The organism is Thermostichus sp. OS-CIW-29 (assembly GCF_054058195.1).
On the sequence record NZ_JBSSAB010000009.1, the window covers coordinates 1 to 57671 of the forward strand.

The window sequence follows — 57671 nt, forward strand, 5'->3', positions numbered from 1 at the left end:
ACCAGCCTGGAGGTCCGGGCTTGTTTTGTTCTCTGGTAGAGCAGAGCAGGCTCAGGGCTACTGAAAGCCCGCTCCGTACCGCTTAGCGGTCGGAGTCGGGTAGTTTACGTAGATCATCAGTAAAGTTGTGCCGATGGAGAGCACTACCAAAGCCGGCACCACCCGCAGCAGGGATCCCCAAGGAATAGCAGCCCGCCAGTTGCCCCACAGCCGTCTCATCTGCAGATGGGCTTGCTGCCCCCGTCGCCAGCTCCAGATACAGGTGAGGACAAATGTAGCGCAATAGACAAAGTCGGCCAGCAGAGGATCGTCAGATGGGAGATGAAACAGCTGGGCCAAGGCGATGGCTCCCAAGCCTACCCCCAGGTTGATCACCAAGAAGGCCAACAGCAGGTGGCGCGCCTTAAGGGCTGCAAATCCGGTCACACTCGGCTCGGCAGGCCGTAGAGGGGGGGATCCAGACACAAAGGCAGAGATCGCGGTTTTCCCATTTTAGGTTTGGCGGGGATCCCCGTAGGTGGGCTGCTGTCACCTTCTCCGGGAGAGGATGAAGATCCTTTTCTGAAGGTTTGGCCGGCCTTTTCAAGCCCAATCGAGCAGGCTGGTGGCTGTCTCCGAGGGTCGCCAGGCTGAGCCAGCAAGTTAAGATGTGTTACGGAATCCGTTGGGGCATCTATGGGCGCAACACCGGTAGTGACAATAGCAGCGAGGCAGGATGGCTTGGGTTCTGGGGCTGTCTCCATCCCTCCGGCAGATCTGGGGGTGGTTCCTGAGCCAAGCTTGCGTTACGACCCAGAGCAGTTGGCCAAGCAATATCGAGGGCGCTGGGATCTGGTGGTGCGGCGCCTGTTTCAGTTGATCACCCCCTTTTTGGGCTTGTTGGCCTGGGTGTTTTGGGATCGCTGGCGGGGAGTAGAACTGAAGAATCGCCCGAAACATGCGGCCCGGCTACGGGAGATCCTCACGGAATTGGGGCCGACAGCCATCAAAATCGGCCAAGCCCTCTCCACCCGTCCCGATCTGGTTTCGCCCCTGTTTCTGGAGGAGCTGGCCAAACTGCAGGATGAGCTGCCCCCCTTCGAGAATGCCATTGCTTTTGCCCTCATCGAGTCGGAGATCGGCAAACCCATAGACAAAATCTTTCGAGAGATCAGCCCTGAACCGATTGCCGCCGCCAGCTTGGGGCAAGTGTACCAGGCCTACTTGCACAGCGGGGAGAAAGTCGCCGTCAAGGTGCAGCGGCCCGACTTGATTGGGCGCATCTCTCTCGACATGTATATTGTCCGCAGCCTGGCCGCCTGGGCCAAACGCACTTTCCGCCGCATCCGCAGCGACCTGGTGGGCATCGTCGATGAGTTTGCCGGGCGCCTCTACGAAGAAATGGACTACACGCAGGAGGGCCGCAATGCCGAGCGGTTCCTGGCGCTGTACCGTCACCCCTCCATCTACGCTCCCAAAATTTACTGGGAGTACACCCGCACCAAGGTGCTGACGATGGAGTGGATTGATGGCATCAAGCTGACTCAGGTTGACAAAATCGCTGCTGCGGGGCTGGATGGACGGCACTTGATCGAGATCGGTGTCAATTGCTCCCTCAAGCAGCTTTTGGAAAATGGCTTTTTCCACGCCGATCCCCACCCGGGCAACCTCTTGGCCATGTACGACGGGCGGCTGGCCTATATCGATTTCGGCATGATGAGCACCATCGCGCCCCATCAGCGCTACGGCCTGATCAAGGCGATTGTGCATTTGGTAAACCGAGACTTTGCCGGGCTGGCCCAAGACTACGTGGACTTGGAGTTCCTGGATCCAGATACCGACCTGACTCCCATCATCCCTGCTCTGGAAGCTGTCTTCGCCGAAGCGATGGGCAAATCGGTCTCCGAACTGAATTTCAAGAGCATCACCGATCGGCTCTCGGGGGTGATGTACGACTTTCCCTTTCGAGTTCCCGCCTACTACGCCTTGATCATCCGCTCTTTGCTCACCCTGGAAGGGATCGCCATCGGCCTGGATCCCAACTTTAAGGTGTTGAGCGTGGCCTATCCCTACGTGGCTCAGCGCCTGCTCACCGACCCGGCCCCGGAGCTGCGCGTATCCCTGCGGGAGCTGCTGTTTAACCAGGGGCAATTTCGCTGGAACCGCCTGGAGAACCTGCTGCGCAACGCCGTCAACAGCGAGGATTTTGACCTGCAGGGATCCCTGGAAAAGGCCGTTGATTTTATCTTTTCTGAGCGGGGCGCTTTCCTGCGGGAGCGCCTAGTGGATGTGCTCTTCTCCAGCTCGGGATCCCAGGGCGGCTCAGATGGCTTGGCTCATTTGCAGCGTCTGTGGGAACTCCTCAGCAGCAACCCAAGCTTTCAGCCGCTGCAGCTTCTGCCGATTGTTGCCAAGGTGGCTGCCAAACCGGAAGCTCAACAACTGGGCCGTCAATTGGCCTCCCGCTGGTTGCAACGCTCGGCAGCTCGCCTCATCCGCGACCTGCTATTGCCGGATACAGAAAAGCCCAGTTCACCCTCTTCCCTCAACGGGCGTGGCGGGATCCCTGGGCCAGCAACCTCTGCTTCTACCGCTCAACTTCCCCTTCCGGCCTAGCTCAGGTGCTCTTGGGGGGCAGTATCGCTGTTGGGGTTAACAGAGGCCAGAGCCAGCGTAATCCACTCGGAAAATTCATCGCGGCGGAAAACCTGGGGGCGGGAGCGGGGGCCAAAACGCAGCAGGCTGGGCATGCCGTGCTCCTTGAGTCGAGACTGTAGCCAGGTGCCCACACCGGTTTTGCCATCGTTGGGCATTTCGGTTTGGAAGTCACTGTACATCAACAACAACTGGCTGCGAGATTGGAGCACCGCATTCTCTTGAATTAACTTCGGCAAGGAGAGATGGGTGGCTGAGACTGCCCCTTTGCTCCCTTTGGCCGATTCACGACGACGGTCGCGCGGGCGCGGGTTAGTGCTTTCACGGCTCTTGCGGGTTTTGGGTTCACTAGGCATAGAATCTCCTAAACGACAGAGTGCTCCCCAACGGGGGTTAAAGCGGGAACTCGCAGGCCAAAAGCCGAGCCCGCTGTGAAAGTGGCTCGATGGGTACAGTTCTGGAGAATCGCTGAGAAGAGGGACACCTGCTCTTGAGTAAGCGAAGAAGAACTGCGCTGAGCCGGCACGAAAGGCTGGGATCCCTTCGGCGCAACAGCAGTCCACAGCGGGCCGATCTCCTGCTAATACATCCAAGGCCTGCCCTTGTTTTTCCTGTCGGAGGCCAGTTTGGCTACCACGAATCCGCAGGGTAAGCAAGCCCGGATGTTACCCCTATATTGACTTAAAAATGGACAAGTGGACAGTCCCTGGCCGAGAATTTAGCTGCTGCGGCGGGAGCTTCGGAAGGAACTAGGCTTGCCCGCCGGTGGCGAGTATCGCTGAGCTACGGGAGTAGCCTCCTACTACACCTGGAAGCGGTTGTTGGTGGTGTCAAAAAAGGAGTTTCACTGGCTTACTGAGATACTATGCGCATTGCCATTGTCGGGTTGGGGTTGATTGGCGGATCCCTGGCCCTCAAACTGACCGAAAAGGGATATTCCGTCTGGGGGATAAGCCGCAACCCGGCCACCTGCAAACAGGCTCTGGAACGGGGTGCTGTCCAAGGCTGTGGAACCGAGTTGGCCCAGTTGGCCCGCTTTGATCCGCAAATGGTGCTGATCTGTACCCCTCTGGAGCAGGTGTTGGCCACGCTAGCCGCCCTGTTGCCTTATTTGTCGGCAGAAACCGTAGTGAGCGATGTCGGCTCGGTTAAGCAGCCCATCGTTGCTCCGGCAACCGAATTGTGGCCCTGGTTTGTGGGGGGGCACCCCATAGCCGGCAAAAGCCTGCAAGGGATCCAAGCGGCAGAAGCTGACTTGTTTCGGGGGCGGCCTTACGTGCTCACTCCCATCGCCGAGACCCAACCTCAGGCTCTCGATGCGGTGAAAGAACTGATTGCTGCTGTTGGCGCAGAAGCTGTCCTCACGGATCCCGCACGCCATGACCGAGCGGTGGCCTGGATCAGCCATTTGCCAGTTATGGTCAGCGCCAGTTTGATCGCAGCGGTTAGCCAAGAAGGGGATCCCGCGATTCTGGAATTGGCCCGCACTTTGGCCAGCAGCGGATTCCGCGATACCAGCCGTGTTGGCGGAGGGATCCCGCAATTGGGTTTGGAAATGGCCCGCCACAACCGACAGGCGCTGCTGACTGCCCTGCACAGCTACCAAGCCCAGTTACGACAGATAGAGCAGTTGATCGCTGGCGAAAGGTGGGACGAATTGCTCCTGGTGCTGCAACGAGCTCAACAGGAATGGCAGCAGTTCCCCGTCAACCATCCTCGCGAAATTCTCCACAACCTGGGCGGTGGGAATGGATAGCAAAGATATCTTGAACGGGCTCGGGGATCCTTCATGCTACCTTGGGCTTATGTTGACAGATTGAGCTTATGTTGAATGCGGCTCAGCTCTGGCTTTACCACCTAGAACAATGGGCAACTGAGCTGGTTCAGTTTCAACTGCAGCACCTTTCTCCCGTTAGTCTGTTGGTGGTGGGTCTGGCGGGCTTGCTCACCAGTCTTTCCCCCTGCACGTTGTCTATGCTGCCGGTGACCATCGGCTACATCGGCGGCTACACCCCCGCTTCTGAGGAAACGGCTGGGGAAGGGCGGTGGCAAGTTTGGGCTCAATCTTTGGGTTTTGCGGCTGGGGTGGCTTTTACCCTGACCCTGCTGGGTTTGTCGGCAGCTTTGCTGGGTCGCGTTTACGGACAAACCGGATCCTTCGGGCCTGTTGTGGTGGGGGGAATTGCTATTTTGATGGGGCTGAACTTGTTGGAGGTGATCCCCCTGCGTTTTCCCGATTGGTTTAACCGCCTCGAGATTCCCGGAGAATGGCCCAGGCTGGGTCGGGCAGTGTTGCTGGGGTTAACCTTTGGCCTGGTGGCCTCTCCCTGCAGTACGCCGGTTTTGGTGGCTTTGCTGGCCTGGGTTTCCACCACAGGGCAACCCTGGGTAGGGGGTGGGCTGTTGCTGGCTTACGGGCTGGGGTTGGCCTTTCCCCTGCTCCTGGCGGGGGTGTTTACCGGGTTGGTGAAGCAACTGTTGGCCCTGCGGCGCTGGTCGGGCTGGCTCACTTATGCCAGTGGGGTGGTGTTGGTGGGGTTCGGCAGCGTAACGATCCTGTCGGCCTGGGTCTAAGGGATCCCTGCTGCTGCAGGCTAAGATGGGGCTACACCTACAGCACCCTGTTGGGGACTGCACCTTGCCTGGCAAGAGCAGCGGTCTGAATCTTGAGCCGACAAACTTCTCATGGTCATATACTCTCTCCCGCTTGCCCGCTGGGTTTCCTCGCTGCGGCGGTACTTTCGTCATGAGCTGCTGCCGCTGCTGGCGGATCTGCGCCTGGCCATTGGCCTTTTGTTGGCAATTGCGGTCTTGAGCGCCACCGGCACGGTGATCGAGCAAGAGGAAACGGCGGCTTTTTATCAGGCTCACTATCCAGAGCATCCGGCCCTGTTTGGCTTTCTCACCTGGCGGGTGATCCTGAGCTTGGGATTGGATCACGTCTACCGCACCCCTTGGTTTCTGGCCATTTTGATCCTGTTCGGCAGCAGCCTTGCCGCCTGTTCCCTGACGCGCCAATGGCCGATGTTGAAGAGGGCCCGCCGTTGGAGCTATCTCACCCGCCCGCAGTCTTTTCAGCGCCTGCCGTTTCGGACGTATCTGCCTCAGCAATCTTTACAAGGTCTGCCGCAGCAGTTGCGTCGACAGGGCTATCTGGTGTTTCAGGAGGGCCATTACCTCTACGCCCGCAAAGGGTTAATCGGCAGGATCGGCCCCATCTTGGTGCATGTCAGCATGCTGCTGATCTTGCTGGGGGCCATTTGGGGCAGCATTAGCGGCTTCAAGGCCCAAGAACTCATTCCCAGCGGCGGCGTGGCTTCCATTCAACACTTGACCGGAGCAGGGGATCTGGCTCGCGCTCACTTGCCTACCTGGCAAATTCGGGCCAATCGCTTCTGGATTGACTACGCTGCCGATGGCCGGGTCAAGCAGTTTTATTCCGACCTCTCGATTTTGGATCAGGGTCAGGAGGTTAAACGTCAGACCATTTCCGTCAACCATCCTCTCTCCTACCGGGGTGTGACCCTTTACCAAGCCGATTGGAGCATCGACAGCATCCGCATCCGCATCAACAACAGCCCCACTTTTCAAATCCCGGTGGTGCCGGTGCGTACCGAGGCAGGCAACAAACTCTGGGGCGCTTTTGTGCCCACCCAGCCGGACATGAGCCAGGGACTCACGCTGCTGCTGCCGGATTTGCAGGGGACAGCCCTGCTCTACGACACTGAAGGGCAATGGATGGGATCCCTGCGCCAAGGCATGAGCTTGGCCCTCGACGAGGTCGCTCCCCAACGCTTCCCCAACCCCCTCACTCTGTATCTGGATGAGGTGATCGGCGCTACCGGACTGCAAATTAAATCGGATCCAGGGATCCCTGCGGTGTATCTCGGATTTGGCCTGTTGATGGTGGGGGTGGTGATGAGCTACTTCAGCTACAGCCAAATCTGGGCTTTGCAAACGGAGACGGGGCTCTACTTGGGGGGCAAAACCAACCGGGCCTTGGTCACCTTCGAGCGAGAATTCGACCGCTTGGTGGAGCAACAAAAGGTCGCCTTCTCTCTTTCCCAGATCCCGGTGGAAGCTGAGATTGGCTAGACGCAGCTTTTTCCGGCGAAACCAGCCTCCTGCCCAATAGGGATCCCATGAGGTTGAAAGCCCTCATTTGATTTTCCTTGCCACACCCTAAAGTTCTCTGGAAGGATGTATACAATGCAGGGATCCAGTGGCCAGTCAGGGGGATCCCTTGGGTCGGGCTCATGGCTTGAGTTTGAGGGAATGTTCTCGGGTCATCCAAAGTGAGAGGGAACTTGAGAAAAATGCAAACTACTGTTTCAGTTTCCACACACTTCTCCACATCCGGAAAGCTTGCTTAGAGATTGAGTTAGAGTGTTTCCAGTCGGTTCCTGCAGTATGCTGCCTTTTCAGGAGGGCAAGACATGAAAGTTGGAGATCGGGTGCGGGTGCGTACCAGCGTGATTGTCTATCACCACCCGGAACATCGCAATCAACCTTTCGACCTCAAAGGCATGGAAGGGGAGCTGAAGGCCGTGATTCGGGATTGGAATGGCCGCCCGATCAGCGCCAACTTTCCCTTTCAGGTGCAGTTTGACAACAAGTTCCGTGCCCATCTCCAGGCTGATGAGCTGGAGGTGGTGGAGTCGGCTGGTTCTGGAGAGTCTGCTGAGACGGCTGCCTAGTTGAGGCCCAACAGCGTGCGGTTGGTTTCCAGAATCGGCCTGATCAACTTGGTTTCTTCGGGGGTGAGGTAATTGGCTATCACTTCTTGTAGGAAGCGATAGGTGGCCTCGCAACTGCGTTGGGTGCGGAAGGCTCGCATCAGTGTTTGGAACCAGTAGAGAAATCGATCTTTGTAGCGTTGCTCATCGTCCAGGAGCATGGCCAAAGCCGAAAGGCGCAAAACCCGCACGGTGTCAGCCTTCCACTTGTTGCTGAAGTCTTCCACCCCTCGCATGAGCAAGTAGGGATCCAGCGCGCGCATTTTCATCTCCACATCCCGGATGATCTGGGCCTCCGCCGCCTGAATCTTGCGATAGGCGCTCAGGCGAAGGTCAAAGGAGGCTAGATAGGTCTCCATGAACTGCAGCTCCTCATCCCTGAGATAGCGCCCGTCGGCAGCGATGCTCAGTTCGCGCAGTTGAGTCAGCATAGGGATCCCTGGGCAAGCTGGAATGAGAATGGAAAAAACACCACCTATCCTGGCTGACGGCACAGCCTTGGTCTCTCAATCCTATCCCCAAACTCCCGGCCAGAAGAGGGGAATTGCAGGGATCCCCGGCAACCCTCTCAGTCAGGTTAATATTAATTAACAGTCTGTTGCTGCAAGAACCCACCCGACCCCAGATTGTTACCCATAGGTCACCATCTGCGAGTTCGATTCAAAAACACCCTTTGGGAGGAAACACTTCCGTGAGTCAGAAAGGTAAAAACAAGAAATGGAGAAGCGCGGGGTTATATGCGCTGCTGGCCATCGTCTTGATCTCTTTAGCCACCACCTTCTTGGGTAATCGCCCGCCTGAGCGTTTGGAGATCAGCTACTCCGACCTGATCAGCCGCGTCGAACGGGGCGAGGTCAGCAAAGTTTTGGTGGAGACGGCCCCGGATGGTCGCCAGGTTGCCATCGCCGAGGCAGAAATCAACAACCGCGCCACCCAAGTGCAGGTGAATCTGCCCCCCCTTACCCCCGAGTTTGAGAACACCCTGGTTGCCAACGGGGTGGAGCTGGCCGTGCGTCCTGTCCAAGAGGAGGGGCTACTCGGGCGCATTCTCAGCACCTTCTTCCTGCCAGTTTTGCTCTTGCTGGGGCTCTTTTTCCTGCTGCGGCGGGCTCAAAATGGCCCAGGCAGCCAAGCTCTCAACTTCGGCAAATCCAGGGCACGGGTGCAAATGGAGCCGAAAACCCAAATTACCTTCAACGATGTGGCCGGCATCGATCAGGCCAAGCTGGAGCTGGCAGAAGTGGTGGATTTCCTGAAAAACTCAGAGCGCTTCACCGCTTTGGGAGCCAAGATTCCCCGCGGGGTGCTGCTGGTGGGCCCGCCCGGCACCGGTAAGACCCTGTTGGCCCGCGCCGTAGCCGGAGAAGCAGGTGTGCCCTTTTTCTCCATTTCCGGCTCCGAGTTTGTGGAGATGTTTGTTGGGGTCGGCGCTTCTCGCGTGCGGGATCTGTTCGAGCAGGCCAAGCAAAATGCTCCCTGCATCGTCTTCATCGATGAAATTGATGCAGTCGGTCGCCAGCGGGGAGCTGGCTTGGGAGGTGGCAACGACGAACGGGAGCAGACCCTGAACCAGTTGCTCACCGAGATGGACGGTTTTGAGGGCAACTCCGGTATCATCGTCATTGCGGCCACCAACCGACCGGATGTGCTGGATGCGGCGCTGCTGCGGCCCGGTCGCTTCGACCGCCAAGTTACGGTGGATCGCCCCGATTTTCAGGGCCGGCTAGAAATCCTCAAGGTGCATGCCCGCGGCAAAACCCTGTCTGCCGATGTGGATCTGGAGAAATTGGCCCGCCGTACCCCTGGGTTTACCGGTGCCGATTTGGCCAACCTCCTGAACGAAGCAGCCATTCTGGCAGCCCGCCGCAACCTCACCGAGATCTCCATGGACGAGATCAACGACGCGGTGGATCGGGTGTTGGCCGGCCCAGAGAAGAAGGATCGGCTGATGAGCGAGCGGCGCAAGGAATTGGTGGCCTACCACGAGGCGGGCCATGCCCTGGTGGGATCCCTCTTGCCCAACTACGATCCCATCCAAAAAGTGACGATCATCCCCCGGGGACAAGCAGGTGGCCTCACCTGGTTCATGCCCAGCGATGACGACATGGGACTAACCACCCGTGCCCATCTGAAGAACATGATGACTGTTGCCTTGGGTGGGCGCGTGGCCGAAGAAGTGGTCTATGGAGAGTCGGAGATCACCACAGGGGCAGCCAGTGACCTGCAGCAGGTGGCCCGCATCGCCCGCAACATGGTGACCCGCTTTGGCATGAGCGACCGACTGGGCAATGTGGCCCTGGGCCGCCAATACGCCAACATTTTCCTGGGCCGGGAGATCGCCGCAGAACGGGATTTCTCGGAGGAAACAGCAGCCCTCATCGACGAAGAGGTGCGGCGGCTGGTGAACGAGGCCTACCAACGGGCTACCTACTTGATTCGAGAAAACCGCGCCCTCTTGGATCGGATCGCCCGTCGTTTGGTGGAGGCCGAAACCATCGATGGGGAAGAGCTGCAGGCCATCATCGACAACTCTGAGGTGGTGATGTTGCCCCCCGAAGAGGAGCCAGAGCCGCTGACTCTGCCTATGGCCGTCAACGCTGGCGCCTAGTCTCTTGTCCCCAAGCTCAAACTTGGGATCCCTGCTTTTCCTCTTGAGGAGAGAGGGATCCCAATGTTTTGTATGATTTGCGCTGGGAGAGGGGGAGTCCACCCTAGCCGGCAACAGCCGAACCCAACAAAGTCCGGCTCGCCTCTGCTTCCAGGGGCTGAGGCTCGTAGATTTTCAGCACGTACTCCGCTACCATGCGGTCGGTGTTGAAAACGGGGTTGAGCGTGCGGATCGCCTCCTTCATGCGGGCAATCCAACGACGTGGGATCCCTTTCTCATCCCGGTCGTAGAACATGGGGATTACTTCATACTCCAACAAGTCGTAGAGGGAGTTGGCGTCCAAGTCGTCTTGGGCAGCGGGATCCAGACCTTCGATTTCTTGGCCAATAGCCCAGCCATTGCGACCGTTGTAACCCTCCGGCCACCAGCCATCCAGCACCGACAAATTCAATCCCCCACTGAAGCCCACCTTTTGCCCTGAGGTGCCAGAGGCTTCCAGAGGGCGTCGCGGGTTGTTCAGCCACACATCGACCCCCTGCACCAAATTGCGACCGACATAGGCATCGTAGTTTTCGATGAAGGCGACCCGGTTGGCCACCTCAGGCCGGTTCGACCATTCCACCACCCGCTGGATCAGGCGCTTGCCCCCTTCATCCCGCGGATGGGCCTTGCCGGCGAAGATAATTTGCACAGGGTACTCTTTGTTGGTGAAGATGCGGGTAATTCGCTCCAGATTTCGCAGGATCAAATCTCCTCGCTTGTAGGTGCTGAAGCGACGGGCAAACCCAATCGTCAAGACCTTGGGATCCAGCAACTGGTTGACCGCTTGGATGCGTTCGTTGCTTTCGCCGCGATTGCGCCGGGCCCGCAACACCCGGTGACGGGTGAAAGACACCAGCCGCTCCCGCAGAGCTTCTTTGCGCCGCCACAGTTCTTCATCTGGGATCTCTTCCACCTTGGCCCACAGTTCCGGGTCTGACACCCGCTCCGGCCAATCGGGGCCCAAGTACTGGTCGTAGAGATTCCAGAAGAGGGGGGAAACCCAGGTACGGGCGTGAACCCCATTGGTAATGGAGCTGATGGGCACCTCATCCACCGATCGCTCAGGGTAGAGCACATGCCACATTTCGCGAGAAACCCGTCCGTGGAGCTTGCTTACGCCATTGGCTGCCCGCGCGTACCGCAAAGCCAGCACCGTCATGTTAAAGCGCTCCCAGGGATCCCCGGTGCGCCGAGCTCCCAAAGCCAAAAATTGTTCCCGCGTCAGGCCCAGTTGAGGCCAGAAGGAGGCAAAGAACGCATCCATCTCATTGGGGCTAAAGGCATCGTGGCCAGCCGGCACCGGTGTATGGGTGGTAAACACACATTTTTCCCGCACCTTGGCCTCCGCCGTCTCGAAGGGGGTGCCCCGCGCCACTTCCTCCCGCAGCAACTCCAGCGTTAGGAAAGCAGCGTGCCCTTCATTCATGTGATAGACCATGGGATCCAAACCCAACTGGCGCAGCAGACGCACCCCACCGATACCCAGGATGCACTCTTGGGCGATGCGGGTATCGGTGCTGCCCCCGTAGAGGTGGGCGGTAATCCAGCGGTCGATGGGGTCGTTCTCCGGCAGGTCGGTGTCCAGCAGAAAGAGCGGCACCCGGCCCACGTCTGCTCGCCAGGCACGCGCCTTCACCAACCGCTGCCGCATCGCCACTTCCACCAACAGAGGGCTGCCATCCGGCTGGCGCACCAGAGTCAACGGCAGAGACTCAAACTCAGAGTCTTCGTAAAGCTCCCCCTGCCAGCCATTGTTGTCCAGGCGCTGTTGGAAGTAGCCCTGACGGTAGAGCAACCCGATGGCCACCAGGGGCACTCCCAAATCTGAAGCCGACTTGAGGTGATCGGCGGCCAACATACCCAGCCCGCCAGAGTAGGTGGGCAAAGACTCGTGCAAGCCGTATTCGGCACAGAAATAGGCAATAGGACGCTGCCAGTCGTAGGTTTTCATGGTGCGCTTGGCCCAGGTATCCTCAGCCGTCATGTACTGCCGATAGGACTGCACCATCCGGTTCAACGTGTTGAGGTAGTTCACATCGGTGGCCAAGGCTGCCAACCGCAAGTAGGAAACCTCCTCCAGCATGCGCACCGGGTTGTGGGAGGTTTTTTCCCACAGGGCGGGATCCATTTCCCGGAAAATGGTGAGGTGATCCGGGTTCCAGGTCCACCAATAGTTGCGGGCGATCTCGCACAGGGGCGTGAGCGCTTCCGGCAGCACCGGACAACGTTCGGGAAAAGCAGGAGCTAAGGTGGCAATGGACATAGGACAGATACCTGGGGTTAAAGTTATGGGCTCGAAAAAGAAGAGGTAGAGGTCGATCCTGGTAAACGTATCTCAAAATTATTATTGAGCCGATCCTGAGGATTCTGAGGGGGGAATTCAAGATCTCTACAAAATCTTCAGGGGACGTAACCCAAATTTTCCAGGGCTTCTCTCGATCTTGTCATAGCAGCGCGGAGCCTTCAAAAGCAGCGTTCACAGGCAGCCCAGCTTTCGATTCCGGCAGAAGCTGCCCGTCTAGAAGCTGCCCGTCTATCGTAAGAGATGGTGCAACATTAGAGTTAACTCAAAGTTAACAAAATCTACAGAACCCCAACGAACCCTTGGGGAACCCCTCCGGTTCAATTAAAATGCTGCTTCTCATAAGCTCTTAAAAACTGCAGCTACTTTTGCTACCAATCGATGATTTTGTTGGCTTCTCCTTGAAGTTGAGCCTTAACGTCCTTCCACCACTGCCAGACTGGTGTTGCGGTAGTAGTGGCTGAGGATCTGTTGGTAAGAGTAGTTTTGGCTGGCCAGGGCGGCAGCTCCCCACTGGCTCATGCCCACCCCGTGCCCGTAGCCCCGCCCATGAATCTCAAAGAAAGCTGGGAATGTCCCTGCCACAGGAGCCAGGCTGGCCGTAGTGGCGGCCTCCCCGCGCGGGCTAATGGCAATCTTTGTGCTGCGCAACCCAAGAGCCCGACGAAAATCGCCGGCATTGAGATCTCTGATCCCTTGGGATCCCGTCAAGCGCACCGTGATTGCCCGTCCCCACGGGGAGCTGCGCAGTACCTCCACAGAACGAATGGCACCGATCCCGGCAGCCAATTGCTGAATCTGTTGGGCAGGAACGGTGGCCGTCCAGCTAAACACCGGTGAGTGCTGATCGAAATCCGGCACCCCCTGTAAGTAGGGCCGCGATTCTAACCAGACGTTGCCTGCATCATCTGTATGTCCCCCCGCAGAGGAGTGGAAAACCGCATTGATCAACTGCCCCTGGTAGATGAGAACCTGCCCGGCGGTCTCACGGGCAGCCGCTTGGGTACGGCTGGATTCGGCAGCCACTCCCTTGTAAACCTGCCAATCAATCCCGTTTCCTAAGTCAAAAGGCTGCTGGGAACGGCGACTGCGGTGGTAGAGGGCATAGGTGCGGGAGGCCACGGCTTGGGCTTTAAGAGCCTCCATGGGAAAACGGTGTCCCATCTCGCTGCCCACCACGCTGGAAACGTAGTCCTCCAAGCCAACTTGGTTGATGGCAATCACCCCACGCTCGCCAGGGATCAGCTCCACCAAGCCACGGTACCAATTCTGGTCGATAAACACTAACCCATCGGAGGTGGTGGGCTGTAGGTAAAGACGTTCTCCCTGTTGGCCGGCCAAACTGACTGCTGAACCCGAACGGCTGGCCTGCAGCGGTTGCATGGCCTGAACCTCTGCCAGCGGCTGTCCCTGGGCATTCAATAGGCGGGCTCCGGTAGAGCTGCCGACGGTGACCTGGGGCTTGTTGACGGCAATACCTACCCGCAGCAGCACCCGTGCCTGCACCGGAAAGGTCAAGCACAGCCAAGCCCAAACCAGAAGGGCAATACTCCTAAGCCAAGCTGATGGGAGAGGAGAAAAGGAGAGGGCAATAGTCACACACCAATCCTCTGTGAAAGACTACCCGCCGCTGGGCATAGCCAGCGAGGGATCCCAGACAAGTCGGGTTTTGAGAATCCAGGCATAGGGCCGACGCACCCTCAACAACCCAAGCGGCCACCGTTGGGCTCAAGAGATCCCGCACTCGGAAAGCCTTTTTTGAGGCTGGTGCGGGATCCCGGGCAAGGGCCAGCCGAACCCGTTATGACAGTATCAAAAACATCCTGCAGATGCACGACTTCAACCCAGAATTTTCCGCCCCCAGTCCCTCGGTCAGGATTCAGCCGGCTCAGAGGGGATCCCGCGCCGGCGGCAAAACCACTGCTGCAATAGGCGGCGACACTCGGCCTCGCAGACTCCGCCGATGACCTCCGGGCAATGGAAGCTGGCGGCAGAAGCTGGCAAATTGAGCACGCTGCGCAGTGCTCCGGCCTTGGGATCATCGGCGCCGTAGATTACCTGGGCCAGCCGCGATTGGCTGATTGCCCCCGCACACATGGGGCAGGGCTCCAGGGTCACATACAGCCGACAGCCCTGCAGCTGCCAATCGCCCAAGCGCTGCCCTGCCTGCCGTAGGGCCAGAATCTCCGCATGGGCCGTGGGATCCCGATCCCGTTCCCGCCGGTTGCTGCTCAAAGCCAGCAACTTTTCCCCTGGCCCCACCACCAGAGCGGCCACCGGAACCTCTCCGGCTTCTCCCGCTTGCTCAGCTTCTCGCAAGGCCAACTGCATCCAGGCGCGGTGGCGCTGCCACAGATCCCACCCTTGCGGCTCGGAGGAATGGAGCATACTCGGATCCCCGATCATTTTGGGCGTTTCGAGCACTGCCTCTGTCCGCAAGATTTGCTAGGGTAAGCACACATACCCCGAACATCCAAAAGTAAAGAGTAGGAATAGATAGAATAGACCAGGAGTGAACTGGGTCTTGATGGCGTAAGTCGGGGGAGCGGGTTCACGCCTTTTGAGTCTTGGCGATACGGCTTAGCTTTGGGAGGGAGCATGGCGCGGATTCTACGGCATACACTTTTGGCGATGGCTCTGTTTGGTGGAGGCGTCGCAGGTGGGGTCTGGCTATCGTCTCGAGCGGGGCAGGAGTGGTTACAGCAAACTCCCCTGATCACTTGGACGCGACGGGCCAGTGAGGGAGTGGGATCCCTTTTGCCCTGGTCTGAGCCCCGCCCTGAGGCTGCGAATTCTGCTCCTCCCGCCGATGCTGTCCGGCCTTCCAATTTTATTGCTGCAGTCGCCCAAAAGGTCGGCCCAGCGGTGGTGCGCATCGATGCCACCCGCACTGTGTCGAGGGGGGTCAACCCAGAACTGTTCAACCAGCCCCTGTTTCGCCGCTTCTTTGGAAATCAGATACCGCAGTTGCCGCAGGAGTTTCAGCAGGAGGGCACCGGATCGGGCTTTATCATCGACGCCAGTGGCCTGATCCTCACCAACGCCCATGTGGTGGAAGGCAGCGAGCGGGTCAGGGTTCACCTGCTGGATGGGCGCACCTTTGAAGGGGAGGTGAAGGGCTCAGACCCGGTTACCGATATCGCGGTGATCAAGATTGAGGGGGAGAATCTGCCCACGGTTACTTTGGGCAACTCTGACTTGGTGCGACCGGGGGATTGGGCCATCGCCATTGGCAACCCGCTGGGCCTGGACAATACCGTAACTGCTGGGATCATCAGCGCCGTCGGGCGCTCCTCCGGGCAAATTGGGGCTGTCAACAAGCGGGTGACTTTCCTGCAAACGGATGCGGCCATTAACCCCGGCAACTCGGGTGGCCCACTGCTGGATGCGGAAGGGCGTGTGATTGGGGTGAATACGGCCATCTTCCAGCGAGCTCAGAGCGTCGGCTTTTCCATCCCCATCAACCGCGCCATGGAAATTGCCGAGCAATTGATCCGGAATGGTCGGGTAGAGCACGCTTTCTTGGGCATTCGCATGATCACCCTCAACCCCGACATTGTGGCCCGCCTCAACCGCGACCCCGCTCGTCCCACCACGCTGACAGTGGAAGAAGGGGTCTTGATCGGGCAGGTGATTTCGGGATCCCCGGCTGAGGAGATTGGCTTGCGGGAGGGGGATGTGATCACTGAAATCAATGGGCAGGCCATCCGCGATGCCGAACAGGTGCAGCAGTTGGTGGAAGCCGCTGGGGTGGGCAATACGCTGACGCTGCGGGTCATCCGCGATGGACAAGCGCGCACCTTCCAGGTGAAAACTGGAGTGCTGCCCGTAGACTTCTAAGCAGTTTTATGTGCCGTCAATTTGATCCCCGTGACACAATGGCCCTAGAGGCGGGGGTCAGGTATGGCTTGGGCAGTTGGTGAACAATTGCAAGGGGGACGCTACCGCATCGAGGCCGTTTTGGGGGAGGGGGGCTTCGGCATTACCTACCGGGCCTGGGATAGCGTTCGTGCCGACCAGGTGGTTATCAAAGTTTTGAACGACAGCCTTCGTGAGGATCCCGACTATCCCCACTTCCAGCAGAACTTCATGAACGAGGCGCTGCAACTGGCCCGCTGCCGCCACCCCCATGTGGTGAAGGTGGAAGAGGTGATCTGGGAGCAGGAGCGCTGGTGTATTGTGATGGAGTACATCCGCGGCCAGACTCTGCACCAGCTTCTGCGGCAAAAAGGGCCGTTGCCCCTGCCGGAAGCCCTGCGCCTGACGCGGGAGGTGGGATCCGCCCTGATGGCCTTGCACGAACAGGGGATCCTGCATCGGGATGTGAAGCCATCCAACATCATGGTGCGGGAGGGATCCGGGCAGGCAGTTTTGATCGACTTTGGCCTAGCTCGCGGCTACACCCAAGGTCTGATCCAACGCCACACCTCCTACGGCACCGATGGCTATGCTCCTCTAGAGCAATACGACAGCTTGCGCCGCCGCGGCGCCTTCACCGATGTCTACGCCTTGGCAGCAACCCTCTACACGGCGCTGACGGGGATGGTGCCTATGTGTGCGCCAGTGCGGGCCACAGGCCGCCAGTTGGATACCCCTCGCAGCCTTAACCCCAACATTCCCGAGGTTGTGGAGGCTGCCATTCTCAAAGGGATGGCTCTCCACCCAGAAGAGCGCCCGCAAACCATGGCCGAGTGGCTGGCACTGTTACCGGCAGAAGCCTCTCAACAAGGGAGGAAGCCGGTTGCTTTTGAGCCAGCCATCCGCACCCAAGAGCTGAGGGAGCTGGAGCAGATCTTGGCCCAGCCTCCAGAACCCCAAGACGAGCTGGAACAGCTCCTGTCCCGGCACTCGGCGGAAGAGCTAGAGCAACTGGTGGCACCTCCCACCCCTGCCACTGCCAAAAAAGCTGGAAGAGAAGAGGGATCCGGATCCCTGATTTTTCCTGAGGTCTGTCCAGAGGAGAGAGGGAAGGGGGGATCCCTGCCCGGAACTCTCTCTTGGCCAGAGTGGGTGGGGGAAGCAGCCCCTGCCTTGCAAGGTCTGTGGGATCGGCTGCGAGCGGGGCAGTGGGGGGAGGCGGATCGCTGGACGACAGCCCTGATGCTGAAGCTTGCTGGGCGCTCGCAAGTGGGCTTTTTTGATCCCAAGGATGTTCAGGCCTTCCCCTGCCCCATGCTGCGGCTGATTGACCAACTGTGGGTGCGGGCCAGCCATGGGCGCTTTGGCTTTAGCGTTCAAAAGCAACTGTGGCAAGGATGCGACCCCGGAGGAACCTCAATAGGCAGATCGCGATCCTTCTCCGCCTTGCCCCGCGAAGAGTGTATGGGGGAAGCCGTGGGTTGGCGGATCCAAGGTCGCTGGCTGGGGTACGGCGAGCTCAAAACCAGCCTGGATGCACCGCCAGGACATCTGCCTGTCGGCTTTTTTTGGGGCTACTCGGGTGGCTTGCGCTCGGCGCTGCTGACGCTGGATCGAGTGGTGCTGAAAAAGCTAAAAGCCTGTTTCTAAAAAACCTGGCTTGAAATGACTAAAATGGGTAGCCATCAATTCTTGAAAGGGGAGATGCTCTTTTCTTGTGGGTTTTCGCGAATAGCTAGACCCAAGTGAATCAATGCCGTCTCAACGGTATTGACCTGCTCTGCTAAAGTTTTCCACCCTCTTGCCTTTAAGCCATAACATTTGCCAAAGTAAGCTCGAGCTGCTGCAAAGGAAGCAAAGGTTTTTTTAAGAGTCGCTACGGTCCAGGGCTTGGCATTCAGCCGCAGCCAATTTCGTTGACCTTGCTGCTGTTGCTCGGTGATGAGTTGGTCTGTCAAGCTAACAAGCTCAGCATAGTTGCGCCGCGAGGTCGCGATTGCCGTTTCAAGACTCTCGATGAGACCCATGGTTGTTCTCCTGAGGCAACTTCCCTTGATAAGACTCCTGTTCTTTCTCCTGAAGCAACTTTCTAGAACCGGCAGAGAGCAAGTTGGTTTCAAAAACAGACTTGATGTTGTTCAGGTAACTTTGCAATAAGCTCTTAACCCATAGGATGGGAATTTGGTTTACCGCATTCTGAAGCTGGTCGAAGAGATGCTTGAGCTGCTTCAGAGCTACGATAGCATGACCGAGAACTTCTTGCGCTTGAAGCTGCTCTTCCACAAGCTCTCTCATTCTGTTGGCTAGCCGCTGATTCTCAAGTTCTTTCTCGGTGAGCAAACTAAGAGCTGCTTCCTCAGTCTCGACTATTTTAAATTCAAGTTTTTGGTTCTGCTCTTCCAGAAACTCAATCTGCTTAGTTAGTAAATCCGCCTCAACCCTAAAGCTAACACCTCTATTCGCTGGAAAGCTAATAAGTAGGTCGCTGTACTCTTGCTCTTGAAGCTACAGCTCTCTGAGTACAGGCTCTGCTAGTTCGGATAAGACTTTGTGAGCTAATCCTACTTTCAAAGTATCTCCGCCGCCGTGTCCGGGAATAGGAATTCTTAAATCACCCCGAACAGCCTGCGTGCTATGTCTGGCACGTCGCTGAACAATTTCCCAGCCCCACTCTTTTGCTTGACGCAAAATATCCCGTTTTCGCCAATTCCTTGGAGCCTGAATAATGGCTTGGATATTTCTCTGCTGCTCTATAATTTCATTTCGCCTCTTGATGAGATACCCTAGCTCTTCTTCGTCGGACATATGATAACATCCTTAGATGAGACTTTCACACTTAGCCTATCCGGTCTTTACGGAGACTAGGGGAAAGTTATGCGGCAAAGCCTTACATCTCAAAAAACATTGATACTAAGAAATATTTTGTAGCTTTGTCCGCGATCTTCCTCAGTAATTCCCAGGACAATCTAGAGGCAGTCAGACTTGGTTCTGCTTGCGAAAAAGGGTGAGTGGCTGGGGTTGGGGAGCTTACAGCCGGCTTGGAAGGGCCAAAAATCACCTGCCGGTGGGCTGTTCCGCGAATACTCAGGCGGCCTGCGCACGGCGCTGCCGATGCTGAAAAGGCTAAAAGCCTGCCTCTAAAAAAACTCCCCTCTCCCAGAGGAGAGGGGTCAGGGGCGAGGGATCCAAGAGCCTTAGTAGCGATGCACCAACTTGTTGATGGGCTTGAAGATGTCCGCCTCAAACTTTTTGCCCTTGAGCATGCGGTTCCAATAGAGCCAGGGTAATAGATGCACCTTGGCTAGGTACATGGAGTAGCGCTCCCGCGTTGGGTCCAGGGGGAAGGAGGGAGCTAGGTCGTGTTGATCTTATGTTAGGATAGAGAGAATAATTTATAGAGGAAAGAGGATGAAGTTGGTTTTTTTAGATGAAAACAAATGGCAGAAGATATTGGCTTTTTTACAGACAGAAGAGAGAGTTAACATTGGGAAAGAAGCAAACTGCAAACAGTTTATTGAAGCAGTTCTTTGGATAGCCCGTTCCGGTGCTCCTTGGCGCTACCTCCCAGAAGGATATGGCAAATGGTACACCATCTATCAAAGATTCCACCGGTGGAGTCGTTTTGGAGTGTGGGAACGGATGTTCAAGTATTTTATTGACGACCCTGATTTAGAGCATCTCATTATTGATTCAACCATGGTTCGAGCGCACTCCTGTGCTGCCGGAAAAAAGGGGAGCAAGCTTTGGGGAGAAGCCGAGGGGGATACAGCACCAAGATTCATGTGAGTGTAGATGGGTTGGGAAATCCGCTGGAATTGAGAATAACTGGCGGAGAAAAGAGCGATATTACTCAAGGGGAAGAATTGATAGAGGGCTGGCAGAGAAAGGATACCAAAGTAATTGGGGATAAAGGATATGATGCGGATAAGTTGATTGAGAAGATAGGGGAAGCTCAAGCGGTTATTCCGCCTAAAAGGAATAGAAAGACGCAGCGGCATTATGACAAGCATCTGTATAAAGAGAGGCATTTAATCGAATGCTTTTTTCATAAGTTAAAGCAGTACCGGCATCTATGTTCTCGTTTTGACAAATTGGCCAGGAACTTCTTGAGTTTTCTCTATCTCGTCAGTGCTCTCTTTTGGCTCAAATGAAAGATCAACACAACCTAAAAAGATAATGGTATAGCATGCAGGGATCCATGTATCCCGACGCTAACCCTGCGGGTAGAGCGCGGGGCTTGTTGCCCCCGCACCCCCGTTGGTTAAACATTAGGTTGCCCAGGAAAGGGATCCCAGCGGCACTCACGTTGTATTATTGGCTACTTCAGCCGGCAGGTCGAGCCTCTTTTGGGGAATCGGGCTAGATTGGATCCCACTGTTGATTTCTGCTGTCCACTTCTAGGGTTCTGGCGGCATGAGTTCTCCGGCCATCCAGTGGTATCCCGGCCATATTGCCAAGGCAATTGGCCAGTTGCGGGAAGAGTTGCAGCGGGTGGATGCAGTCATCGAGGTGTTGGATGCGCGGATCCCGTTGGCCAGTCGTCATCCTGAGCTGGGCCGGTGGCTGGGGGAAAAACCTCGCCTCCTGGCTCTGAACAGGGCGGACTGCATTGAGGCTGGGGATCTGAAAGCTTGGCAGGAGTATTTTTTACGGCAAGGGATCCCTGTCTATCCCACCAATGGCCGCTCAGGAGAAGGGGTGAATCGCCTCAAGCAGGCGGTCTTGCACTTGGGGCAATCGGTCAACACGCGGCGTCAACAGCGGGGCATGCGACCGCGGGCCGTTCGGGCGGTGGTGGTGGGCTTTCCCAATGTGGGCAAATCTGCTTTGCTGAATCGACTGTTGGGGCGGCGGGCAGCTGAGAGCGCAGCACGTCCTGGGGTGACGCGGCAACTGCGGTGGGTGCGGCTGGGGGGAGAGTTGGATCTGTTGGACTCGCCGGGCATCATACCGCCCTCTCTGCCGGATCAACAGGCGGCCTCTCTATTGGCCATCTGCGATGACATCGGCGAAGCGGCCTACGATCCCGAACGGGTGGCGGCCCACTTTTTGGATCAAGTGCTGAGGGTGCAGCCCCAAGCCGGATCTCTCTTGCAAAAGCGCTACGGTTGGCCGGATCCGATCCCTCCCGGTGGTGCTGCAGTGCAGGAGTTGGCCGAGCGGCGGTATCAAGGGGATCCCCAGCGGGCGGCACGGCAAGTTCTCAACGACTACCGCAAGGGCTTGCTGGGGCCGCTGGCCTTGGAACTCCCTCCCAAGGCTTGAGCCCCTTAGAAGAAATCACGAAAGAAAGTCACGTTGTTGCTATGGGCAGAGGAACCGCAACGCTGTCGCGATAGGCCGCTGTGGGAACTTGCTCACCTCAATGTGCAGGCGCTCCAGTAGGGGAATAGCAGCGGGCATAGAAAAAGCTTGGGCCGAAGTAAGCCGAGGGCAAATAGCGGATCCCCCACAAGCGCTAGGTAGTGATACGCTGTTTATCAGGTTAGATCCGGAGCGGAGCCATCGCAATGCTGAAATGCACCACTCGCCACGTCCACATTTTTGCCGGTGAAGTTACTGCAGACAACAACTTCGTGCCCCGCGACGACCTGTTTACCCTCGATGTGGATCCGGACAACGAGCTGGTCTGGACTGATGCTGCCCTGCAAAAGGTCTATGCCCGTTTCGAAGAGTTGGTGGAAGAATACCGGGGGCGAGACTTGACCGAGTACAATATCCGCCGCATTGGGTCTGACCTGGAACATTTCATCCGCTCCCTGCTCAAGCAAGGGGAGATTGCCTACAACCTGCAGGGGCGTGCCCCCAACTTCAGCATGGGCTTTCCCCAGATCCCTGCTGAAGAAATTGTCGGCCAATACATCCCCAAGGGCTAGCTCTTTGCCGGTTCTGGACAGAGTTTTTGATTGTTCTGCATCTAAGGCTTTTACCCATCTGATTGTCGGAGCGTTTCCCCATGTCTGGAGAACCCACCCCCGAGGCCGCTGCTGCCGAGAAACCCGCTGAAGCTGCCAAGCCTGCTGCTGAGGATTCCCCCAAAGCCGCTGCGAAAAAAGTTGCTAAGGAAGAAAAGCCCTTCGAGCAACAGATCACGGAAGAGGTGATCCCGGCGGCCATTGCGGCTTTTCAAAAGCGCGGGGTCAACGATCTGGAGCTGCGCCTAGAAGGCAAGACGCTGGTCGGCGCGTTTGCAGGAGGCAAGAAGCAGTTCAGCGTGCTGTTTGCTGAGGGATCCTTGAATGGCCGCAAGTTCTTCCGCTGTACCACCGAAGGATCCCCGGCCAGCACCATCGAGTCTTTTATGATCGACGAGCGGCGCGTGGATGTCAACCTATTCGTGTTTTATTTGGTGCAGCGCCTTTACGCTCAGCAGTGGTATTGAGTTCGCGTGACCTTGAAGGATCCCTGGCTACCCCTAGCCGGAGAGAGTAAGCCTGCTCGCAAGAGACGAGGGGAGGTGCAGCCGGCTGCAGTTACCGTAAAGCCAGGATCCATCCGGCCATGTTCTTTGGCATGCCCACGATCCCAGAACGGGCACCTTGGCTGCCGCCTTCCCGGAAGATGAGCTGCGCACTTGGCTCGAAGAACGGTACCGCCCCAGCGGGATCAGCCGTTCATAGTCGCGTTTCAGGTTAGGGTGAGAGGCCTGGGCTACTGATCGCGCCAGCGGGACGGAGTCCTTGAAAAGCCTTCTGGCCCCGTGCATTCAACGTTTCTAGTTTGAATCGAAATGCCCATAATTGCCCAGAGGGCTGCTCCCGTAGATCAGGTTCCCCGGCAAACGGCGCAGCTGGGGCTCGAACCCGGTCGGCCCAGAGGTTGTTCCCCAGTGCAGGGATCCCTTGCCATTGGGAGGGATGTTCTGTCGAGGCCAAAAAGATTATCGTTTGTAAAGAAAGCTAAGGCGGTGCTACGGGAGGTCTCGAAATGTACATCGTGCAGATTGCGTCTGAATGTGCCCCGGTCATCAAGGCGGGGGGACTGGGGGATGTGGTGTACGGCCTCAGCCGGGAGCTGGAAGTGCGGGGGCACTGTGTCGAGCTGGTTTTGCCCAAGTACGACACGATGCGCTACGACCAGATCTGGGGCTTGCACGACGCCTATCGCGATCTCTGGGTGCCCTGGTACGGGGGAGCCATTCACTGCTCGGTGTACTGCGGCTGGGTGCATGGCCGCCTTTGCTTTTTTATTGAGCCCCACTCGGGCGATAACTTCTTCAATCGCGGGTGTTATTACGGCTGCCCGGATGACAACATGCGTTTTGCTTTTTTCAGCAAGGCGGCTCTAGAGTTTCTCCTACAAAGCAACAAGCGCCCCGACATCATCCATTGCCACGACTGGCAGACAGGGTTGGTACCGGTGCTGCTGTTTGAGATCTACAAGTACCACGGCATGGGAAACCAGCGGGTGTGCTACACCATTCACAACTTCAAACACCAAGGCTTTGGCGGCCCAGAGATTCTTTGGGCTACCGGCCTCAACCGCGAACCCTACTACTTCCACTACGACCGTTTGCGCGATAACTTCAACCCCTTTTCTCTCAACTTTATGAAGGGGGGAATTGTTTTTTCCAACTTTGTCACTACGGTCTCTCCCAATCACGCGCTGGAGGTGCAATTTGGCGACTACGGCTATGGACTTGGCCATACCCTCTACTTGCACCGGCACAAGTTTCGCGGCGTTTTGAACGGCATCGATTACGACATTTGGAACCCGGAGATCGACCGCTTTATCCCCGTGCGCTACACTGCTCAAACGCTGGAAAATAAAGCTAAAAACAAAAAAGCTCTGCGGGATCGGCTGCTACTGCAGGATGTTGACAAGCCTATCGTGGCCTATATCGGGCGATTGGACGAGCAAAAGGGCGTGCATTTGGTGCATCATGCCATCTACCGCTCCCTGTTCAAAAATGCCCAATTTGTTCTGCTGGGATCCGCTACGGAGCGAGGGATCGGCGCTTGGTTTGCCCACGAGAAAAGCTACCTCAACAACAACCCCGATGTTCACATTGAGTTGGGCTTTAACGAAGAACTTTCCCACCTTATCTATGCGGGGGCAGACATCATCGTAGTGCCCAGCCACTACGAACCCTGTGGACTCACTCAGATGATTGGCTTGAAGTATGGCACAGTTCCGGTGGTGAGAGGAGTGGGTGGCCTGGTGGATACCGTCTTCGACCGCGACTACGATCCCCACAAATTGCCCGAGCAACGCAACGGCTACGTCTTTTATCACACAGATCCAGCTGCTTTGGAGTCGGCTCTGGATCGGGCCATCGACCTTTGGTACACCGCTCCTGACCAGTTCCGTCAACTGCAGATTCAAGGCATGAGCTACGACTACTCCTGGAACTATCCTGGCAAGGAGTATCTGGAGATCTACGACTTCATTCGTCACCGCTGAGCCCAACAGCGATCCCCAGCGATCCCAGCTCTTGACCCCAAGGACGAAATGCTGGACGATAGGTAGCAATCTTGGGCTTAACCTTCTCTACAGATTTGCTGCTGAGAAGGGTAAGTCTGCTCCGTTATCTTTCCCTGTCTGTAAGGATCCCCGGCTGCCATGGGTTATCTCGCCTTGGTACTCCACGCGCACCTGCCGTTTGTGCGCCACCCTGAGCAAGACTTTGTGCTGGAGGAAGAATGGCTCTACGAAGCCATCACGGAGACCTATGTGCCGCTGCTGCACATGTTCGAGGGGCTACAGCGAGATGGCATCGACTTTCGTTTCACCATGTCCCTGACGCCGCCCTTGGTGTCGATGCTGCGGGATCCCTTGCTGCAGGAGCGCTACGACCACTACCTAACCAAATTGGAAGAGCTGGCCCAGCTGGAGTACGACAAAAACGCCACCAACGGCCACATTCGCTACCTGGCGGAGCACTACATCAAGCAGTTTGCCATGGTGCGGGATCTCTGGGAGCGCTACGACCGGGATCTGGTGCGGGCCTTTCGACAGTTTCAAGACAGCGGCAACCTGGAGATCATCACCTGTGGGGCTACCCACGGCTACCTGCCCTTGATGCAGATGTACCCGCAGGCAGTCTGGGCGCAGTTGATTGTAGCTTGTGAGCACTACAACGAACACTTTGGCCAGTGGCCGCGGGGGATCTGGCTGCCGGAATGCGCCTACTACCAAGGGCTGGAGCGGATGATTGCCGATGCCGGCCTGCGCTACATGATCACCGACGCCCATGGTCTTCTCTACGCCAAGCCCCGGCCTCGTTACGGCATGTACGCCCCTATTTTTACCGAGACCGGCGTCGCCGTTTTCGGGCGGGATCACGAGTCTTCGCAGCAGGTGTGGTCGGCAGAGGTGGGCTATCCAGGGGATCCGGTTTACCGCGAGTTCTACAAAGACCTAGGGTATGAGGCCGACTACGAGTACATCAAGCCTTACATCATGCCCAACGGCCAGCGGAAAAACACCGGCATCAAGTACCACCGCATCACCGGGCGCAACCTGGACCTGGGGCAAAAGCAGCTTTACGACCCCTATTGGGCGCGGGAGAAAGCGGCAGAGCATGCGGGCAACTTTATGTTCAACCGCCAGCGGCAAATCGAATATTTGTACAGCGTCATGGGCCGCCCGCCGCTGGTGGTGGCCCCCTACGATGCGGAGTTGTTCGGCCACTGGTGGTACGAGGGCCCTTGGTTTTTGGATTTTCTCATCCGCAAGAGCTACTTCGACCAAAACACCTACCGCATGACTCACCTGGCGGAGTACCTGCGGGAGAACCCCACCCAGCAGGTGTGCAAACCTGCCCAGTCCAGTTGGGGGGCGCGCGGCTTCCACGAGTACTGGCTCAACCCCACCAACGCCTGGATCTACCCCCACCTGCACAAGGCCACCGAGCGGATGATCGAGCTGAGCCGTCGCGAGCCTGCCGATGACCTAGAATGGCGGGCCTTGAACCAGGCGGCGCGAGAATTGCTACTGGCTCAATCGTCTGACTGGGCTTTTATCATGCGCACAGGGACGATGGTTCCCTATGCAGTGCGCCGCACCAAGTCCCATCTGCTGCGCTTCAACCACCTCTACGAGAAGATCAAAGAGGGTCAGTTTCGGCGAGAAAAAGCCACCCCTGAAGAGGAGCAGTGGCTGGCCAAGGTGGAATACATGGACAACATCTTCCCCAATATCAACTACCGGGTTTACCGACCCCTCTAAGCCGGTTGGGCAGGTCTGGAGGGTGCCTGCTTCCGACCGCCAGAGACACCAGAGGCAGAAGTTTCCGGCTACCCTCCTTGAGGGGATCGAACTACCCCAGGGCAGGAGGGATCCTCCGTTCGTTGCGCTGATCCCAACCTTCCTCTCCTTTTGGGAAAGGGGCAGGAGTCGCTCGTGTTGGCCTCGCAGAGCGCTCAGGGAGCGTTTTAATCTGGCTTGTTCAGTAGCCCCGATATCCCCGAAGACTCCCTGCTGCTGGGGCCCGCCTTCCCCAGCCGAATGGCCAGGCCACCGATTCTAGAGCTTGGTGCCGCACTCGGCGCAGAACTTGTGCAGGCTGGGGTTTTTGGTGCCGCAATTGGGGCAGTAAATCAGCTCGGCGGCTTGCTCCAGTTGCCGCTTTTCCGGCAGGCCGATCATCTGGTAGTTGGCTTTGCCGGCGGGCACCATCGGGTAGCAGTTCTCGTCCCGCTTGACCACAAAATCGACCACCACCGGCCCCTCGTGGCGCAGCATCTCTTGGATGGCGTCGTCCACTTGATCGGGGTGATCGACGCGCATGCCCTTGACGCCAAAGGCTTCAGCCAGCTTGACGAAATCCGGCATGCCCGGAGTCATATCCGAGTGGGAGTAGCGCTCGCCGTGGAAGGCCTGCTGCCACTGCCGCACCATGCCCTGCCAGCCGTTGTTGATGATGGCCACCTTGGTGGCAATGCCGTACTGGGCCACCGTGCCCAGCTCCTGCATGTTCATCTGGAAGCTGGCGTCGCCGCTGATGCAGATCACCTCGGCGTGGGGCAGGGCCACTTTGACCCCCATGGCCGCCGGGAAACCGTAGCCCATGGTGCCCAGGCCAGAACTGGAGATCCACTGGCGCGGCCCGTTACGCAGAAACTGCGCCGCCCACATTTGGTGCTGACCGACATCGGTGGTGTAGTAGGCGTGGGGAGCATGGCGACGAAAGGCATCGATCACCTGCTGCGGGGCGATCACGCCCTCATAGCGGGGCACCTGCAGGGGGTAGTCCCGTTTCCAGCGCTCGATCCGCTCCAGCCAAGCCTGCGTCTGGCCAGGGGTGTGGGGCATTTTGCTCAGTTGCGCCAACAGCTCCACCAGGACGGTGCGCACATCTCCCACAATCGGCACGTCCGGAGTGCGGTTTTTGCCCACTTCTGCCGGGTCGATATCAATGTGGATAACCTTGGCGTGCTTGGCAAATTCGTCCAGCTTGCCGGTTACGCGGTCGTCAAAGCGGGCCCCCACGGCAATCAGCAGGTCGCACTCGGTAACGGCGAAGTTGGCGTAGGCGGTGCCGTGCATGCCCAGCATCCCCACCGAGAGGGGATCGTTCTCATCGAAGGCCCCTTTGCCCATGAGGGTGGTGGTCACCGGGATCTGATAGGTGTGGGCCAGCTCGGCAATCTCGGCATGGGCACCCGAGATGATGGCCCCGCCCCCCACGTAGAGCAGGGGCCGCTTGGCCTGCAGGATCAGCTTGGCCGCCGCGTGGATCTGGCGCGGGTTCCCCCGCACCGTGGGCCGGTAGCCGGGGATGTTGACTTCGCTAACCGGCTGGTAGTCGAACTCTTCCAGCCCCACATCTTTGGGAATGTCGATCAGCACCGGCCCCGGTCGCCCGGTGCCAGCAATGTGAAAAGCCTCGGCCACGATCCGAGCCATTTGGCGCGGATCCCGCACCACGTAGGAGTGCTTGACGATGGGCAGGGTGATGCCAAAGATGTCGGTCTCCTGAAAGCCGTCGGTGCCGATCAAATGGCGGGGCACCTGCCCGGTGATGACCACCATGGGTACAGAGTCCATCATGGCGTTGGCGATGCCCGTCACCAGGTTGGTCGCCCCTGGGCCAGAGGTAGCAAAACACACCCCCACCTTGCCGGTGGCGCGAGCATATCCGTCGGCGGCGTGGGCAGCCGCTTGTTCGTGGCGTACCAGGTAATGTTTGAGCAGCCCCTGAGACTCGGCTTTGTACAGCTCGTCGTAGATGGGGAGGATGGCTCCCCCCGGATAGCCAAAGATGTGTTGCACCCCATGCCGGTGCAGGCTGTCCACCAACGCATATCCACCAGTCGCCACGGTGTCTCCTCCCCACTGAGATGACCGGATGTCGAACGCCCGCTCTCAGGAGCGCCAGCGCAGACAGGGTACTGGCCAGAAGTTGGCCAACTTTGTATTCAATTCTACAGTCTAGCAGTGGTTTGCTTTGGAATCGCTTAGGCTTTCACGGTCGGCTAAAGTAACACTGGGGATCCCTAGGGATCCTCGCCGGAGTGTTGAGAGTGCCCTATCCATGACTGGAGAGCCAACCCCCATTGACCCCGGGCCGGAGCGGTCTCAGGGCAGCTTGCTGCTAGCTGTGCCCATCCTCGGATCCCCGCACAGTGCTGTGGGATCCCGACAGTGGCTGGTATGGGGAGCGCTGGGGATCTTTCTGGTGGGTCTGGGGTTGCGCCTGTGGCGGCTGGACGAGTTCCCGGCACCTGTGTTCGATGAGGTGTACTTCCCGGAGTTTGCCCAGAACTACCTGGATGGCAAGCCTTTTTACGATGTGCATCCCCCCTTGGGCAAGTACTTCATTGCCCTTAGCATTCAGGTGTTTGGCCGCAACGAGTGGGGATTCCGCTTCGCCACTGCTTTTTGCGGATCCCTGATCCCTCTGTTGCTGACCGGTTTAGCCTACCGCCTCACCTACCACGTGGGCTTTGCTCTGTTGAGCGGGGTTTTGCTGCTGACCGATGGGGTGTTTCTGGTGGAATCCCGCTTTGGCCTGATCAACGTGTATCTGGTAGCCTTTGGGCTGGCAGCGACCATTCTGTTGCTGAGAGGTCTAGAAGACCAAGGTTGGCGACGGGCTGCTCACTTTGCTTGCTCCGGGATCCTGTTGGGGGCGGCAGCTTCGGTGAAGTGGAATGGCCTCTGGTTTACCTTCATGTTTGCTCTGTTGGGGATCCTCGTCTGGGGGGTGGTCTGGCTGCGCCCGCAGTGGATCCCACGGTTGGGCATTTTGAGCCAGATTCGTCATCTGCGCTGGTGGCACTATGCGTTCTGCTTCGTCCTCGCTCCGCTGGCCTTTTATGCCATTCAGTGGATCCCGCACCTGCAGCTGAATCCCCAACAGGGACTAACTCTGGATTGGAGCTGGACGGGCATCCAGAATTATTTCCGATCCCTGGTACTCATCAACCAATCCATCTACGGCGGACACATGGCGGCCCACCTGGTGGTGAACGAAGAGACGCCTGTTCACCCCTACTGCTCCACCAGCTTGCGATCCCTGGTGGCTTGGTTCCCGGCTTTGCGTCCTTGGCTGACCACCCCCTTGGCCTCGGCAGGAGCTTGGTCCTGGCCGATCCTGGGCCGCCCCGTGGCCTACTACTTCAGCAGTCAGGGCAACCTCTGGCAAGCTGTTCATGGCTTGGGCAATCCTTGGCTGTGGTGGCTGGGCACGGGATCCATCTTGGTGCTCGTCTGGCGAGGGATCCGCCACTTTCACGGTCTCGAAGCCTTCATTTTGATCGGCTATGCGGCCAATTACCTGCCTTGGTTTAGGGTCAGCCGCTGCGTTTTTATCTACCACTACATGAGCGCCCTGGCGTTTAGCACCCTAGCCCTGGCTTGGTTGGTGCTGCTGGGCTGGCAGAGCTATCGCCGCTTTTGGCGCGGGGCGAGCATCACGGCGGTGGCCTTGGTTTTGGCGTCCTTTGTCTTCTTTTTCCCCGTTTGGCTTGGCCTGCCCCTCAGTCCAAGCGGATTCTACGCCCGCATGTGGTTTCGCTCTAGCCCGGTGCCGCTGTTCTGTTTCAGCCCCCAATCCTGCCAACAGCCCCCGCTGTACCTGCCGCCCATCCCCGGCTTGAACTGGATCTAAGGGAGGCATGGTAAGCTTTGTGAAGTTTGTTTCGTGAAATGCGGCGCTCCGTTACCGAAAGATGGAGCGAGGTTCGCGAAACCCTTGTGGTGGAGGTAGTGGAAACGTCATGGCCCGATCTTGCCCGAGTTCTGCCAACTCTCCCCGCCGTCCACTGGCTTATTCAGAGCAAGCTGTCCCGGTTGGGGTGATCGGGGTAGGCAACATGGGCCAGCACCACACCCGCGTTTTCAGCCTGATGAAGGATGTGCGGGTCGTGGGGGTAGCGGATATCAACGTGGAACGGGGATTGGATGTGGCCAGCCGCCACCGCGTTCATTTTTATGAGGACTACCGCGATCTGCTGCCCCACGTAGCTGCCGTGGCCATTGCCGTGCCGACGGTTCTGCACCATGAGGTGGGTATGGCCTGCCTGGAGGCCGGGGTACATGTGCTGATCGAAAAGCCCATCGCTGCCAGCATCAGCGAAGCAGAATCGCTGGTGAACCGAGCTGCCGATTGCAATTGTATTTTGCAGGTGGGGCACATCGAGCGCTTCAGCCCTGTTTTCCAAAAGCTGGGCCAAGTCTTGCAAAGTGAAGAACCTCTGGCTTTCGAGGCTCACCGTCTCAGCCCCTATTCCGACCGCGCCAGCGATGTGTCGGTGGTATTCGACTTGATGATCCACGACATCGATCTGTTGCTGGAGCTGATCCCATCTCCCGTGACCCAGATTACCGCCAGCGGCAACCGCATCTCCAAGCTGGGCTACCTGGACTACGTCACGGCTACTCTCACTTTTGCCAACGGTGCCATCGCCACCCTCACCGCCAGCAAGGTCACCCACCGCAAGGTGCGCAAAATTGCCGTCCACTGCAAGAATGCCTTGGTAGAAGCAGATTTTCTACACAATGAGATCTCGGTGTACCGCCAGGGATCCGTCGGCAGCACCAGCGACTACGGCCAAATGCCCTACCAGCGGGATTGTTTGATTGAGAAAGTCCACACCGACAATATCGACAAGCTGCATGCCGAACTGGAGCACTTCATCAACTGCGTGCGGGGAGGCAACCAACCTTCCGTAGGTGGGGAGCAGGCCCTGAAAGCTTTGAGGCTGGCCTCGGAGGTAGAGCGGATTGCTTTGGATGGATGTGCCTGGAGCGAAGCCAAGCCCCGCCGTAGTCTCCTATCCTAGTCTTTAACGCAAGCCCCAGATGGGGGCAGAGCCCTGTTGTTGGCCCATAGCCATTCCAGCATCAGGCTGGGGAAGAAAAAGCAACATTCGCGCCCGCGGAGTGCAGCTCTATTTGTTGCTGTTGCCAGTCCACCACTCAATACTCCTGTAGCCCAAGCCGACTGTAAAGCTTGAGCTTAGTTTGCTTATCTTGGCCAATATTGCGAGCTCCAGGGCTCAGCACTCCTACCGCCGATTCTGGGGCACTGTGGAGTTTGCCATCCGCCCGTGACATACTCCCATCGCTGACCCTACGGGTACAGCGTGGGCTTCTCGCTTCATCGGGGAGCTTTCGCAAGAACCCTCAGCGAGCAGACACGGGATGTCCCACCGCGTAGTTGCACCAGATTCCGGCAAAAGCCGTTTTGTGCAACTGCTCCCATCATACACCATGTGGGGGTATCTGTATCCCGGCACTGACCCTACGGGTACAGTGCAGGGCTTAGCTACCCCCACACCCCCATAAGCTAACGCTGTTCTCAGTCGAGAGCGGCTTACCCACACCACATCAGGAGCCACATTGTTATCTTCGGCAAAAATCACTCCCGGAGCAGTGTTGGCCAATCTCAGGGCCGTTTTCTCACTCTATTCGCCTTTCAAATTTCTTCTAAGATGCGAAACTGCACATGGTTAATGGCCAGCTCCCCAATTGAGGCTTGGTCGGTGTTGATCGTCTCGAAAGGGATCCCTTTGGCGATCTCGGCATGGGTCCAGGGCAAGCCCATGAAGTAGCGCTGCGAATAGGGGCGCTCCCCCCGATCGTCGGGGTTCGACTCCATCGGCACCCAACCCCAGCCGGGCAGATAAAACTCAATCCACACGTGGTTGTACTGGGGAAACAGCGGGATCCCTTTCAGTTCTGGATGGGGAGGACATTTGTAGCGCCCCACCGTGCGGCAAGGGATTCCATTGAGGCGGGCCAAAGCCAACAGCACCCCCACATATTCGCCACAAGAACCGGAGCCACGCCGCAAAACCTCATCCGGCGGATCGATGCGAGAGGTGACCCGGTAGGAGAGCTTGTCGTAAACATAGGCCCGGATATTGAGCATTTTGCGCAGCAAGTTGGTCTCGCTGCCAACGGCCAGCCGCGCTGCCTCTCGGACAATCGAGGTGTCCATGGCCAGGTAGTCATCGTCCACCAAGTAGCGATCCCGCAGCTCCCTGGGCAAAACGGCAGCCTCTACATCCAGTGGATCGATGCAGTACTTGATACTGTAGAGATCCAGCACCGCCCGCCAGCCAAACAAGCGCACCTCATGGGCCCCCAGGGATCCCAGCGAAAACACCGCCACCTGTTGGCCAGATTGCTCTTCCACTTCAAACGGCAGACCTACCCAGTGCAGGCTGCGCACCCGTTGGCGAAGGCTGTTGCAGGGCAAGGCAATTCGCCAGACCAAATCGGGCAGGAAGCGCGGCTCTTCTTGGGCAATTTCTTCCACATAGGTCAGCTCCACCCGATAGCCGTGGGAGAGGGTGTAGGTGGCGCGTTCCCCCAGACACTGGGGCTGAAAAACTACCGGACAGGCAATGGGGGAATCCTCGGCCTCGGTTCCACTGCCGCCAGAGGGGTCGGGGGAGCTAGGGGGATCCAAAGGCCGCAGGCGCAGGGGAGCCACCCAGGTTTTGTCGCGCAGGGCCACCGACAAGGGATCTGGAGCGTTGGGGTTGTCGTGGATGTAGGCTTCTTCGTGGGCATAGGCCACCCAGAGTTGCCCCCGCCAATGGGCCAAGCCTGTTGGCCCAGGAGAAGGGGTGAGGATACGGGCCAGTTCTCGCCCGGTCTGGCGCTCCAGCACATAGATCGTCTCTTCCACCCGATCGCTCACCCAGAGGTAGTCTCCCTGCACCGCAATCTGTTCTCGGCCAACCCCAGGGGCAGGCATCTCCTGCACGATGAGACCACGGCTGGGATCCAGTTGCAGGATTTTTCCCCGTCGGTAGCAGGTGGCATAGAGGTAGCGGTTTCCCGTGTGGGGATCGCTCCAGAGGGCGATCCCTTCGATAGGGTAGGGGCACCTACACACTGGAAAGGCTTCCAGGGATCCCGGTTGCTGCAGAGCGGACATGGGAATGCGCAAGATTTGCCCCTCTTGCTCCCGACTGAGCCAAATCCACGCTTGATCCCCTTCTGACTCTACCCACAAACCGTAAGCGCCTTGGAAAGAATGGACATGATGGGGATTGAGCAGCAGGGTGTTGTGCTCTTGAATTTCCACCAAATAGCCCCTCACCCGATCCAAGCCCAACAGGCGATCTCCCCAGGTGGCCAAACCTTCCAAAGCAACCAGCCCCAGAGGTTGCAGAGGGGCCACAGTTCCCTGTTGCCGCCCAGATGGAGGCCACCAAGCAGGCTGGGATCCTCTTGCCGTGGAACCTAGATTTTTCAGAGCACCCAGATCATTTGCCGGATGGATGGCAACCATGAAGGCTTCCTTGCCTATGGATGAAGTTGACATGCTGGCGCGATCTGCACCAAGGCGGTACGACTGTCCAATATTTACTGTCCAACATTATTATGATGCGCCTCTTTTCAACCCCACACCCAAGGCTTCTCGACCGATGTATCCCTGCTAGTCTTGCCAGGACTGGAGAATGTTACGATGATGTCGGCTTTTTGGCCAGCAAGATAGAGCAGCGGTGGGGAGTGGTAGGGGATGGAGTTGGCCTTGGCAATTGGCGGCCTGGTGGCAGGGATCCTGGCCGGGGTGCTGGGCATTGGCGGTGGCGTGATCCTGGTGCCCTTACAGGTCAGCTTGGGGATCCCACCGGTTCAAGCTGCAGCCACCAGCAATCTTTCCATTGTTATGACCTCGATTGCGGGCAGCATCCAAAACTGGCGGATGGGCATGCTTGATTTGAAACGGGTGATCCTGCTGGGGATCCCAGCGTTGCTTACGGCTCAAGTAGGAGCAATTATCGCCAGTCGCCTTCCCAGCTATCTGCTGTTGGCAGCGTTTGGAGTGTTGCTGCTGGCCAACACTTACCTGGTGCAACTCAACAAAAAGGTGGTTATCCAGGCCCAAGAATTGGGGGCTGACGTCAGCGGTGCCGAGCACCTCAGCGGAACGGAGTCCTCAGGGCAGATGTCTCCCTGGTTAGCCCGCGCCCTGACCGGCGGCACTGCCGGTTTGTTGGCCGGGCTGTTTGGCATCGGCGGTGGGGTGATCCTGGTGCCAATGCAGATCCTGCTGCTGAAAGAGACAATCAAAGTGGCGATTCAGACCAGTCTGGGGGCCATTGTGATCACAGCAGTTGCTGCCACTGCCAGCCATGCGGGCCTCAGCGATTGGATCTGGAATGGCCTGGGGTTCGGGGACGGCACCATCCACCAGAATGTGCTCTGGATCCCAGGTTTAATCTTGGGCACAGGGGGGTTAATCGGTGTACAGATTAGCACACGCACCCTGCCCAAATTGCCCGATGAAACCGTCAGTCTGTTGTTTCGGGGCTTCCTGGCCATTCTTTCTCTTTACATTTTTTGGCAAGCCTGGCAAGGTTATCGAGCTCTGTGAAGTGATCCTGGTCTGCCCCAGTGCTCGGGACAGCAGTCCTGGTTCCAAGCTACGGTCATTTGGATTTAAACTGGGACACTGAACTCAAACCCAAAATGTTGCATGCACTGATCCAGAAGGCTTTTCAAGGACTCCGTCCCGCTGGCGCGATCAGCAGCCCAGGCGTCTCACCCTAACCTGAAATGACTCTATCGGGTGTCGCTCCCAGCTTTCGGGCCTGATGACTCAGATGGATTCAACGGTTTGAAAGACTTGGCTACGCTGGACGCGCTTTCCCCTCAGAGGGCAGGGCTTTTGCTACTTGGGATAGATCCCCTTGTTTGCAGAGGTCATGCACAGGGTAGCTGCCGAAGAGCTTCAAGGTTTCAGCAATTGATTCCAGCGCCGCAACCACCTCGGCATCCAAATAGGGTTGGCCGATAGGGTTCTCCAAATCGACAAAAAAGACATACGTCCCTGCCGATTTTTTGGTGGGGCGCGACTCAATGCGAGACATATTCAGGCCTCGCTCCGCAAACACTTGCAGAGGTTTCAGCAGCGCTCCCGGCACGTTGTGGGGGAGGCTGAAGGCTAAGGAAGTATGGGATCCCCCCGGAGAAGCAGGATCGGCAGAGGTTTCACCCTGTTGACCGGAACGCGAGAGCGGCGCACGGCCAATAACCCAAAAGCGAGTGCAATTGTCGGGGTGATCGTTGATCGGGCAGGCCAAGACCGGCAGTTGGTAGAGGGTGGCAGCTCGTTCTGAGGCGATGACGGCGGCGCTGGGCTGCTCCTGCAGGCGATCCAATTCTTCGGTGGTCGAGCGGGTTGGGATCAAAGTGGCCTGGGGCAGATGGGATCTCAGCCAAGCCTGACATTGGGCCAAAGCTTGCGGGTGGGAGTAGACCTGCTCAATTTGCTCCAACCGCGAGGCACGTCCGATGAGGGCATGGCGAATGGGCAGGATCAGCGCCTGCCGGATCCCTAGCCCCTCCAGTTGCCACAGGGCATCCAAGGTCATCGAAACCCCGCCCTCTACGGAGTTTTCCACCGGCACCACCGCCCATTGTTGCTGGCCGACAGCTACCGCTTCTAAACAGGCGCTGATCGTTGGATAAGGCACTAAGGGGTGGGATCCCTGGCTGTGCAGGTGAGGCTGCTCAGGGCAGGCCAGCAGAGCTGCTAACTCTGTGTAGGTTCCAGCAGGGCCGAGGAAGGCCACTGGCGAAGGGGAAACGTTCGCGCTAGCGGAGCGCAGCTCCATCAGAGCCATTCCTTCAATTGTCGCTAGGGGCCAGCTCTAACTCTATCGCCTCGACGTCGCGCAGCAGCAAAGGACATTCAGGTTCTGGGCAACGGGGATTGGCCGCCACCTTGTCCATGGCCTTCACCACCTCCAACCGGATCAGCCTCTGCAACTCCTGATCCGCTTGAATGGCTTCTAAAGTTCGGAGAGAGCCGTGAAAACTGGTGGCGTATCGAGGCTGGAGGTTGTTCAAAGCCAGGGCGGCAGCATCGTTACAGAATTTCTCGCAGAAGCAGTAGCGCTGTTGACTCTCCATCAGCAGGATTTCATTGACCATCTCCAGAACAGCCCGTTCCATTTGATTTTCCAGGCTCTTCAGAGGCTTATGTTGCTCCGCCATCGCTACCTCCCAATGGGAACCGAATCCGCCGCCAAGTCACTGTTTTCAGTGATCAGGAGTGCCCTCGATTACCTTCGATGCTGCTCTACTCTCTGTTGACACGTCAAGTCAAGCCCTCTGCTGCCGACGCGAACAGCCTCTGGCCCGCTCCTATCCGTGCTTGAGGCAATCCAATCTGTCGTGTCAGGCATCATCAAAACCCAGAGAATTAACCAACACTCTTGGCAGACGGGCAGAAAGTCCACACAGCAACTCATAGGAAATAGTACCCAACTGATCGGCCCAATCCTGCACAGATAAACCCGCATTTGCCAGATTGGGGCCCAGCAGCTCCACCACATCCCCCACCTGGATATCCGGCCTCTCGGTTACATCCCACATACATTGATCCATCGTGATTGTGCCCACCTGTTGGATCAAGCCGCCGCGCACCCATCCTCGCAGCCAGCCGGAAAGCCGCCGTGGGATCCCATCCGCATAGCCGATGGCCAGAGTGGCAATGCGACTGGGGCGAGAGGTGATGTAGCGATGCCCATAGCTCACGCCAGTTTGAGCAGGCACAGTTTGGATGTGGGACAGCCGCGCCTTGAGCCGCAGAATTGGCTGCAGACCTGGCACCGGCAAGTGAGGGGCAGGGGACAGGCCATAGAGGACCAACCCCAAACGCACACGGGAGTAGTGGAGATGGGTTAAAGCACCGGCTGAGTTATCCAGATGCAGCGCCGGCAAGGGATCCCCGGCTTGACGGATCTGTTCCACCACCTGGGCAAAGCGGGCGTGCTGCTGTTCCATGACCGGAGAATGGGGCTCGTCCGCCGTCGCCAGATGGGAAAACAAGCTACAGCCTTCCAGCTCCGGGATCCGACAAATCTGCCCCCACACGGCTGCAGCTTCCTTCCAGGGGATCCCCAAACGGGTCATACCCGTATCCACATTGACATGCACCGGGATGGGTCGCCCGGCCCAACGGGCTACCTGGCGCATCAGCGGGATTTGGTCTGTGCAGGTGAGGCTGACCTCCAGCCGGGCTGCCATGGCCTGCTGTAGCTCCGCCCAAGTATTCAAAGCTCCCAACACCAGAACCGGAGCCTGCAGCCCCGTTTGCCGCAACTCGATCCCTTCGGCCAGGGTGGCCACACATAGCCCCTTGGCCCCAGCCGCAACAGCCACGGGAGCCACCAACTGCGCCCCATGCCCGTAGGCATTGGCCTTCACCACCGCCCAGATCTCGACGTTTGAGCCTAGGCGCCTCTGCAACAGCCGCAGGTTTTCTCGCAGCTGGGCTGCGTCAATTTCCACCCAAGCCCGACTGGTCAACAGCTCCAGGTCGATGGCCCAATCCAGCTCCGCCAAGGAATTGGCCTTCTGGGATCCCTCTCTCCAAGTATTGCCCTGCACTCCCAGAGCAGCTGCTCTCAAAGTGCCCTGCGCCGCCGGCGCGACCGGTTCTCGATTCACCGTTCACCCCCCACACCCAAAACCCGTCCTGATTAGATTTAGGTTTAGCGCAAAGTCCACTCCGGCGCCATCCACAGCAACGGCACGTCTGGGATCCCAACAGCCTCGTTGCTCTCCAACAGCCGGCCCAGCCAAGCGGCTTGCCTTTGCGAGGACAGTCCTTGGCTTAACAGGCGTCGCAGTACTCGTTGGAAGCCCTCTCCCTCACCCGCCGGTGACAAAGAGGGATCCCCGGTCATGCGCCGCAGATCCTCCACCGCCTCCGTGTACCCCCCCAAAGCATCCACCAAGCCCACCTCCACAGCTTGCGCCCCGGTGAAGATGCGTCCATCGGCCAATTGTCGCACCCGGTCTTCATCCAAGCTCTGCCGTCGCGCGATCATCTCCGCCTCCAGCACCTCATCTGCCTTTTCTGGCAAGTGCTGGCGTCCTTGGGCCACATCGCGAATGAACTGCTCGAGGGTATCCTCCACCAAGTTTTGCAGAAGGCGCTGCTCTTGAGGAGTGGCACTGCGGAAAGGAGAGAGAAGGTCTTTGTACTCGCCGGTTTTGAAGGTCTGCGGCTCTATGCCGTAGTTCTCCAGCAACTTACCAAAGCTGAGGCCGCTGATGATAACCCCTATGCTGCCGGTCAGGGTGCCAGGGTTGGCATAGATTTTGTCGGCAGCGCTGGCCACGTAGTACCCCCCACTGGCAGCAATGTTTTCTAGGATAGCGATCACCGGCTTGCCTGCTCCGTGTAGAGCGGTTACGGCGCGGTAGAGTTCCTGGCTGGATCCCACAGCTCCGCCGGGACTGTTGATGCGCAGCAATACAGCCTTGACAGAGGGATCCCGTGCTGCCTCCCGCAACTGTTCCACAGGAGAAGTGGGCAGGCCTACCAAAGTCGAACCCCCTGGGCCGCCTATCGTTCCTTCCAGGGTGACCACCTCGATGCGCTCCGCCCCCCGTGCAGCCTCTAGGCCAACCCCGCCTCGGGTAGGCTCTGGGGCAGGGCGCGTGCCCCCGACAATGGCCGCAATAAGGCAGACGACCAGCAAAGAAGCCGCCAAAATGCGGTTAAGCTGAGTTTCTTGTGTCACAGGCCCCTCAATTGCCACTGACTCCGTTCTACCACCCCGCGGGCTTCTCGCAACGTCTGACACCAAAAGGCTGAGAACCAAGCAAACTCCTCATCTCGGTTGAGCCATCCAAGCTATTGACAAGGATCCTCCACTTATTTACGATCAGGTTCCAGCGTTTTTTACCGCTGAGGCATCTTCTGCAGGTTGCCAGTGTAAGCTGGAGTAGAGGGTAGGATCCTTGAGCGGGATTCTCGCTCGAAGCCAAGTGATTGGGGCTTTAGCTCAGTTGGTAGAGCACTTCAATGGCATTGAAGGGGTCAGCGGTTCAAGTCCGCTAAGCTCCATTGATTGTGAGTTGGTTATGATCCAACAGCATCCAAAGCCTGGAGAGTTTCCGGCAGGCCAGGGTTCTGGGACTCTTCAACCCTGGAACCTGCGAAGCTCACCAAGACGGTTAGCCCCGGCGAATTGACAGGCCAAAGGTTCGCCAGCAAGAACCAGGAGCAAAAAAACAGCAGTGGAACAAGGGATCCCCAGCCTTTCCCACAATTCACACCGATGGTGATATCGCTCCGTTCCAATCCAATGTCTTCGACCCAGCAATCTGTGGCCTCGTGGGAAACAGGCAAGGCATAGCGGCAAACCCGGTCATGGTTGCCCCTCTCCCTGACGGCGGATTAAGAAGCGGATTTCCTGAAGGAGAACCTCAAAGCGTTGATCCGATTCAGCCTGCCGCTGCCTCAATTCTCTCAGCTCCTGCCGCAATTCTCGCACTTCCTGCCTTAACTCCAGGACGACTTCGGCGAGACGCCCTGAAAGGGTCTGCAAGGCAAGCTGAGCATCGGTAACCTGGGCAACTGTATTGGCCACCCTGGTCACAGCTTCGGCCAACTGGACAAACCGCGTCTCAATTTCCTCATTGGTCATGGCCGGGTGTGTCTTGGTTGGCTAATGATTAGCTCATTCTACCCTGCACGGTATGGAGTGTCACTGATACATTTACGCTGAGCACTGCTGAACATCACTGTTCAACTATGCAGCGATAGCATTCTGTTTGTTTCCATTCGCGTTAGCGGGACGGAGTCCAAACAGAATGGCGGTATCCCGCAAAGCTTTGAGTAGAATACCCAAAGCGCAGTTTCCGTGTCGTCTTACTACCAATTTTCTGCTTTGCTTTGGCTACCATGTTGGCAGACTCGAAAGTAAACAGAAAGATCAACTGGTAGTAATCCGTACCGAACATATTATACATTATTTTCAGTATAGTTGAGCTTATTATTGACTAGAGTCATGCTCTCTGAGAATGGGCCGCAATTTTGAGGAAAAACCGGCTGGCCAACGGGGGTTATCAACCCAGGGATCCCCCATTCGCGCAAGTCAGCTGGCCAGCGCTATGAGGGTGGTGTAAATCCCTTGGAGGGACGCAGTGGCCTGGCTCCAGAGGATGTGGGTTAACGACCACCTATCCAGACCCATGGCCCCGCACAACAGCAGCAGATACAGGTTGGCAAACGTGAAGAGCGAGGCCGCCCGATCTCGGTCGCAGGGATCCTGCAGCAACTGCACCGCCTTCCAAACCAAGAGGGATCCCAGCAGCGCCGCGACGCTCAGATAAAAGGATCCCAGCATCCCTAAGGGGTAAACCAGCAACAGGCTGACCGGAACCATCAGCAGCGCGTAGAGCAAAATCTGTGCGGCAGTGAGTCTTTCGCCCGCTACCACCGGCAGCATCGGCACCCCGGCACGGGCATAGTCTTCCCGCTTCAGAATGGCCAAAGCCCAGAAGTGGGGTGGAGTCCACAAAAAGATGATGGCGAACATCACCCACGCGGCCCAGCTGAGCTCGCCTGTGGTTGCTGCCCAGCCCACCAAAGGTGGGATCGCTCCTGCCGCTCCACCGATGACAATATTTTGCGTGCTGGAACGCTTCAGCCAGTGGGTATAGACCCCCACATACACCAGGATCCCCACCATGGCCAAACCGGCAGCCAGCAGGTTGGTGAACGTGGCCAACAACCCAAAGGCAGCCAAAGCCAGGATCCCCGAAAAAATCAGAGCATCCCGCGCCCGGATTCGACCGGAAGGCAGGGGACGATGGCGGGTTCGCTCCATCATCCGATCGATATCGGTGTCATACACCATGTTGATGACGTTGGCTGCCGCCGCCGCCATTCCTCCCCCCAAAAGGGTGATGAAAAACCTGAACGGGTCGGTGTTGCCTGCCATCCACATGGCCCCAGCCGTCGTCATCAGCAAGAGGGCGATGATCTTGGGCTTCACCAACTGGCTGTAGCTGCGCAAAACCTGGACAAGCGCCTGGCGCTCGCACCCCAGAGCACATGGGCTCTGCTCAGAGGGGATCCCCCCCATCGGGTTCTGGTAGGAAGCCTGACGGTCGACTAAAACGCTATCTTGCATGAAATTCACTCACCGGTCATTTCTGCGGTCATGGCCATCCACTGGCCTTCTTCCCCCTGGGTTCGCATTCGCCAGGCCAGCACCGTAAAACCCAGCAGACAGGCCAGCAAAGCTGCCCCCATCATCTGATGGGCCACCGTTAGGGGTTCTACCTGCAGCCGGTAATGATAGGTCAAAACACCGATCCCCACCTGGGCCAACAGCAGGCCAACAGACCCATGGCCCAAGAACTTGAGAAGGCGGGGGATCCGCTTGCGCCGCAGCCCGGTGGCCACCGCTACCGCCAACACCCCAAGGGTGGCCGGAGCAACCCCCAGCAAGTGGCTATTCATCACCCAGCACAGCTCGCCGGCAGCAAAGCATTGATGCAAAGCCCATTGGGAGGCCACCAAGGCGCCCAGAAGGCTCTGGACATACACCAGCAGCACCGCCCCCAAGCCCAGCCAAGGCAAGTAGCCGACGGAAAATGGCCCTTCACCCAGTCGCAGCGGCAGGATGGAGTCCTTAGAACCGGCTCTTGTCCAGATCAGTAATCCCAGGGTGAGCAAAGTGGCAAAAAACAGCAGGCCCGTGCCCAAGTGGGCCGTCACAATATCAAAGCGCAGCAGCTCCGTGACCGTCAGCCCACCCAGGATCCCTTGCGTCAAGACCAGAACAAAAGCCCAGCTCAAACCCCAGGGCAGCCAAGTGGGCAATGCCTGACGCTTCAGCCAAGCAAACCCCATCAGAACCAGCGTAGCCAAGCCTACCCCAGAAGCCACCATGCGGTGAAACCATTCCAAAAAGACTTGTAGGTTCATCTGCTGGCTGGGCACAATTGCCCCGTAGCAAAGGGGCCAATCTGGACAGGACAGCCCAGCATTCATGACGCGGGTGGCACTGCCTAACCCCATCAGCAGCCAAGTGGCCAATGCTAACCCCAGTAGGGCTTGTCCCATACGCAGGGAAAGCTTGTCTGAGAGCACAGGATTCCGCTGGGAAGAAGGTTGGGATTGATGAAAGATCGAAGAATCCATTGCAGTTGAAGGCATAGCAAAGACTGGGCTGACGGCTCGAGCATCTGCACTGAAAAAGAGGCTGGGCTGAAAAAGCCTAGCCGGCTTGGTATCGGGCCATCTGGAAACAAAGACGCAGGTTACTCGCTGACTATTCCTCGAAGCCAATCCTAAATGCGGTTTTGTGGCTGGCGAAGGCTTTTTAAGAATTTCTTTCTCGGCGCACAGGTGTTCCGAATCCTAGGCACCTCTGGGAAGTCAAGCCAGCAGACCAATCCTTTTCCCCCTGGGAGAGGGGTCGCGGCAGCGGCGCGAAGCGTTTGGGCGGCAGCGGGAGTGTCTCAATCTCGTTTGGAATGACTACAATGCCTGAGCGCCAGAGGAAACCGATCAGCCAACTCCTCAACGACCAAAGAGGTTAGCTGCCAAAGTCCTTCCCACTGGCTCTGGTCGTGAAGATGAGGTAGCCGGGGGGTCATCAGCCCCAATAGGCTCAGGGGATAAGGGATCCTTATCATCGCCGCTGCAAGGGGCTATGGTGTTCAACCCAAGAAGATTGAAAAAAGGCTATCCCTGGGCAGAAGCTGGCCAGGAAATCGGTCTGTGGGTCTGTAGCCACTAGCGAATGTACTGAGCCAAAGCCCGCGAAGAATATCCCACCCGCAACTTGCGCAGGGCATCCCGCTCGATCTGACGAATCCGCTCCCGCGTCAGGTTGAAGTGATCCCCCACCTCCCGCAGGGTTCTCGCCTGTTGCCCGTCTAACCCATAGCGCAACTCCAGCACTTGCCTCTCAATCGGCTTCAGGGTTTGCATGGCAGAACGCACATCCTGCTGCATCGATTGCACGAGGATCCCTTGAAAGGGCTGCTCTTGCCGCTCATCTTGCAGCAAATCTCCAAGGCGGCTTTCTCCTTCCTGGCCGACCGGCACATCCAGCGACAGGGGCAAAGCAGCAGCCTGTTGGATCATGCGCAGTTTCTTGACTTTAATGCCCAAGGCTTCTGCCAGCTCCGCTTCGGTGGGCCGCCTCCCCTGCAGCTTCATCAGCTCGCGGTTGGTGCGCTTGAGCAGGCGTACTTTGTCGACCATGTGTACCGGCAGGCGAATCGTCCGCGCTTGGTTGGCAATGCAGCGGGTAATGCCTTGGCGAATCCACCAATGGGCGTAGGTGCTGAAGCGAAACCCCCGTTCGGCGTTGAATTTTTCGGTGGCCCGGATCAACCCGATATTGCCCTCTTGGATCAGATCCAAAAACGGCACCCCCCGATTGAGGTATTTCTTGGCAACGCTGACCACCAGGCGCAGGTTGGCGTTGATCAGCTTGCGCTGAGCCTGCTCCCCTTGTCGGATGCGGGAGCGTAGGGTGGATACGGAAATCTGCAGGGCCTCGGCCAAAGCCTCGTCACTGGGATCCTCCCCCCGCTGTTGCCGCCATTCCTGCCGGGCTTGGTCGATGAGGAGCTTTTGCTGAATTTTGCGCGACAACTCGATTTCCTCAGCGTGATCGATGCGGGGCACGCGACCGATGGTATTCAGGTAGTGATCGACAGGGTCTTCATTCAACCGGGATCCGCCGGCCCCTGGCTCTGAGTCAACTTCTGCGAGGTCGTCTTGAGGGGCAGACTCGGGGTCGAACCAGAGATCGTCGAACTCCTGAGGCGAAGAGACAGAGTGTTCAGGATGAGGACGAGAAAAAACCACAGCCAGGTGAGGAGAGAACTTCATCTCCCAGTCTAAAAAGGTTTCTGCTGCTGCTGCGAGCGAAAATCGATCATGCCCCTCTTTTTTGTCCGGAGATTTTTCCGCTTGGATGCGGGAACAGCAGGGGTCCCGTCCGCCAAGTCTTTGCAGGCAAGGGGTCGCTCGCCAAAAAGCGGTAAGCGATTTTCGATCTAGACCTTGAGATAAGATTGTTCCTGAGCCAGTCAGCTCAACGGCTGCCGGGTGGGATCCCAGGAAAAGGGAACCTTGCCAGCTCAGGCTACCATGTGAGGATCCCTCAACTTCCTCAGTCTGGAAAAGAAAAAGAATATTTACGGCTTTCTGCTCCTATGGAGTCTAACGACCGGCACCATCCATCGGCCAACTTGATTGGGGAGCGGGTGCGCTGGGTACGGGAGAAGCTGCAACTCACCCAAGATCAACTGGCGGGTCGCTTGGCCAAGTACGGTGTGCAGTTGGACTACGTCAAAATTGGCCAGGTGGAAAAGGGAAAACGGCGCGTCATTGACAAGGAACTGGTGGCCTTTGCCAAGGCGTTGGGGGTATCGGTCACTTGGCTGCTGAGCGGAGATGAATCCCACCTGTAGCGGCCTGCGGGAAAGTACATCCGATACAGGGATCCCGAACAAAAGGACGTGAAGATACTTAAATACCTTGTACTCTCGGACGTGATCTCAGTCATTTTCCGTGTAAACACGGTAGGCTGGACTCATGAATAGATTGGCTTGAGGCCAAACCCCAGCTTTTCCTTGACCATCCGCGGGGGTGGGAAAAGCAGAGAGATACAGCGCCGCGCCGGAAGTACGGGTTTTTCCAAGAAGGATCGGGATCACGGGCTTCTTCACCTAAACTTGATATTGTTGACTTGGCGTTAAGCTGCCGCCGTCTATCTGGCCGTCTATCTGTTTGTGTGAGGTTTGCCGATGCTCTCTTTCTTCTTCAATTCCAACAAGGCCAACAGCCGACAAACCGGAGGCCACCGTCTGCCTGCTGCCAGCAAAACCACAGGCACGCAACGGATCCCTAACTACAGCCGCCTGTCCGCTCCCCATGAAGTGCTCAAGCAGGAAAGGCAGATCAAGCGGGAGCAAGAGTTTACAGAAATGGAGCAAAACATCAATCGCATTCGCTACTTCTACCAAAAAGCAGACATGCCCCTGGAGATGCGGCAAATTCTGACCTACCGTAAGCTGATGGAGCTGGACTACTTTACCCCGCAGGCGGCAAAAGAGCTGCTCAAGCAATGGCAGCAGCAGGAAGAGCAAGAACACCGTCGGGCTTGAGAAAAGGGCAATCGAACCTTGGCAAGTAGGCTTGTTGAGCCAAGAGTTCCCGGTCTCCAGGTGGGGGAGCGTCTACGGGTAAAGGCCGCGATCCTGTAGGGCTTGGGCCACTCGGCCTACCCCCAGGGTGTAGGCAGCCAGTCGCAGCGACACTTGCCGCCGTTCTGCCTCCTGCACCACCCGTTCAAAGGCACGTACCATCAGACCTTCCATTTCTTGATAAACTCGCTCTTCATCCCAGAAGATGTAAGAGAGTCCCTGCACCCACTCCAGATAGCTCACCACTACCCCACCGGCATTGGTCAGAATATCCGGCAATACCTGGATCCCTCGCGATTCCAAAATCCGGTCGGCGGCAAGGGTGGTTGGCCCGTTGGCAGCTTCTGCCACAATCCGGGCTTGAATTTGGTGGGCATTGGCTTCGGTAATTTGATTTTCCAGAGCGGCAGGGATCAACACATCCGCTTTTTGCACCAGCAGGTCGGCATTGCTAATGGGCTCAGCTTGCGGAAAGCCCGCCATGCGGCCTCCCTGTTCCTTCATGTGGGCTTTGAGGGCGGGGATATCCAGTCCTTTGGGGTTATAAAGGCCCCCAGAACTGCCGGAAACCGCCACAATTTTGGCTCCTGCCTGATGCAGCAAGCTGGCCGCTGCCCCGCCCACATTGCCAAAACCTTGGATTAACACCGTTGCCCCTGCCAGGGATCCACCATGTCGGGCCAAGGCTTCCCGTACCGTGATCATCACCCCCCGTCCGGTGGCCAGTTCTCGCCCTCGGGATCCCCCAATCGAGAGAGGTTTGCCCGTCACCACTCCCGGCACCGCATGCCCAACATTCATGGAATAGGTATCCATCACCCAGGCCATCTCGCGGGCGGAAGTTCCCATGTCTGGAGCGGGAATGTCCTCTGCAGGGCCGATATCCTTGATCAGCTCGCTGGTGTAACGTCGGGTGATGCGCTCCAGCTCCGAGACCGAATAACGCTTGGGATCGAGGGGGATCCCCCCTTTGGCCCCACCGTAGGGAATGCCCATAAGGGCGCATTTCCAGGTCGTAAACTACCCGACACCAACCGCTAGGCGGTACGGAGCGGGCTTTTAGTAGCCCTGCAGTTAGCAAGCCAACCACGAGCCTCTGGGGTGGTTTACAGCACCCCCAATCGACCGTTACCAGTGCCTTAAACAACCGTTTCTGGTGTCCGCAGTATTATTATAGCATTCCTCCCGACACCGACCCTACGGGTACAGTGTGGGGCTCCTGCAATTTCTAGCTGAGGATCGCCACCCAGCCGGGATCCAGTTTCAGCTCGCCAGCTGCCCAATCTAGGTAGCTGCAGGCCTGGGCAAGGGGACAGATATGGGCGGGAGAGGGAGGGGCAGAAGAGGCCAGCGCAGGACTTGCAGCCATGGCGAAGAGAAGCAAGGGCTGTTTCCACACTATACCGCCGGGAACCGGAGAGGAACGTTCCGTAGCAAGCGTTACAAATAGTTGAGGATCTGCAGCAGAACAAAACAGAGGCCGGCACTGGCCAGGGGCACGGTCAGGTTATCCAACCCCCACCAAGAGAACACCTCCAACCCCATGGTTATCCCCCCCACCAAGAGGCTGATGGCCAGCAAAGGGGGGGAGAAGCCAAAGTACCCCAGCAGCAGAGCCGCGATCACCAAGCTGCTCACCGCCCACATGGTCAGGGATCCCTCCCAGCTTTTTTGAATGGATCCCAGTTGGTAGGGGTGTTTGCCCCAAGTTTTGCCCACTAACCCTGCCAAGGCGTCGGCCCACGTCATCACCAATATGCCGATCACCGCGAAGACCTGTCGCTGGGGACGCCAAAACCAAAACAGCAGCAGGCCAATGCTGACGGCGTAGAAACAGGTGCCAAAGCTGCGGCGACCGACTCCATTCAAGCTGGGCAAGATGGCCACCCGGTAGGAGAGCAGCGCCAAGCCGGCAAACACCAGAGAGAATCCCACCCCTAGCCAGCGAGGCACTTGCAAAGCCCAAGCCAACAAAATGATATTGCCCACACCAATGTGAATGGCCTTGCGCACCCATTCCCCGTCCACCTGCCGGGAGCGCAGCCATTCCGCAAAAGCAAATACGGCGGCCAGCCAGAGAGCATAGCAAGCAAGCTGCTGGGCCAGGCCCATGAAACGGCCTCAGAGGGTTTTCAAGTAGCTGAGCAGATCTGCCATCTCCTGAGGATCCGGCTGGAACTGGGGCATGGGAGGCGTTTTGCCACCGGTCACCTGCTGAATAATAAACCGATCCGAGCGGCGGCTGCTCACCCCCCGCAGACTGGGCCCCACTCGCCCATCCGCTTCTTCTCCGTGGCAGGCTGCACAGTTGAGGGCAAACAAGGATGCACCATGGCTAACCTGCCCCTGTAAGCTGAGGACGGCTTCCGTGTAGGGATCCAGACGAGCCTCAGCACTTAGCCAAGCCCAGGTCAATATCGCCAGCCCTAGGCCGAGGAGGGCAAGACCCAGCCGAGTTTTCTGAGCCCAGACACTTGTAAAGAATCGCTGCAAGGATTTGAGGAAGGGTTGTAAACGCTGTTGGGATGGAGGTTGAAGTCGCTTTTGCTCAAACTCAACCCAACTGCCAGTTGACGACTGGCTGCTGCAGGATTGAGGAGTGTCTGAGAGGGAGGGAGGCACAGACAACGCTGAGAGAAACCGTTTCAATCTTTTACATTTCAACCAACACGATAACTCAGGAGCCTTTCCCTGCCAATAATCTGTAAAGGTATTTACTTTTTCTTAATGGTTGGCTGGGCCACGTGAGACTTTGATCCCTCTGAGGGGGAACGGTTGGGAAAGAGCCGCCCCATCACCTCCGCTTGGGCCCAGGGATCCCGGTTGAGGCTGTGGATGGCATTGGCCCATGGAAAGTGCGCCTGCAGGCGGCGGTAGAGAGATAAATTACCATAAATGACGACCGCTGCCACCCGCTCCCGATGCTGTTGCAGCCAATCCAGCACATAGTTGGGCAAGGGATCCCGAAGGAAACCTTGGAAGATGAATCCTGGGGCGTTGTTTAGGGCAGCTTCCAGCCAAGGTAGGGGGGTAAGAGCATCGCTGAGCACAGGAAGCATGCCTAAGGCAGCCGGAACATGCAGGGCGGGAGATTGCAACTGCACATCGGCAGCACCCAAGGGGGGATCCTGCCAGATCCAGTTCAACCATCCGGGCTCTGCGGGCGGGCTGAGGGGCCGGCCTCCTTCCACGCCACCGCGGGCCATAGCCGCTTGACAGGGGGCGATATCCTTCTCGGCCAAGAGGGATCCCAGCTGTGCGGCTCTGTGCAGAGCAGAGGTCAGGTGGGAGCGCCTGTTGAACAACTTTCCCAACGCCGTTCGCGTCCGCGGAACGGAGTCCTTGTCCTTGGAGATGGGATCCCCCAACAGCAAAGGCTTCAGTTGCTCGGCGGGAGAGCCACGGTTGAGGGCTGGATCCGTGGGATCCTTGGCTCCCATCCATCCGCCAAGGGCGCTGAAGTCGGTTTCTGCCAGGGCCGGCCACACCTGTTGGAGGAGAGCTGAGGCGGCGGGTAGGAGTCGCTGTTTGGCCCGCAGCACCCGCGTCACCGACTGGGCAAGCTGGGCTGCGCTGAGGGATCCCTGTTGCACCGCTTCCAAAACGGCTGCCAAGGATGCCGTTGGATCGGGGGGGGCCAAAATTAGGTCGGCACCGGCCTGGAAAGCCCGCACGGCCAATGAGTTGGGAAAGGACTCCGTCCCGCTAACGCGAACGGCCAGCTCTGCCAGAAAGCCTTGATCGAGGCTATCCACGACGATAAGCCCACCAAACCCCCATTCCTGGCGCAGCAGTTGGGTCAGCCGCCCCGGCAGCAGGGTGATAGGCCAGCGCTCATCCCACTCCGGCAGCACCACATGAGAAACCAAGATCGCCCCCACCTGCTCCACCAAACCTCGAAAGGGCAGCCAAGGCCCCTCTTGAAGCTGCGCTGGGGTTAGGCTCAGACGGGGACACCAAGGGATATCTGCTGCCTTCGGCCTACGGCCCGCCAAGGCGGCTGGAACCCGCTCCGCTCCGGCCTGAACCGACTTGAATCCCCCTTTGCCCGGAAAGGAGCTGGCCGTGGTCAGGATCCCTTCTGGAACCGCTTGCTCACATCCGCGCACGAAAGCTCGCGCCAGTTGCAAAGCAGATAGGGGATCCTCCGCCAAAGCCAGCTCCCCCAGTGGCTCTGCCACCGGGTTGAGCAGCCAATTGATGCCGATGGCTGCCGCCTCCCGCGCCGTGATCCGCCCCCACTGCTCGGCCCAGCGCTCGGCTTCCGCCCCCAGGCGGCTCAACCCTAGAGGATGGGGGAAAGGGGTCGCCCCCTGCAGGGCCAGCCCCCGCCCGACCTCGGCTGCCACCAAAAGGGGCAGAGCCGCCCAAGACTGGGCCTCCTCGATCAGCAGCAGGGCCTCGGCCACGTGGCCATCCGTGAGCCAGATGCCCCCGATCCCCACCTCCTGGATAAGCCGTTTGAGGATCTCTCGGGGAGGAGACTGGGATCCCAGACGGGCCGAGACCGGCACCACCAACAGTTGCGCCACCTGCCGGGCTAGGGACAAGGGTCGGTCAAGTTCCTCGAGCGGAGATCCGGAAACACTCATAGGCACAGCCGAAAGTTCGTCAGCAAGGGGAACTGCTCCCTTTGCAGAAACGCAGATCATGATAGCCACTCCTGCCGGTTGCGGCTCGCAGCGGGCTGTTGAGGGCTAACGAGAAAGCCGACAACGGTCACAGGTGCCACAGGGCAGGCCGGGCTGCTCCCCAGGGTAGCCAAAATAGGGCAAGATCGCCTGCCACCGACAGCCGCGGGCGTGGATGAGGGCTTCCATCCCTTGCCAGGGATCCTCTCGTCTTAAAGGCTGCCAACGGCGGTGTAACACCTGAAAGTGAAAGGGATCCGGCCAGTGCAGGCAGCCCATCTCCTGCAATAGACCCAGGGCCACCCGTACCTCTCCAGGCGGCAGGTCGGCGTAGGATCCCTGCTGGGGTAGGGTTTGGAGCAGGTGGCGTGCTCGGGCCTGAAGGCGCTCCTGCTGGGAATAGAAATAGGCTTGGCGCCGGCGATCGCTGGGATCCAGCATGCCCGTCGGCTCCGAGACCAGCATCAGGGCCCGACAAGGGCCACCATCCCGACCACCTCGCCCCACCTCTTGCAAATAATCCATCAAGCTGGGCGGGGGATGAAAGTGCAGTACCCAACGCACGTCCGGCTTGTTGATGCCCATGCCAAAGGCGTTGGTGCAGACCAGAAAGCGCAGTTCCCCCTGCAGCCAGGCCCGTTCCAGCCGACGGCGGGATCCCGCTTCCAGTCCCCCATGGTAGGTGGCGGTTTTCAAGTTCTGTCGGCCCAGCCACTCGGCCAGCTCTTCCCCATCCCGTCGGGTGCGCACATAGACCAGACCCGACCCGGGATTCTCGCCCAGGAATCGCAGCAGACGACGACGGCGATCCGCCGGGCTCCAGGCTATCGCCACATTGAGGGAGAGGTTGGCCCGCAGGGGATCGGCGCGAATGTGCTCCGGATCCCGCAGCTCTAGGATTTGGCTGAGGCGGCTGCAGGTTTGGGGGTCAGCCGTGGCGGTAAAAGCGGCAATGGGAAAGGAGGACTTCACCGGGGCCAGAGCCGGGCGCAGCAATCCCAGACGGCGGTAGTCGGGCCGGAAGGATCCCCCCCAATGCACCAACGTATGGGCCTCATCCACGATCAGGCCGTTGATGTGCACCTGAGGCTGTTGCAGCCGTTGCCAAACGGGGGGGCTGAATAGGGTCTCCGGCCCCAAATAGAGCAGGCGCAGTCGGTTTTCCTCAAGGGCCTTCAACACCCGCTTGCGCAGGGCCGGATCCAGTTCGCTGTGGAGACAGGCTGCCGGCAGCTTGCGTTTCCAAAGATCCTGAACTTGGTCTTCCATGAGGGCGATTAGGGGTGAAACCACCAGCATCACCCCCCTTTGCAGCAGAGCTGCTAGCTGAAAGCACAGGGATTTGCCAAACCCCGTCGGCAACACCACCAGCGCGTCGCGCTTGTCCAGCAGAGCGCGGATCACCTGATCCTGGGGTGGGCGCAGCGTCTCGTAACCCCAGTGTTGCTTGAGGGCCTGTTGGATTTGCTGCCAATCCTGCAAACGGCAACCCCCTTTTCAACAATTTCCTTCAGCAATCTACAGCGATTTCGGGAGAAGCTGTCTTATAGGCTATTTCAAATCCCGCTGAACCTGCTAGCTCCCCTCTCCCAAGGGGTGAGGGCGCAGAGGATCGGCCCCACCGGCTTGCCTGTAGGGGATCCCTGTCACACCTATCCCCGTGTCCAGGGGGCTGGGGCGCTAGCTGACCCCCGGGTGGCGCGGGTGGCGCCCACCTATCCCCGTGTCCAGGGGGCTGGGATCAGGATCCCCGGCAGAGAAGGGATTCTCACCTGCTGCATGGGTGAAGGTGTCGATGGCGGCGGGCTTGTGCGATCCTAGAGCTGGGACTTCCCGCCTGCTTCGATACTTTTCCCATGACTGCCCTCGACTCCTCGCGCCTGCTCCAGCCCAGAACGGCCTCTGTTCACCGTCGCACTGGAGAAACGGATGTCCAAATTCATCTGAACCTGGATGGCAGCGGGCGCCATGAGATCGATACTGGGATCCCCTTTTTGGATCACATGCTGGCCCAGCTCAGCACCCACGGGCTGATCGACCTGCAGATCAAGGCCATAGGGGATCTGCACATCGACGATCACCACACCAACGAAGATGTGGGCATCACGCTGGGACAAGCCCTGGCGCAGGCTCTGCAGGATCGGCGTGGCATTCATCGCTTCGGCCATTTTTGGGCACCTTTGGATGAAGCTTTGGTGCAGGTGGTGCTGGATTTCTCCGGGCGTCCTCACCTCAGCTATGGCCTGGAGCTGCCCACGGAGCGCATTGGCCGCTACGAAACCCAGTTGGTGCGGGAGTTTTATCAGGCGGTGGTCAACCACGCCCAGCTCACTTTGCACATTCGCCAGGCTGCCGGCCTCAATGCCCACCATATTGTCGAGGCCAGTTTTAAGGCGTTTGCCCGCGCCCTGCGCATGGCCGTAGAACGGGATCCCCGCCGACAAGAAGGGATCCCCAGTTCGAAGGGAGTACTCTAGGCATGAACTGGCCACGGAGACTGTTGGCCTTGGCTCTGGGATTGGGGACAGTTTTCTTCGGTCTGGGCCAGATGGGGGGTGCAATTCTCAGTGTGGGCCTGTTGGCTCCCGCCTCAGCAGTCCAGATGGGGCAAAGTCTGTCCGGTAGGGATCCCCATTTAGGTTTATTCTGGACTTAGCCATCTTTCCAGAGTTGCACCTCAGCTTATGCGGGATCCGGAGTCGAAAACGGTTTCACCCCATCGGGATTCTGGCGGTGGCCAGCCCTGGAGGCTCTTGTTCCAAGCAGTCGGTAAATCAATCTATGTTAGGGGGGGATGAAAACTATGGACATTGATCTCCGTCCGCTGATCGTTCTGTCGCCCATTGTTTTGGTGGTTGCCTGGGCTGCCTACAACATCATCAAGGCTGCCATCAAGGGAGAAGCCAAGCTCTTCGGAGAGAAGGGCAACAACCCCTTCGGCAAAGGCGGGAGCTGAACGTGCGGATCCGGTCACAGCTGGCAGGCTCAGTATGCTAGGTGAGGAGACCCAGGCAGCGGTAACCCCTTCCGAGAGAGCCCGCTCAACATCCGCCGATGTGATTGTCATCGGGGCGGGAGTGGCCGGCTTGGTGTGTGCAAGGCAACTGCTGCGGGCAGGGCTCCAGGTTCTGGTGCTGGAAAAATCGGCAGGCTTGGGCGGGCGCATGGCCACCCGTCGAGTTGAGCACGCTGGGCAAACGGTGCCAGTGGATCATGGGGCTCAATACCTGACTGCCGATTCGGATGGCTTTTATCGCTGGGTGAAGGAGCTGCTGGGCCTGGGGCTGCTGGCGGAATGGACGCGCTCGCTGCATGTGCTGGATCGAGAAGGGCTGCGCCCAGAGGATCCCAACGATGAAAAACCGCGCTATGTCTGCCCCCAGGGCATGACAATGCTGGCCAAACACTTGGCTGCCCCGCTGTCGGTACACACCCAAACTCGTGTGGTCAGCCTCAAACCTTTGGCAACAAGCTGGCAATTGAGGGCGGAGAACGGCCAATGCTACGAGGCTGCTGCCCTGGTGGCGACAATTCCGGCCCCCCAGTTGCTGCCCCTGCTCCGGGAAGGGATCCCTTCGGCTGAAAACCTGTTGCCTCTGCTGGAATCCGCCCAGTATCAACCCTGCCTTGCGGTTTTGGCGGGCTACTCTGAGCATACGCCGCCTTGGAAGGGGATCAAGTGCTTGGAGGATCCGATGTTGGCCTGGCTGGGACTGGACAGCAGCAAGCGCCTGCAGCCGCTCCCGCCTGTGGTGGTCTTGCATGGGGGGGCGGAGTGGTCATCTCTGTACTTGGAGGCCGGCCCCTCTGAGCTGGAAAAGGCCGGTCGAGAATTGCTGGCCCACGCAGCCCAACGGCTGGATCCCTGGTTGGCTTCGCCACAATGGATGCAGGTGCACCGTTGGCGCTACGCTTTGCCTTTGGAAACCACGGGATTGGCCAGCTTGAGCACCCGTGTGCCGGTTTCCGCTGCTGAGGGATTGCCTTTGGTTTGTGCCGGCGATTGGTGCGCCGGAGGGCGCGTAGAGGGGGCTTGGCTCTCAGGACACAATGCCGCCAAAACCTTGCTCGAAATGCTTTCTGGGAAATGAGGGTATGCACAGGCCGACCCGGTCGGCAGGGCAAGTGCCTGACCTGGCGCAGGACAGAGATGACGGCAAGACCACTGGGAGGGTAGGCTGAGGGCCGCTGAGAATTTCCACCCTCTGGGCCGGGGAGTGTGTCAAGCTAAAGGGTGGATCCCCCGGCAGATGCTCTCCTCTCCACTCATGTCCAGGATCTGTACAATCTACCGCCGTGCGCAATTTGCCGCCAGCCATCGGTACTGGTTGCCCGAACTCTCAGAAGCCGAGAACTTAGCCCGCTTTGGCCCAAATGCCCGTTTTCCCGGCCATGGCCACAACTATGTGCTGGAGGTGGGCATGAGTGGTGAGGTGGATGACTATGGGATGGTGCTCAACCTCTCGGAGGTGAAGCAGGTGATCCGGCAGCGGGTGATTCAAGATCTCAACTTTGCTTATCTAAATCAAGCTTGGCCGGAGTTTGCCCAAACCTTGCCCACTACCGAGTTTATCGCTTACGTGATTTGGCAACGCCTGGCCGATGCCTTGCCCCTAACCAGCGTCCGTCTGTACGAAGATCCTGAGCTTTGGGCCGAATACCGAGGAGAAGCCATGCAAGCCTACTTGACTGTTGCCACCCATTTCAGCGCCGCCCACCGCTTGGCTCTGGATCACCTGAGTTTTGAAGAAAACAGCGCCATCTACGGCCTCTGTGCCCGTCCCCACGGCCACGGCCACAACTACGGCCTGGAGATCACCGTCAAGGGATCCATCGACCCGCGCACGGGGATGATCGTGGACTTGGCGGCCCTGCAGCGGCTGATCGAGGAGCAGGTGGTGAAGCCGCTGGATCACACCTTTTTGAACAAAGACATTCCCTACTTTGCCCAGGTGGTGCCTACTGCCGAAAACATCGCCCTCTACATCCAGCGGCTGCTGACTCTGCCCCTGCGGGAGCTGGGGGTGCAGTTGCATCGGGTTCGCCTGCAGGAGAGTCCCAACAACAGCAGCGAGGTCTACGGGGAGTTTCCGCTGGAAGAGCTGCTCAACTCCTCAGAAGGACAAGATGTGGCTTCTTCCGCTTCTGGCAGCCGTATTGCCATGCAGGGCTGATGCGGCCATCATGTTGGATCTGGTTAAGCTGAGCGGGCAAATTCCTGCGTTCACCCGACACCTGCAACAGGAGTCGAAAGCCAGCCAAGAACGCCTCCGCCAAGCCTGGCAAGTTTTCGAGCGCTGGCAGCAGGAGCCGCAGGTTTGGCAGTCCCGCTGGGTGGAGTGGGGATCCCATCTGTCGTTTGTTTGCGCCAGCCCCGCCGAGCCGCCGGAAGCTTGGGGATCCCTGCCCAAGGTTGAACCTCTGCAGGGGCGACACACGGTGGTGGCCACGGATGGATCCCAGATTTTGCCCAGTCACCACGAGATTGCCTATTGCTCGCTGATCAATGTTGGGCGCGTGGTTCTCCACTACGGCACCCAGGAGTGGCCGCTGTTGGACAGCCAGCCCCTGCTGCTGTATGGAGATGGGCCCCTTGCCCAGCAAAACCGCTCAGACTCCCCTCTCTCGGAACCGCGGGCAGAAGGGTTGCCGAGGGCCCCCCTTAACCGGCGAGACTCTCGCCCGCAGCGCGCTCCAGGTGAACGCAATCCTACCAGCGGCACGGAGTCCTCGTTGGGGCTGGAAGAGATACTGGCCTTACGACGCTCCCAAGCGGAACTGGAGGAGCTGGCTCGTTTGGCCCTGTCGGTGCCCCGTCGCCGCACCACGCTGGCGCTCCTGGATGGATCCCTAATCCCTTGGGGACTGGAGCCTCTGCCCCAGTCGGCCCGGCGCCCCTGGTTGGATCCCATTCTGGCGACCTTGGAGCAGTTGCGGGCGGCCCGCATTCCTCTCGTGGGTTACATCAGCGCCTCCCGCAGCAGCGAAACCCTCAACTACCTGCGCTTGGGGCTGTGCCCGTACCTGGGCTGTGACTGCTACCGCTACTGTCCCGGCGAGAAGTCTCCTCCCTGCCATCCCTTCGCCCCCCTGGCAGACCGCGTCTTTTGGGGATCCCTGCTGCAGCCGGGAGAGCGCAGCCCCCTTTGGCGCAGCGGCGCCAGCGTGTTGGACGCCTTCGGGGAACACCACGTCCACTGTTGTTACCTCAATGTTGGCAAGGGATCCCTGGGCCAAGCCGAAATTGCTCGCCTGGAGTTTCCCGCTTGGGTGGTCCAGGATGCGGAGTTGCTGCAGCGGGCTCTGGCAGGGGTGCTGAGCCAAGTGCACAAGGGCTTTGGCTACCCCATCGCCTTGGCGGAAGCCCATCATTTGGCGGTGGTGAGAAGCGGGGATCGGCAGCGGTTTTTTGCCTTGATCGAGCAGGAGCTGCTCCGGGCCGGCCTGCGCCACGTGGCCGTCTCCCGCAAGGAAGCCCAGAAGCGGAGTGGCATTGCCTGAGCCCGAGAAAGCCCGCACTGACCCTGGGGATCCCTGGCACCCAAGAGAAGGCTGTAGCCTATTGAGGGGATCCCCATTCAACGGCTAGGGTTGCCAAGGTGTCCCAATCCTGTCTCTGTTGCCGACATGACCGACATGATGATCCGAGCCCCTCTGCGCAGCCTCATCTCCCCCCTCACCCACGACCCCCTTTGGTACAAAGATGCAATCATCTACGAGCTGCCGGCACGGGCCTTTTTCGACAGCGACGGCGATGGCGTGGGCGACTTCCAGGGCCTGACCGAAAAGCTGGACTACTTGCAAGAACTGGGGATTACAGCCGTCTGGCTGCTGCCGTTTTTCCCCTCGCCTTTAAAAGATGACGGCTACGACGTTTCTGACTTTACCAGTGTTCACCCTGACTTGGGCACCCTAGAAGACTTCAAGATCTTTCTGGAGGCTGCCCATAAGCGGGGGATCCGCGTCATCATTGAGCTCATCCTCAACCACACTTCGGATCAGCACCCCTGGTTTCAGCGGGCCAGACGAGCTGCCCCCGGCACCCCCGAGCGGGACTTTTACGTTTGGAGCGATACCCCCGAAAAGTACAAAGAGGCCCGCATTATCTTTCAAGACTTTGAAGCCTCCAACTGGACCTGGGATTCAGCGGCCAAGGCCTACTACTGGCACCGCTTTTACTCCCACCAGCCAGATCTCAACTACGACAACCCCGCCGTACAAAAAGCCATGTTCGAGGTGGTGGACTTTTGGCTGAGCTTGGGGGTAGATGGCATGCGGCTGGACGCGGTGCCTTATCTCTACGAGCGGGAGGGCACCACCTGCGAGAGCCTACCGGAGACCCATGCCTTTCTCAAGGCTCTGCGCCGACACATTGACCAAAGGTATCCTGGCCGCATGCTGCTGGCGGAGGCCAACCAGTGGCCAGAAGATGCTGTGGCCTACTTCGGCGATGGGGACGAGTGCCACAT

The 57671-nt window shown here is 58.4% G+C and carries 48 protein-coding genes, 1 tRNA gene and 3 pseudogenes (1 of these 52 running past the window's edge); 26 read left to right on the forward strand and 26 right to left on the reverse strand.

The features are described 5' to 3' along the window. Positions 1-57: 57 nt before the first annotated feature. Positions 58-426: a hypothetical protein gene (locus tag ACVWZJ_RS04910; protein ID WP_041436236.1), complete on the reverse strand. Its 369-nt coding sequence runs from the start codon at positions 424-426 to the stop codon at positions 58-60. Between the two features lie 249 nt (positions 427-675). Here ACVWZJ_RS04910 and ACVWZJ_RS04915 point away from each other — a divergent pair, with 249 nt between their 5' ends. Then, on the forward strand, positions 676-2595 hold the full coding sequence (locus tag ACVWZJ_RS04915; protein WP_011432269.1) for an ABC1 kinase family protein: 1920 nt from the start codon (positions 676-678) through the stop codon (positions 2593-2595). On the opposite strand, the gene ACVWZJ_RS04920 is transcribed toward ACVWZJ_RS04915, so the two are convergent. Beyond that, entirely contained in the window at positions 2592-2990 is a 399-nt protein-coding gene (locus ACVWZJ_RS04920) for a hypothetical protein (RefSeq protein ID WP_414330450.1), read from the reverse strand. The two genes, ACVWZJ_RS04915 and ACVWZJ_RS04920, sit on opposite strands and share 4 nt — an antisense overlap. A 509-nt stretch (positions 2991-3499) precedes the next feature. Here ACVWZJ_RS04920 and ACVWZJ_RS04925 point away from each other — a divergent pair. From ACVWZJ_RS04925 to ACVWZJ_RS04940, 4 genes are all read left to right on the forward strand, one after another. Continuing rightward, positions 3500-4390, forward strand: a complete 891-nt coding sequence (locus tag ACVWZJ_RS04925) for a prephenate/arogenate dehydrogenase (RefSeq protein WP_457394987.1) — start codon at positions 3500-3502, stop codon at positions 4388-4390. Positions 4391-4458: 68 nt separating this feature from the next. After that, complete coding sequence (locus tag ACVWZJ_RS04930; protein ID WP_011432272.1) at positions 4459-5208, forward strand: cytochrome c biogenesis protein CcdA; 750 nt, start codon at positions 4459-4461, stop codon at positions 5206-5208. Positions 5209-5319: 111 nt separating this feature from the next. Next, positions 5320-6729: a cytochrome c biogenesis protein gene (locus tag ACVWZJ_RS04935; RefSeq protein ID WP_011432273.1), complete on the forward strand. Its 1410-nt coding sequence runs from the start codon at positions 5320-5322 to the stop codon at positions 6727-6729. A 341-nt stretch (positions 6730-7070) separates the two neighbouring features. Next, positions 7071-7331 carry a ferredoxin-thioredoxin reductase variable chain gene (locus ACVWZJ_RS04940; RefSeq protein ID WP_011432274.1) on the forward strand — a complete coding sequence of 87 codons (261 nt, stop codon included), beginning with the start codon at positions 7071-7073 and terminating at the stop codon, positions 7329-7331. On the opposite strand, the gene ACVWZJ_RS04945 is transcribed toward ACVWZJ_RS04940, so the two are convergent. Further along, complete coding sequence (locus ACVWZJ_RS04945) at positions 7328-7801, reverse strand: globin family protein (protein ID WP_011432275.1); 474 nt, start codon at positions 7799-7801, stop codon at positions 7328-7330. The genes ACVWZJ_RS04940 and ACVWZJ_RS04945 overlap by 4 nt on opposite strands. A 260-nt stretch (positions 7802-8061) precedes the next feature. Between ACVWZJ_RS04945 and ftsH the strand changes: the two genes are divergently transcribed. Further along, a complete protein-coding gene (gene ftsH, locus ACVWZJ_RS04950) occupies positions 8062-9978 on the forward strand; it encodes an ATP-dependent zinc metalloprotease FtsH (RefSeq protein ID WP_011432278.1) in 1917 nt (638 codons plus the stop codon). A 103-nt stretch (positions 9979-10081) separates the two neighbouring features. Here ftsH and glgP read toward each other — a convergent pair whose 3' ends face one another. From glgP to ACVWZJ_RS04965, 3 genes are all read right to left on the reverse strand, one after another. Beyond that, the gene (gene glgP / locus ACVWZJ_RS04955; protein WP_041436239.1) at positions 10082-12283 is read right to left on the reverse strand and encodes an alpha-glucan family phosphorylase; all 2202 of its coding nucleotides are present in this window, start codon (positions 12281-12283) and stop codon (positions 10082-10084) included. A 453-nt stretch (positions 12284-12736) separates the two neighbouring features. Then, the gene (locus ACVWZJ_RS04960; protein WP_071818140.1) at positions 12737-13921 is read right to left on the reverse strand and encodes a SpoIID/LytB domain-containing protein; all 1185 of its coding nucleotides are present in this window, start codon (positions 13919-13921) and stop codon (positions 12737-12739) included. A 273-nt stretch (positions 13922-14194) separates the two neighbouring features. Then, on the reverse strand, positions 14195-14710 hold the full coding sequence (locus tag ACVWZJ_RS04965; protein ID WP_011432282.1) for a nucleoside deaminase: 516 nt from the start codon (positions 14708-14710) through the stop codon (positions 14195-14197). 210 nt (positions 14711-14920) lie between these two features. On the opposite strand from ACVWZJ_RS04965, the gene ACVWZJ_RS04970 reads away from it, so the two are divergent. Next, complete coding sequence (locus tag ACVWZJ_RS04970; RefSeq protein ID WP_457394995.1) at positions 14921-16162, forward strand: HhoA/HhoB/HtrA family serine endopeptidase; 1242 nt, start codon at positions 14921-14923, stop codon at positions 16160-16162. Positions 16163-16225: 63 nt separating this feature from the next. After that, positions 16226-17830 (forward strand): serine/threonine-protein kinase, encoded by a 1605-nt coding sequence (locus ACVWZJ_RS04975; protein ID WP_457394998.1) that lies wholly within the window; start codon positions 16226-16228, stop codon positions 17828-17830. 35 nt (positions 17831-17865) lie between these two features. Here ACVWZJ_RS04975 and ACVWZJ_RS04980 read toward each other — a convergent pair whose 3' ends face one another. The 4 genes and pseudogenes from ACVWZJ_RS04980 to ACVWZJ_RS04995 form a co-directional block, all read right to left on the reverse strand. Then, positions 17866-18207, reverse strand: coding sequence for a hypothetical protein (locus tag ACVWZJ_RS04980; RefSeq protein ID WP_414331053.1), 342 nt, complete (start codon positions 18205-18207; stop codon positions 17866-17868). Continuing rightward, positions 18185-18520, reverse strand: coding sequence for a hypothetical protein (locus tag ACVWZJ_RS04985; RefSeq protein WP_457395002.1), 336 nt, complete (start codon positions 18518-18520; stop codon positions 18185-18187). The genes ACVWZJ_RS04980 and ACVWZJ_RS04985 overlap by 23 nt, the downstream gene beginning before the upstream one ends. Positions 18521-18685: 165 nt before the next feature. Further along, entirely contained in the window at positions 18686-18985 is a 300-nt protein-coding gene (locus ACVWZJ_RS04990) for a hypothetical protein (RefSeq protein ID WP_457395005.1), read from the reverse strand. Between the two features lie 389 nt (positions 18986-19374). Continuing rightward, positions 19375-19527, reverse strand: a pseudogene (locus ACVWZJ_RS04995) (NAD(P)/FAD-dependent oxidoreductase); the annotation flags it as partial. Between the two features lie 61 nt (positions 19528-19588). Between ACVWZJ_RS04995 and ACVWZJ_RS05000 the strand changes: the two are divergent. From ACVWZJ_RS05000 to ACVWZJ_RS05025, 6 genes are all read left to right on the forward strand, one after another. After that, a protein-coding gene (locus ACVWZJ_RS05000) for an IS5-like element ISSoc13 family transposase (protein ID WP_457395007.1) occupies positions 19589-20331 on the forward strand; the annotation gives its coding sequence in 2 pieces (ribosomal slippage) (positions 19589-19907 and positions 19907-20331; 744 coding nt in all). Positions 20332-20593: 262 nt separating this feature from the next. Continuing rightward, positions 20594-21445 carry a ribosome biogenesis GTPase YlqF gene (ylqF, locus tag ACVWZJ_RS05005; protein ID WP_011432287.1) on the forward strand — a complete coding sequence of 284 codons (852 nt, stop codon included), beginning with the start codon at positions 20594-20596 and terminating at the stop codon, positions 21443-21445. Positions 21446-21690: 245 nt separating this feature from the next. Beyond that, the gene (locus ACVWZJ_RS05010; protein WP_011432289.1) at positions 21691-22056 is read left to right on the forward strand and encodes an NAD(P)H-quinone oxidoreductase subunit M; all 366 of its coding nucleotides are present in this window, start codon (positions 21691-21693) and stop codon (positions 22054-22056) included. Between the two features lie 80 nt (positions 22057-22136). Continuing rightward, positions 22137-22562, forward strand: coding sequence for a DUF2996 domain-containing protein (locus ACVWZJ_RS05015; RefSeq protein ID WP_414330231.1), 426 nt, complete (start codon positions 22137-22139; stop codon positions 22560-22562). Positions 22563-23107: 545 nt separating this feature from the next. Next, positions 23108-24583: a glycogen synthase GlgA gene (gene glgA / locus ACVWZJ_RS05020; protein WP_011432291.1), complete on the forward strand. Its 1476-nt coding sequence runs from the start codon at positions 23108-23110 to the stop codon at positions 24581-24583. A 159-nt stretch (positions 24584-24742) separates the two neighbouring features. Next, complete coding sequence (locus tag ACVWZJ_RS05025; protein WP_011432292.1) at positions 24743-26350, forward strand: glycoside hydrolase family 57 protein; 1608 nt, start codon at positions 24743-24745, stop codon at positions 26348-26350. Positions 26351-26647: 297 nt separating this feature from the next. On the opposite strand, the gene ilvB is transcribed toward ACVWZJ_RS05025, so the two are convergent. Next, complete coding sequence (ilvB, locus tag ACVWZJ_RS05030) at positions 26648-28474, reverse strand: biosynthetic-type acetolactate synthase large subunit (protein WP_457395085.1); 1827 nt, start codon at positions 28472-28474, stop codon at positions 26648-26650. A 184-nt stretch (positions 28475-28658) separates the two neighbouring features. Here ilvB and ACVWZJ_RS05035 point away from each other — a divergent pair, with 184 nt between their 5' ends. Both ACVWZJ_RS05035 and ACVWZJ_RS05040 read left to right on the forward strand, forming a co-directional pair. Beyond that, complete coding sequence (locus tag ACVWZJ_RS05035; RefSeq protein ID WP_457395013.1) at positions 28659-30236, forward strand: phospholipid carrier-dependent glycosyltransferase; 1578 nt, start codon at positions 28659-28661, stop codon at positions 30234-30236. Between the two features lie 109 nt (positions 30237-30345). Then, positions 30346-31410 (forward strand): Gfo/Idh/MocA family protein, encoded by a 1065-nt coding sequence (locus ACVWZJ_RS05040; RefSeq protein ID WP_011432295.1) that lies wholly within the window; start codon positions 30346-30348, stop codon positions 31408-31410. Between the two features lie 635 nt (positions 31411-32045). On the opposite strand, the gene ACVWZJ_RS05045 is transcribed toward ACVWZJ_RS05040, so the two are convergent. Further along, positions 32046-33764, reverse strand: a complete 1719-nt coding sequence (locus tag ACVWZJ_RS05045) for a transglutaminase-like domain-containing protein (protein WP_049749614.1) — start codon at positions 33762-33764, stop codon at positions 32046-32048. Positions 33765-34106: 342 nt separating this feature from the next. Here ACVWZJ_RS05045 and ACVWZJ_RS05050 point away from each other — a divergent pair, with 342 nt between their 5' ends. Beyond that, complete coding sequence (locus ACVWZJ_RS05050; RefSeq protein WP_011432297.1) at positions 34107-34964, forward strand: sulfite exporter TauE/SafE family protein; 858 nt, start codon at positions 34107-34109, stop codon at positions 34962-34964. Between the two features lie 256 nt (positions 34965-35220). On the opposite strand, the gene pheA is transcribed toward ACVWZJ_RS05050, so the two are convergent. From pheA to sppA, 4 genes are all read right to left on the reverse strand, one after another. Next, positions 35221-36207 carry a prephenate dehydratase gene (gene pheA, locus ACVWZJ_RS05055; RefSeq protein WP_457395018.1) on the reverse strand — a complete coding sequence of 329 codons (987 nt, stop codon included), beginning with the start codon at positions 36205-36207 and terminating at the stop codon, positions 35221-35223. Between the two features lie 13 nt (positions 36208-36220). Continuing rightward, positions 36221-36589, reverse strand: coding sequence for a late competence development ComFB family protein (locus ACVWZJ_RS05060; protein WP_011432299.1), 369 nt, complete (start codon positions 36587-36589; stop codon positions 36221-36223). 183 nt (positions 36590-36772) lie between these two features. Next, positions 36773-38047: an alanine racemase gene (gene alr, locus ACVWZJ_RS05065; RefSeq protein ID WP_457395021.1), complete on the reverse strand. Its 1275-nt coding sequence runs from the start codon at positions 38045-38047 to the stop codon at positions 36773-36775. A 44-nt stretch (positions 38048-38091) separates the two neighbouring features. Next, the gene (gene sppA, locus ACVWZJ_RS05070) at positions 38092-39129 is read right to left on the reverse strand and encodes a signal peptide peptidase SppA (protein WP_457395024.1); all 1038 of its coding nucleotides are present in this window, start codon (positions 39127-39129) and stop codon (positions 38092-38094) included. Positions 39130-39382: 253 nt separating this feature from the next. On the opposite strand from sppA, the gene ACVWZJ_RS05075 reads away from it, so the two are divergent. Continuing rightward, a tRNA-Ala gene (locus ACVWZJ_RS05075) sits at positions 39383-39455 on the forward strand. Between the two features lie 304 nt (positions 39456-39759). Here ACVWZJ_RS05075 and ACVWZJ_RS05080 read toward each other — a convergent pair. From ACVWZJ_RS05080 to ACVWZJ_RS05095, 4 genes are all read right to left on the reverse strand, one after another. Further along, positions 39760-40038, reverse strand: a complete 279-nt coding sequence (locus ACVWZJ_RS05080) for a hypothetical protein (RefSeq protein WP_011432303.1) — start codon at positions 40036-40038, stop codon at positions 39760-39762. A gap of 450 nt (positions 40039-40488) precedes the next feature. Beyond that, positions 40489-41481 (reverse strand): heme o synthase, encoded by a 993-nt coding sequence (locus ACVWZJ_RS05085; protein ID WP_457395088.1) that lies wholly within the window; start codon positions 41479-41481, stop codon positions 40489-40491. Positions 41482-41534: 53 nt separating this feature from the next. Further along, positions 41535-42467 carry a COX15/CtaA family protein gene (locus ACVWZJ_RS05090; protein ID WP_457395027.1) on the reverse strand — a complete coding sequence of 311 codons (933 nt, stop codon included), beginning with the start codon at positions 42465-42467 and terminating at the stop codon, positions 41535-41537. Positions 42468-43142: 675 nt separating this feature from the next. After that, entirely contained in the window at positions 43143-44252 is a 1110-nt protein-coding gene (locus ACVWZJ_RS05095; protein ID WP_238376879.1) for an RpoD/SigA family RNA polymerase sigma factor, read from the reverse strand. A 326-nt stretch (positions 44253-44578) separates the two neighbouring features. Between ACVWZJ_RS05095 and ACVWZJ_RS05100 the strand changes: the two genes are divergently transcribed. Both ACVWZJ_RS05100 and ACVWZJ_RS05105 read left to right on the forward strand, forming a co-directional pair. Next, positions 44579-44836 (forward strand): helix-turn-helix domain-containing protein, encoded by a 258-nt coding sequence (locus tag ACVWZJ_RS05100; RefSeq protein WP_041436246.1) that lies wholly within the window; start codon positions 44579-44581, stop codon positions 44834-44836. Between the two features lie 336 nt (positions 44837-45172). After that, positions 45173-45532 (forward strand): hypothetical protein, encoded by a 360-nt coding sequence (locus ACVWZJ_RS05105; protein WP_041436248.1) that lies wholly within the window; start codon positions 45173-45175, stop codon positions 45530-45532. A 72-nt stretch (positions 45533-45604) separates the two neighbouring features. On the opposite strand, the pseudogene ACVWZJ_RS05110 reads toward ACVWZJ_RS05105, so the two are convergent. The 6 genes and pseudogenes from ACVWZJ_RS05110 to ACVWZJ_RS05135 all read right to left on the reverse strand — a co-directional run. Then, positions 45605-46588, reverse strand: a pseudogene (locus tag ACVWZJ_RS05110) (Glu/Leu/Phe/Val family dehydrogenase); the annotation flags it as partial. Positions 46589-46798: 210 nt separating this feature from the next. Continuing rightward, positions 46799-46940, reverse strand: a pseudogene (locus ACVWZJ_RS05115) (glutamate dehydrogenase); the annotation flags it as partial. Between the two features lie 71 nt (positions 46941-47011). Next, a complete protein-coding gene (locus ACVWZJ_RS05120) occupies positions 47012-47683 on the reverse strand; it encodes a diacylglycerol/polyprenol kinase family protein (protein ID WP_011432309.1) in 672 nt (223 codons plus the stop codon). 9 nt (positions 47684-47692) lie between these two features. Then, positions 47693-48022: a c-type cytochrome gene (locus ACVWZJ_RS05125; protein ID WP_049749615.1), complete on the reverse strand. Its 330-nt coding sequence runs from the start codon at positions 48020-48022 to the stop codon at positions 47693-47695. Positions 48023-48285: 263 nt separating this feature from the next. Next, positions 48286-50121, reverse strand: coding sequence for a glycoside hydrolase family 3 N-terminal domain-containing protein (locus tag ACVWZJ_RS05130; protein WP_011432311.1), 1836 nt, complete (start codon positions 50119-50121; stop codon positions 48286-48288). A gap of 147 nt (positions 50122-50268) precedes the next feature. Next, complete coding sequence (locus tag ACVWZJ_RS05135; RefSeq protein ID WP_011432312.1) at positions 50269-51684, reverse strand: RecQ family ATP-dependent DNA helicase; 1416 nt, start codon at positions 51682-51684, stop codon at positions 50269-50271. 374 nt (positions 51685-52058) lie between these two features. Here ACVWZJ_RS05135 and hisB point away from each other — a divergent pair, with 374 nt between their 5' ends. The 6 genes from hisB to treS form a co-directional block, all read left to right on the forward strand. Then, complete coding sequence (gene hisB / locus ACVWZJ_RS05140) at positions 52059-52679, forward strand: imidazoleglycerol-phosphate dehydratase HisB (protein ID WP_011432314.1); 621 nt, start codon at positions 52059-52061, stop codon at positions 52677-52679. A 326-nt stretch (positions 52680-53005) separates the two neighbouring features. Beyond that, positions 53006-53158 (forward strand): photosystem II protein Y, encoded by a 153-nt coding sequence (locus tag ACVWZJ_RS05145; RefSeq protein WP_011432316.1) that lies wholly within the window; start codon positions 53006-53008, stop codon positions 53156-53158. 34 nt (positions 53159-53192) lie between these two features. After that, positions 53193-54293, forward strand: coding sequence for an NAD(P)/FAD-dependent oxidoreductase (locus ACVWZJ_RS05150; RefSeq protein WP_011432317.1), 1101 nt, complete (start codon positions 53193-53195; stop codon positions 54291-54293). A gap of 177 nt (positions 54294-54470) precedes the next feature. Beyond that, entirely contained in the window at positions 54471-55376 is a 906-nt protein-coding gene (locus tag ACVWZJ_RS05155) for a 6-carboxytetrahydropterin synthase (RefSeq protein ID WP_011432318.1), read from the forward strand. Between the two features lie 10 nt (positions 55377-55386). After that, a complete protein-coding gene (locus tag ACVWZJ_RS05160) occupies positions 55387-56703 on the forward strand; it encodes a DNA double-strand break repair nuclease NurA (RefSeq protein ID WP_457395034.1) in 1317 nt (438 codons plus the stop codon). Between the two features lie 138 nt (positions 56704-56841). Beyond that, positions 56842-57671, forward strand: partial view of a maltose alpha-D-glucosyltransferase gene (gene treS / locus ACVWZJ_RS05165; RefSeq protein WP_457395091.1) — the 5' portion only. Its footprint extends 2608 nt past the window's final position; 830 of the gene's 3438 nt are visible here — the first part of the coding sequence; the start codon lies at positions 56842-56844; its stop codon lies off the right edge, out of view.

Bases quoted from the DNA above. Each gene is read 5' to 3' on its own strand.
- ACVWZJ_RS04915 (WP_011432269.1), top strand. From the start codon at position 676: ATGGGCGCAACACCGGTAGTGACAATAGCAGCGAGGCAGGATGGCTTG.
- ACVWZJ_RS04920 (WP_414330450.1), bottom strand. From the start codon at position 2,990: ATGCCTAGTGAACCCAAAACCCGCAAGAGCCGTGAAAGCACTAACCCG.
- ACVWZJ_RS04925 (WP_457394987.1), top strand. From the start codon at position 3,500: ATGCGCATTGCCATTGTCGGGTTGGGGTTGATTGGCGGATCCCTGGCC.
- ACVWZJ_RS04930 (WP_011432272.1), top strand. From the start codon at position 4,459: ATGTTGAATGCGGCTCAGCTCTGGCTTTACCACCTAGAACAATGGGCA.
- ACVWZJ_RS04935 (WP_011432273.1), top strand. From the start codon at position 5,320: ATGGTCATATACTCTCTCCCGCTTGCCCGCTGGGTTTCCTCGCTGCGG.
- ACVWZJ_RS04940 (WP_011432274.1), top strand. From the start codon at position 7,071: ATGAAAGTTGGAGATCGGGTGCGGGTGCGTACCAGCGTGATTGTCTAT.
- ACVWZJ_RS04945 (WP_011432275.1), bottom strand. From the start codon at position 7,801: ATGCTGACTCAACTGCGCGAACTGAGCATCGCTGCCGACGGGCGCTAT.
- glgP (WP_041436239.1), bottom strand. From the start codon at position 12,283: ATGTCCATTGCCACCTTAGCTCCTGCTTTTCCCGAACGTTGTCCGGTG.
- ACVWZJ_RS04965 (WP_011432282.1), bottom strand. From the start codon at position 14,710: ATGCTCCATTCCTCCGAGCCGCAAGGGTGGGATCTGTGGCAGCGCCAC.
- ACVWZJ_RS04970 (WP_457394995.1), top strand. From the start codon at position 14,921: ATGGCGCGGATTCTACGGCATACACTTTTGGCGATGGCTCTGTTTGGT.
- ACVWZJ_RS04975 (WP_457394998.1), top strand. From the start codon at position 16,226: ATGGCTTGGGCAGTTGGTGAACAATTGCAAGGGGGACGCTACCGCATC.
- ACVWZJ_RS04980 (WP_414331053.1), bottom strand. From the start codon at position 18,207: ATGGGTCTCATCGAGAGTCTTGAAACGGCAATCGCGACCTCGCGGCGC.
- ACVWZJ_RS04990 (WP_457395005.1), bottom strand. From the start codon at position 18,985: ATGTCCGACGAAGAAGAGCTAGGGTATCTCATCAAGAGGCGAAATGAA.
- ylqF (WP_011432287.1), top strand. From the start codon at position 20,594: ATGAGTTCTCCGGCCATCCAGTGGTATCCCGGCCATATTGCCAAGGCA.
- ACVWZJ_RS05010 (WP_011432289.1), top strand. From the start codon at position 21,691: ATGCTGAAATGCACCACTCGCCACGTCCACATTTTTGCCGGTGAAGTT.
- ACVWZJ_RS05015 (WP_414330231.1), top strand. From the start codon at position 22,137: ATGTCTGGAGAACCCACCCCCGAGGCCGCTGCTGCCGAGAAACCCGCT.
- glgA (WP_011432291.1), top strand. From the start codon at position 23,108: ATGTACATCGTGCAGATTGCGTCTGAATGTGCCCCGGTCATCAAGGCG.
- ACVWZJ_RS05025 (WP_011432292.1), top strand. From the start codon at position 24,743: ATGGGTTATCTCGCCTTGGTACTCCACGCGCACCTGCCGTTTGTGCGC.
- ACVWZJ_RS05035 (WP_457395013.1), top strand. From the start codon at position 28,659: ATGACTGGAGAGCCAACCCCCATTGACCCCGGGCCGGAGCGGTCTCAG.
- ACVWZJ_RS05040 (WP_011432295.1), top strand. From the start codon at position 30,346: ATGGCCCGATCTTGCCCGAGTTCTGCCAACTCTCCCCGCCGTCCACTG.
- ACVWZJ_RS05050 (WP_011432297.1), top strand. From the start codon at position 34,107: ATGGAGTTGGCCTTGGCAATTGGCGGCCTGGTGGCAGGGATCCTGGCC.
- pheA (WP_457395018.1), bottom strand. From the start codon at position 36,207: ATGGAGCTGCGCTCCGCTAGCGCGAACGTTTCCCCTTCGCCAGTGGCC.
- ACVWZJ_RS05060 (WP_011432299.1), bottom strand. From the start codon at position 36,589: ATGGCGGAGCAACATAAGCCTCTGAAGAGCCTGGAAAATCAAATGGAA.
- ACVWZJ_RS05080 (WP_011432303.1), bottom strand. From the start codon at position 40,038: ATGACCAATGAGGAAATTGAGACGCGGTTTGTCCAGTTGGCCGAAGCT.
- ACVWZJ_RS05085 (WP_457395088.1), bottom strand. From the start codon at position 41,481: ATGGGGGGGATCCCCTCTGAGCAGAGCCCATGTGCTCTGGGGTGCGAG.
- ACVWZJ_RS05090 (WP_457395027.1), bottom strand. From the start codon at position 42,467: ATGGGACAAGCCCTACTGGGGTTAGCATTGGCCACTTGGCTGCTGATG.
- ACVWZJ_RS05095 (WP_238376879.1), bottom strand. From the start codon at position 44,252: ATGAAGTTCTCTCCTCACCTGGCTGTGGTTTTTTCTCGTCCTCATCCT.
- ACVWZJ_RS05100 (WP_041436246.1), top strand. From the start codon at position 44,579: ATGGAGTCTAACGACCGGCACCATCCATCGGCCAACTTGATTGGGGAG.
- ACVWZJ_RS05105 (WP_041436248.1), top strand. From the start codon at position 45,173: ATGCTCTCTTTCTTCTTCAATTCCAACAAGGCCAACAGCCGACAAACC.
- ACVWZJ_RS05120 (WP_011432309.1), bottom strand. From the start codon at position 47,683: ATGGGCCTGGCCCAGCAGCTTGCTTGCTATGCTCTCTGGCTGGCCGCC.
- hisB (WP_011432314.1), top strand. From the start codon at position 52,059: ATGACTGCCCTCGACTCCTCGCGCCTGCTCCAGCCCAGAACGGCCTCT.
- ACVWZJ_RS05145 (WP_011432316.1), top strand. From the start codon at position 53,006: ATGGACATTGATCTCCGTCCGCTGATCGTTCTGTCGCCCATTGTTTTG.
- ACVWZJ_RS05150 (WP_011432317.1), top strand. From the start codon at position 53,193: ATGCTAGGTGAGGAGACCCAGGCAGCGGTAACCCCTTCCGAGAGAGCC.
- ACVWZJ_RS05155 (WP_011432318.1), top strand. From the start codon at position 54,471: ATGTCCAGGATCTGTACAATCTACCGCCGTGCGCAATTTGCCGCCAGC.
- ACVWZJ_RS05160 (WP_457395034.1), top strand. From the start codon at position 55,387: ATGTTGGATCTGGTTAAGCTGAGCGGGCAAATTCCTGCGTTCACCCGA.